This is a genomic window from Algoriphagus persicinus, from assembly GCF_035156415.1.
In the GTDB taxonomy this organism is placed as follows: Bacteria; Bacteroidota; Bacteroidia; order Cytophagales; family Cyclobacteriaceae; genus Algoriphagus; species Algoriphagus persicinus.
Window position 1 is genome coordinate 57,672 of the sequence record NZ_JAYEEY010000015.1, and the last position, 57,671, is coordinate 115,342.

The following is a 57,671-nucleotide window of genomic DNA, read 5'->3' on the forward strand; positions in this document are numbered from 1 at the left end:
TAAAGGCGTCTAATTCAGCCTTATAATTTTCTAAGCCGTCTACCCCTTGAAAAGACTCATTGTAGCCAAAGAATGAAATAATAATGTCTGTTTGTAGTCTGCTCAGCCACTCGTCCGGCTTTTCCAGATGTCCTTCGCTTCCAGATGGAGTGGCATATTCAGTCTGAAAAGCTTCAGCACCTGGAAAAGCCCATGGGTCATTAGTTCCCGATCGGGGTCTAAAACCAGGGGTGTCTGCAGGATCGGAAAGGTTTCTGATGTAGAGGTTTTTGTCAGGATGTCTGAGATGCATCTCAGTCTCAAAGCTGCCATAATCCATCATTCTTGATCCCAAGTTGTTGCCAATCAAGGCAATTTTAGCATTGGGTTTTAATTCGATGGTTTCTTTCTGGGTGCATTGAAAAGTAAGGATTCCTACTATTACTAGAAGGAGAAGGTTTTGGGGGGATTTTTTAAGCATTTTCTGATTACTAGCGAATGAATTCTAATAATAGGGATAAACGCTGGAATTATCAATAAGAGGTAATTGCTTGTGTATAGTTTGAAGGTGAGATTTTTATATATATGGTAAAATAAGTGTTTAGCGGAATATGATGATCAGGAGGATCAAAGGTTTGATGTTATTGTATATAATGATTGATTTTATATATCTATCCTGTAGTATCCTGTTGTGCGAATATTTACAAAAATATATTTAAGGGTTTATTATTCAGGATGGTGCAGGATAGAAATGGTTGTTTATACTGGTTTATTGTGGAAGATTATTTATTCAATACATTAAACCCAACCCTATGCTAAACAATTATCAAAAAAATGTGAGGATCCGATTTATAGGATTCTTGCTAGCGTTGTTTATCGTTTCTGTGCCATCCTTTGCACAGACGATAACAGTACAAGGAACAGTCGTGTCAGAGGGCGACAACCAGCCTGTTCCGGGTGCATTAGTTTCTGTCAAAGGAACTCAAAAAGGAACCGTTACGGAAATTGACGGTGGATTTTCAATCCAAGCCTCCGTAGGAGAGACTTTGGTCATTAGTTTTATTGGATTTACGACTAACGAAGTGGTTGTTACCGCTGCGAGTACCAACATTCAAGTGACTTTGGCCTATTCTACTTCGGATTTGTCAGAAGTAGTAGTAGTGGGATATGGTAGCCAGATCAAGAGGGAGGTGACTGGTGCTATTCAGTCTGTCAACGAAAAGGAATTAAAAGATCTTCCAGTGTCTTCAGTAGCGCAAAAGCTTCAGGGTCGATTGGCAGGCGTGCAGATCAATCAAACGACGGGTAAGCCAGGTCAAGGGATGAATGTCCGTATTAGAGGGCAACTCTCTGTATCTGGGGGTAGTTCGCCATTGTACGTAGTCGATGGGTTTCCTATCACAGGAGATATCAATGCATTGAACCCAGACGAGATCCAGGAGATCACGGTATTGAAAGATGCCGCATCTACTTCACTTTATGGCTCCAGAGCTGCGAATGGGGTAGTATTGATTACCACCAAACAAGGGACTAAAGGGCAGACCAATGTGAATCTTAACGTTTATACGGGATGGCAGACTGTTCCAGAAAAAGGAAGGCTGGAAATGCTTGATGCTGAGGAGTTCGCCCAGTTTAAAAAAGAGTATTACTCTGATGCTGGTCAACCAGTTCCGGAAATTTTCCAAAATCCTGCTGATTATCGCGGTGAAACCAACGATTGGTATGGTGCTATGTTAGAGACTGCTCCGATCACTTCATACAACGTGACCGTTACCTCAAACAAAGAAAAAGTAAATACAGCAGTAATTTTGGGTTATTTTGATCAAAAAGGTGTAGTAAGAAATACCGACTACGAACGGTTTTCACTTCGATTGAACACAGATTATGCAGTTTCTGATAAAGTTAATATAGGTGTAAATATCGCTCCTAGTTATGTAAAAGATAACACTCCACAAACAGATGGGTCTAGGGGTACAGGTATTCTATTTAATGCTCTCCACACTTGGCCAGTAATGCCGATTTACGAAGAAAATGGAGATTTGACTTTTTTCAATCGATTCCCATCAAACACCGGTAATATTTTTGCCTATCCTAACTGGCTCAGATCAGCAGATGAAATCACAAATGAAACTAAAGTGATCAATGTTTTGGCAAATACTTACTTGGAGTGGAAGCCTATTAAAGGACTGTCACTCAAGACAACCTTTAATGCGGAACTCAATAACTCTAATTACTTTTTCTTCAACCCTTCGACTGCAACGAACCGAATCAATGTGGCAATTCCTACCGTAGCAACTTCTATTCGGGACGAATATCAAGCTTTATCTTGGTTGAATGAAAACATAGCAACTTATGGGAAGAGTATTGGTGATCATAGTTTTCAAGCATTGCTAGGTTTCTCTAATCAGCGATTCCGCAGGGATCGTACCAGAGTTGCTGCGGATACCTACGCAGATGATAGACTACCTACTATTCAGGGAGCAATCAACGTCAATCGAGGCGGAACGATTTCAAACGTGGATGAATGGTCGCTGACTTCGCTTTTTTCGCGTCTGACATATAATTTTAAAGGTAAATACCTATTTACTGCGTCCATAAGAGGTGATGGATCCTCTCGCTTTGGCTCAGATAATCGATGGGGTGTTTTCCCTTCCACTTCTGTAGGTTGGGTGCTATCGGATGAAGGATTTCTAAGTGATAATCCGACTATTTCCTTTACTAAACTACGAGCTAGTTATGGAGTAACTGGTAATAATAATATTGGTAACTATACTCAGTACGCTCTGGTAAATAACACGATCAATGCAGCATTTGGAAACACAGTTTTTCCTGGAGCAGCGGTAATTTCTTTGAACAATTCAAACTTAGGTTGGGAAACCACCACACAGTTTGATATCGGATTAGACCTGGGATTATGGGAAGATCGAATCACTTTCGTGTATGATTATTACACAAAAAACACAACAAACTTGCTGTATGCAGTACAGGTTCCTCAGGAGTCAGGCTTCACCAATTTCAATGATAATATCGGAGAGATTAAGTTTTGGGGGCATGAGTTTGCTTTCAATACTGTAAATACTACTGGAGCATTCAGATGGACTACCAATGCAAATATTTCTTTCAATAGAAATGAAGTTCTTGAATTGGCAGATGGGATAGATCGGGTATACGGAAGCCAGCATATCACTAAAGTTGGTGAGCCATTTGGTCAATTTTACGGATTAAAAAAATTAGGAAATTATGCAAATGCAGAGGATTTGGCTAATTCCCCTGTGATACCTGGTAGGTCTACTGTAGGAAGTATCAAGTTGCAGGATATCAATGGTGATGGAGTGATTACTAACGGCGGCGATAATGATGACAGAACGATCATCGGTAATCCATTCCCGGATTTCACCTACGGAATCATTAACAGTTTTGCCTATAAAAATTGGGATGCAAGTATCACAGCTTCTGGTTCTCAAGGAAATCAATTGTATATGAGACACCTTTACTCAACTGCAAACCTTGACGGTGTATTCAACATGGTTGCTAAAGTAGCTGACCGTTTTAGATCTCCAGAAAATCCAGGTGAAGGAATCTTTGGTACCACAGTAGGTGGAGGAAACGTAACGGGTATCGAACGAGATTGGGCAAATAGTAACTTTGTTTATGATGCCTCTTATTTCACGATTCGAAACATCACAGTAGGCTATTCTTTCAAGAATTTGCCAAAAACATTTAAATCAGCCAGAATTTATGGGTCTGCTCAGAATGTTTGGGTGTTCACAGATTATTGGGGTGGATCTAACCCAGAGGTTAGTATGCAAAATAATGGTCAAGGAGACGGTGGTAACCTAAGTCCAGGTGTGGATTTGGCTGGATACCCAGTGCCGCGTACGATCACTTTTGGTGTTAATGTTACTTTCTAATCGGGAGTATTTCACCTCATTTATTCACCTACAAAAGAAAAAAAAAATGAAAAAATATATCTTAGCCATCTTAGTGTCATCTTTAGCGCTGACTGGCTGTGAAGACTTTCTTACGGTAGTGCCAGAAACTCAGCTGAGTTCTGCTACCTTTTTCAAAAACCAAACTGACTTTGAGCAAGCAGTAAATGCAGCCTACGTTCCGCTGAGGACCATCACAAATGATCGTTCATGGTTACTTGCGGAGATGCACTCTGATAATACCTACTATGCTCGAAATGTGCTATTTGGTGCGACTGATAACCAAGAGGATTTGGCGGATTTCTCAGTTCCTGAATCTAACGGGACAACGGCAAATGGCCATGTATTGCAGCAATGGAGACAGGATTATTTAATTATTTCACGTACCAATCAAATTCTAGCTTTAATCGATGATGTTGATTTTGATGCAGGTGCCAAAGCGAATGTAAAAGGCCAGGCTCTTTTCCTTCGAGCATATGCCTATTTTGAATTAGTTAGGTATTTTGGATCTGTGCCACTTCATTTGACACCAGTTGCTAAAAGAGAGGAAGCTGCGCTACCATTGTCTACGGAAGCAGAAATTTATACTCAGATTGAGCAAGACTTGGTGGCAGCAGTTCCATTGCTACCGAAAAAAGCTACTCAAGAACCAGGAAGAGCTACAGAAGGATCTGCTAGAACACTATTGGCCAATGTTTATATTCACCAAAAGAAATGGCCTGCAGCAGAGCAGATTTTATCTCCTGTATTGACTCATGGCTATGATTTGATGCCTAGTTATGAGATGGCTTTTCCAGGAAATACGGCAAATAAAAATAATATAGAGTCTGTCTTTGAAGTTCAGTATATAGAAGGAGCAGCTGGGTTGAACGGTAATTTTATTTATCAATTTATGCCAAGACCGATCAGTGCTTCTGAGTTGCAGCCTATCATGGGAACAAGTAATCCTCAGAACATTGATGGGGAAGGAAATAATATCCCTACTCCGGATATAATCGCTGCTTACGAGCCGGGTGACTTAAGAAAAGATGCCTCAATCGGGAATGTGTTTCTAGCAGGTAGTTTCAGAGATGATAAAAACTATCCATATATTAAAAAGCATGCTAAGCAGCATTCCCAGCATAATAATACCGGTACAAACTGGGTGATATATCGCTATGCTGAGGTATTACTGTTTATGGCGGAAGCGCTTAATGAACAAGGTAAGACGGGTGAAGCAGCGCCATACTTGAATAAGGTTAGAGATAGAGCTAAACTGCTACCTACTACTGCTTCTAGTCAAGCTGAAATGCGGGAGGCAATTTTCAAGGAGCGAAGAGTTGAGCTTGCTTTCGAAAATAAGCGTTGGTTTGATATTGTGAGAACAGATCGAATTCAGGAAATAATTGTGCCTTACGGACAGCGAATTATTGCAAATCCATTGGATTATTACTACCCACCAATTGCGGGCGCAATTCCAAGAAGTAATGCATTTACTAACATCAATAAGTTTTATGCCTATCCGGCTGCAGAATCAGACCTGAGCCCTTATTTCTAAAAAATCAGCTAAGAATAACCCAGCACCTAGATATGATTTAATTCTATGGTGTTGGGTTATTTAATTACCGTTTTAGTTACTTTCTAAAAATATTTTAAGGTGAGAAATAGCTAGTATATTTCATGAGTGGTTTCTGAATTGAGAAATTATTCCCCAACTTAAAATTCTAACTATTGCTATCAATTAACATTAGCCTTATGCACCTCAAAAATTCAATAAGAAATTTATTTCTATTCTCTGCAGCTATACTCCTATCGGTATCCTGTAACACAGAGAAAAAGAATGAAAACAAACGGGAATTAACCGGAAACCCGAAGCTGGACAAGCTCAAGCTTCCCGACGGTTTTGTAGCAGAGCACCTCTTAAGTCCTGGAGAAAAGGATGAGGGGTCTTGGGTCGCTATGACTTTCGATGACAAAAACCGACTCATCACTGCTGATCAATATGGTTTTCTATACAGATTGGAAATTCCTGAAATAGGAGCTGATTCTGTTGCACCAAAGGTAGAAAAACTCATCATCGGTAATGTGGCCGAACCACAAGTGGGAATGGGCTATGCCCAAGGTCTGCTTTACGCTTTCAACAGTATCTATGTGATGGTAAATCACAACGGCAACGAGACCTTTGCTGAGAGTACCGGCCTCTATCGAATCCAGGATTTGGATGGAGATGATCAGTATGAATCAGTGACCAAAATCAAGGGTTTTACTGGACAACCAGGTGAGCATGGGCCGCACAGCATCAAGCTTTCCCCAGATGGGCAGTCACTATTCATAGTAGCAGGTAACCACACGGATGTGCCGGAAATGGATGCATATCGACTTCCAAAAGTTTGGCAGGAAGATAATCTTTTCCCTGAAATCAAAGATCCAAGAGGCCATGCGAATAGCAGAATGGCTCCAGGAGGTTGGGTAGCTAACATTGATCCGGAAGGCAAACATTGGGAACTGATATCTGCTGGATATAGAAATCCATTTGACATTGCTTTCAACGAAGTCGGTGATATGTTTACTTATGATTCAGATATGGAATGGGACTTTGGGATGCCTTGGTACCGCCCAACCAGAATCTGTCATGTGACTTCAGGAAGTGAGTATGGCTGGAGAACGGGTAACCAAAAATGGTCGCCAAATTATCCTGACAATTTACCTGCGATTTTAAATATCGGACAGGGTTCGCCAACTAATGTGATGTTTGGTACAGATGCGCAATTCCCGGCAAAATACAGAAATTCCTTATTTGCATTTGACTGGAGCTTTGGAATTATCTATTCCATGACTTTAACACCCAAGGGAGGTACTTACGAGGCAAAAGCTGAAGAATTTATCTCTGGATCTCCTCTTCCACTGACAGATGGTACAATTGGTCCTGATGGGGCGATGTACTTTATGACTGGAGGGAGAAGGTTGGAATCAGATCTTTATAGAGTTTATTACGAGGGTGATATTGAAGGAAATGAGGGGTCATTGACCCTAGCCGGCTTGCCTGTAGAGGCAAAAACCCGTCGTGAACTTGAGGCTTTACATGTGGACGGAGCACCAGCTTCTGGACTTGATCTGGCTTGGGAGAATTTGAAAAACAAGGATAGATATGTACAGTATGCTGCTAGAATAGCTGTAGAGCATCAGCCGGTTAGTTCTTGGAAAGCAAAAGCCTTGGCTGAAAAGGATCCTGTGGCTTTGACTCAAGCGATGATAGCACTGTCTCGTCATTCCGATAAAGGGGCTGGAACACCTATGATTCAGGCTTTGATGGGAATTGATTACAACAGCTTGAATGAAAAGGGTAAGCAAGATTTGTTGAGAGCTTTTGAGTTGATTTTAGCTAGACAAGGTGAGCCTTCAGGTTCTTTGAAATCTGATTTAGTCGCTTATTTGAATGCTAATTTCCCTGCGAATAACAATAATCTAGATCGTGCGTTGGCAGTACTTCTTGTGTATTTGGATGCTCCAGATGCAGTTGAGAAGACGTTGGCACTACTTGAGAAGGCCAAAGATGATCCTGACTATCAGAAGACATTTACTTCTTCTTCTGATCTGATCATGAGAAATCCTCAGTATGGATTGGATATCGCGAATATGCTAGCGAATGTACCGCCAGCTCAGCAAACTTACCTTGCCACCGTTTTGGGTGGAGCGGAAACAGGTTGGACTCCTGAATTATATGAAAAGTATTTCAGCTGGATTCAAGATGCTTTCAAATACAAGGGAGGCCGAAGTTATGTTGGGTTTATAGACCGCGCTAGGAAAATGGCACTTTCACATGTTCCGAAAAGTGATTTTGACAAATACAATGAGCTCTCAGGAGCAGCCTTGCTGACAGGTAATGGAAATGATTTGGTGAATTCAAACATCCAAGCGGAGGGACCTGGAAGAAGATGGACTGTGGAAGAAGCGGATTCATTGATGGCAGATTTAAATGGACGGGATTTGTCTAGAGGCAAAGCAATGTTTGCTGCTGCCCAGTGTTTGTCCTGCCATACGCTCGGCGGGGAAGGTGGAATCATTGGTCCGGATTTGACTCAGTTGGGGACTCGATTCTCGCCAAAAGATATCCTGGAAGCGACAATCAATCCAAGTGATGAGATTTCTGAGCAATATGTAGCAAGTGTATTGGAGTTAAATGATGGAAGTTCAGTGATGGGAAGAATAGTCAATGAAGATGAAACCAGCTATTCAGTTTCCCAAAATCCTTTTTCTCCTGAAGTGCTACGCAAAGTGGAAAAAAGCAAGGTATCCACTGTCAAGGATTCGAAGATTTCCATCATGATGCCAGGAATGATCAATAGGCTAAATCCAGAGGAATTAAAAGATTTGATGGCCTACCTGATTTCAGGGGGCAACCCAAATCATGAAGTTTATCAAACCAAAGCTCAAGCAGAAGAATGAAAAATCTATTGAAATCTAAATGGCTTAGAATAGAAGCACTCAGTCTTGGAGCGCTGATGGTGATTGGCCTGGTTAATTGCCAGCAGCCTGCAGAGAATAGCAGTTCCTCTATCGAAGCCATGAGTGATACCGAAGCAAGTTTTAAAGCGATCTTCGACGGAAAAACGCTAGATGGATGGGAAGGTAATCCTGTTTACTGGTCTGTGAAAGATGGAGCGATCACGGGTGAAATCACTCCTGAGACGCTATTGAAAGCCAATACCTTCCTGATTTGGCAAGGTGGTCAGCCGGGGGATTTTGAGCTGAAAGCTGAGTTTAAGATTTCTGAAAGCGGTAACTCCGGCATCAATTACAGAAGCGAAATGGTGGAGGATGTCCCTTTTGCTTTGAAAGGTTATCAAGCTGATATTGACGGGAAGAATAACTATACTGGCCAGAACTACGAAGAGCGTAAGCGTACAACACTAGCATATAGAGGCCAAATAACAAAGATAACTACTCAACCAGAAGGTGTAGGTACCCGTGAATTTGTAGAAAGAAATGCTTGGAAAGGGCTCAATCTAGAAAAGGAGATTGGTGATCGTGCGGAGCTGGGTGCTATGATCAAATCTGGTGAATGGAATAGCATTCACATCATTGCGAAAGGAAATGTCCTGCAACATTTTGTCAATGGGCAGCTGATGTCCGAGGTACATGATGAAGATCCTAAAAACAGGATGGAGGCAGGTTTTCTAGGCGTACAAGTGCATGTAGGCCCTCCGATGAAAGTGCAGTATAAAGATGTGATGCTGAAGCAGTAAGATAGAAGTAGAGGTGTTTAATGAAAAGGTTCAAGTCAGACGACTTGAACCTTTTCTGTGTTGGGGCAGGTTTAGATGATAACTTCTCGTTTTTTGAGTGGGGGGGACAAACTTTAAACCCGGACTATGCATTAGGATTCGTAACGAGGGTTCAAACTGCAAGAAAATCAGTCACTTTGGAGATCGAGTCGTAGCACCGCTACGGTGAGAGCGAAAAGTGAAGCATAGCGACTGATTTTGAGGCGGTTTGAAGTCGTAGTAGATTTGCTAATGCATAATGCGGGTTAAAGTCACACAATAGATTTTCTATTGACCACAGTACTATTGAAATTAAAAATAATTATGAAATCGAGCATGACGCAGGCGTCACACACTGGTGTGATTTTCTACCATGCGAGATTCCATGTGACCATTAAAAACAAAATATAAACACATGAACTACCATATCATCATTAATAATGTAAAAACAGTAGATGAATTGCCGGGGAGTTGGAGCAATCAAGATTTAATTAAGCTACTCGATCGTTTCGGTTTCCCCGATGCCTCAAAATCAAACCCAGCTGAGCTGAAGGAGCTACTTTCGATGGCAATTTCTGATTTTGAACCAGCTGAGGCTGCGGCAATTCTACTAGAATATAGACTCTCAGATGAGCTCAATGAAGGCCAGATTGAACAAATTTCTCATGACATGCTTTTGGATAAAATCTCCGAGGAATATCCGGTAATAAGCCTTCATCATCAGCTTTTCACGATCAATCAGTTGTTGCACAAGGCCTACAATGGCAAATTCCCAAGTGCCAAAGCCACAATCGCTGAGCTTACTATTAGTAGCGAGGATCCGGATGCAGAAGCTATTACGAAGGAGGTCGTACTTAAGGCTTTGCAATACACGCTCAATGACAGCAACTTGATCAAGCGGCTATTTACAGATCATCTACTTGGCAAAGTAAAGTTTGAAGAAGCAGATTCGATTATTTGGGATTTGAGCGATTTGGGCAACAATCAGTACCGATTGACCACTTCGGAATATTGGATGGCAAGGGATGAGTTTGTGGAAGCGGAGTTTGATGCTGATATCGCCGCTTTTGAAGAGGACGAGGAGGAATAGCCATCAAATCTCCCCACTGCTAACATTCGAGGTTTAGAAAACCTCGAATGTTTTTTATTTTAAACCATTTTTGTTTTTCACCACAAAGCCACAAAGACGGAAATGGCGCAAGTCGTGAGACTTGAACCATCTCTGTGTTTTTTTATACCAATGGCATATTTCTCTCTCATAAGTTGCATAACTTATTCCCCTGCTTACACACTGAACCCATATAGGGCAGGACAGTGTCAGGAGCCCTTTTTAATAGATTACACACTAGTCTCCAACGTACGAATGAACCTCTCAGATCCATCCAATTGGAAAGAAAAATTATCTAATCCCCGTCAGCTTGGCGGAATTGAAACTTCTACCCTTGACAATGGATCGGGACGTGGAACCCGCATCGCCTGGATTAACACAGGAACTGGCCTTCGATATAAAGTCGTTTTAGATCGGGGAATGGATATTTTGGATGCATTTCATAATGAGCATAGCCTGTCGTGGATCAGTAATGCCGGACATGTAGCATCTCAGCCTTTCTCCAACCAGGGTATAGATTGGCTCAGGACATTCGGTGGCGGACTGCTGACCACTTGTGGGATTTCTTCCATGGGACCTCCTAATGAGGATGAGACCGGAAGCCGGGGATTACATGGGAATTACAGCAATACTGCAGCGGAGCTGATTTCCATCAAGCAACCGGACATTTATTCAGGAAATCTGGATTTTGAAATCGTGGGGATTATCCGGGAGACGACGACTTTCGGGCCAAGTCTGGAATTGAAAAGAACTATTTCTGGGTCAATTGGGAGTGCAGAAATTAGCATCAAAGACGAGGTGAGCAATCGCGGTAATTCGCCAGCACCTCACATGGTCTTGTATCATATCAATTGCGGTTGGCCGCTGATCAATGAAGGAACAAGGATAGTATGGAAGGGCGAAATCCAGCCTAGGGAAGCTGATGCTTCACTTTCATCATTCAACAAGGAGCATAAATTTACGAAATGCGCTGCCCCATTGGACGAGCATGCAGCTTTTGGTGAGGATGTGGCATTCATTGATCCAAATAGCGATGAGAATGATCAAGTCACTTGTGGATATATGAATGATGATTTGGAACTAGGATTAAGTATCTCATTTTCCAAGAAACAGATGCCATGGCTGATCAACTGGCAGCACTGGGGTAAAAATGAATATGTGACGGCTCTAGAACCTGCTACACATCCTCCAATAGGGCAGGCTGCAGCGCGTAAAAATGGTACATTGATTTTATTGAAACCCGGAGAAAGCAGGATTTATGAAATCAAACTGGCAGTCATGACAGGAAATTTAGTCAAGGAATTTAAAATGTAAAATTAAGAATGATGAATTGCGACTATAAAGGAGCTGAAATAATTTTCCAATTTTTCATTCTTCCAATTTTCCAATTCAATCTCAAATCTCAAAAAATCAATAACCCATGAGTTTAGCAAAAAAAGCCCTCGAGCAGGGAGAAGGAATTCTAAGATTAACCCCGACCTGGGTACCGCGCTCGTTCTGTGTGCCGGGCAGAAGGATCAAACTTCATCCAAATGATTATTATTGCTTAGGCGGAGAGCGTGGAGGTATCGACGAACGTTGGTTTTCATCTACTACGCCAGCTGAAAATGGTCCGCTTACTAGCAAAAACGAAGGGCTCAGTCATATTGCTCTGGAAGACTGCGGTAAGACGGAGTTATTTCTTTTGAAGGATGCGATAGATGAATTGGGAGGAGAAATCCTAGGTAGTCGTCTTTGGGACAAATACAAGTCCTGGCCTATGTACTCCAAGTTTTTTGACAACATGGGGCCACTTCCTCATCACATTCATCCAAGTGACGAATTTGGTAAACTTACAGGCCAAAATGGTAAGCCAGAAGCTTATTATTTCCCCCCTCAAGTCAATAATCATGGCGGTGATTTTCCTTATACTTTCTTTGGTATCGCTCCAGGAACATCTAAAGAGACTATACTTGAATGTTTAAAGAATTTTAACAAAGGGGATAATAAAATCACCAATTATTCGCAAGCATTTCGACTTCAGCCGGGAACAGGCTGGAATGTACCTCCTGGAATGCTACATGCTCCAGGTAGTTTGTGTACTTACGAGCCACAAAAAGCCTCTGATATTTTTGCGATGTATCAGTCTCTGGTAAATGAGGCGATCATTCCAGATGAGTTACTTTGGAATGCTACTCCCAAAGATAGAATAGGCGATTACGATCTGCTGGTAGAAATGATAGATTGGGATTTGAATGTCAATCCCAACCTGATGGATAACCATTACATGGAGCCAATTCCAGTGGAAGATAGAGCGGAGATGAATGCGGCAGGATATGATGACAAATGGATTTGCTATCGATCTCATGACTACAGCGCCAAGGAATTGACGATCTATCCAGGTCAAACGGTGACGATCAAAGATTCTGCTGCCTATGGCATGATCATGATGCAGGGATATGGCAAGATGAATGATTGGGATATAGAAACGCCTGCCCTTATCCGCTTTGGCCAGTTGACACATGATGAGTATTTCGTCAGTGAAAAAGCTGCCCAAGCCGGTGTGAAAATCACGAATCATTCCAAAACCGATCCTATTGTCATGTTGAAGCACTTTGGCCCGGATAATCCAGATCTGAAAGTGTGGGAGTAAACAGTGGCCAGTATTCAGTTTTCGGTCGACAGTAATACATTAAAATAACAAATGAGGAAGGACATAGGTATGTTGGTCAAGGCCACTTCGGTCATCTGCCTTCGGTCTTCCGGCTTTTAATAACTAAAAACCCATAATACCATGAGTCATACTAATTATCCAAAACTACATAATGCTACCTGGCCCGGAATAGTGGGCAAAGGAGCAGATTCTGAACCTGTAATTCCTTTCGATTCCCTTTTGGCGATGACAGCAGCCGCCGAAGTGGACGGAGTGAAATTTGACGGGGTTGATTTAGGTTTGTTGGAGCCACACTTTAACCTTAATGATCCAGATGAGGCTAAAATTCTAGCGGAGAAACTTCAAAAACATAATCTTGTAGCAGGTTCTTTTGTCGCTCCGATATGGGCAGGCTCAGCGATGGGCACAGCAGATCAGCGGAAGACATTTGTGGACATGGTGCGCAAGACCTGTGAGTTTTCAAAGCAGCTCAAGAGTCTTGGTGTACGTCCTTACGGTGTGATCCGAATAGATTCAGCAGCAGGAGTGGAAGACTGGGCCAAAGATCCAGCGGGAAACACTAAAATCATAGCTGAAACATTCCGCGAAGCTTGTGATGTAGCGGCAGGCTATGGAGAAAAATTGGCTACCGAAGGAGAAATATGCTGGGGTGCGATGCACAGTTGGAAGTATATGGTGGAATTACTTGAAATGGTGGACAGATCTAATATTGGTTTCCAGGCAGATATGTCGCATACCTTTCTATACACCATGGGTTATAATGCCCCGGAGCATAGAATTCTTCCCAAAGACGCAGACCTCAAAGATCGTGAAGTAGTCAAAGCTGCTTTGAAAATAGTGACAGATGCGCTTCGTCCTTGGACGATTGACTTTCACGTAGCTCAAAATGACGGGTCTGTATTTGGTCAAGGTTCCCACGATAAGACAGGAAGACATTGCCAAGCCACAGATCCAAACGGCGTGTTGGACATTACACATGATGCGGGTTACTGGCTTCGGGATGAAAAAGGCGAGTTGACCAAAGCCTTCAAGCACATCTGCTGGGATGGATGTATGTTCCCAAATGAAGTCATGAACAATCAGCAAACCTGGAATGACATCCTTGCAGCATTGGTCAAAGTGAGGAATGCTCATGGGTGGTAAGAGTGGTTTTTACGTCACTGCGAACGAAGGAACGAAGCGAAGCAGTCTCTCACTAAAGATTGCTTCACCCAGGCTGGGCTCGCAATTACGATCTATTAAAATTTTAAATCCAAAGTAAAATGAAATCGAGCATGACTCAGGCGTCACACACTGGGATGATTATCTACCATGCGAGATTCCATCCCGTTTCCTTCGTCACGGGACAGGTTATGACCAATAAAAACAAATTATAAACACATGAAAGAAAAAAAACATATAAGAATAGGTCTAATCGGTACAGGACTGATGGGTCGAATACATACCAATGGGTACAAAAGAGTACCAGACTTTTTTCCAGAGTATGAGTACGTGCCGGTTTTGCAGGCTTGCTGCTCACGGAGAGAGGAAAAAGCCAAGGCTTTCGCCGAGCAATGGGGCTATAAGTCTGTGGAAACCGACTGGAGAGAGCTCTTGAAGAGAGATGACATTGATGCGGTGGATATTTGTACTCCAAATGACACGCATGCAGAAATTGCGATAGCAGCAGCTGAAGCAGGGAAAATGATTCTCTGCGAAAAGCCTTTGGCCAGAACGGTAGCTGAAGCTGAAGGCATGGTGAAGGCAGTGGAAAAAGCTGGCGTAAAAAACACAGTTTGGTACAACTACAGAAGAGTGCCAGCGGTGACTTTGGCGAAGCAAATCGTAGCTTCTGGTAAGTTGGGTAAGATATTTCATTACCGGGCAAACTTCCTTCAAGATTGGACCATCAGTCCGGATTTACCTCAAGGAGGTGATGCTCTTTGGAGATTGGACGCTGACGCTGCAGGTTCTGGTGTCACCGGCGATTTGCTTGCGCATTGCATCGATACAGCTATGTGGCTGAATGGGGGCATCAAGGATGTCTCTGCCATGACTGAGACTTTCATCAAAGAGCGAGTTCATCAAGGTACTGGTGAAAAGAAAAAAGTAACTATCGATGATGCTTGTTTATTTCATTGTCATTTTGACAACGGATCCTTGGGCTTATTCGAGGCTACACGCTATGCAAGAGGTCACAAGGCACTTTATACTTTCGAAATCAACGGAGAGCATGCATCCATCCGCTGGGATTTACATGATTTGACTCGTTTGGAGTATTTTGACCATGCGGATGAAGGTCAGGTTCGTGGCTGGAGATCTATCCACGTGACTGATGGCGATCATCCTTACATGGATAGATGGTGGATTCCTGGCACTTCTATTGGCTATGAGCATTCCTTTATTCACCAAGTGGCTGATTTCTTCAAGAGCTTAGAAACGGGAGAAGCATGTCACCCAACTTTTAGAGATGCTTTTGAAACGCAGAAAGTTTGCGAAGCTGTGATCGATTCTGCTAATGAGCGTGCTTGGAAGGATACCGGAGTGGATTGGATGGAGAAAGTATAAGACTTCAATCAAAAGATAGTAGCATCGATTTAAAGTTAATAAGTCAAGAAAAGCTGTTTCGAGAAACGGCTTTTCTTGTTTTTAAACAGGCTTCGTACATGAGACAATTCTTTCTTGACCTTAGAAATTACACATATACAGGTCTTAAAAAGAAATATGGAGAGAAATATGCATTAAGTGATCATCGCTTTCATATGTCAACCCACTTTCTTTCAGCTATTATTTTTGTACTGGCGATGATTTCTTGGATATATGGAAATCTCACTAAAGGACGAGGTTTCCCCTCTGAGTTGAGCAAAACCTTATGGATTTTAGGTTTATTGATTTCCATGATGATTATTTATTACTTTATTTTTAGGGCTGTTTATTCAAATTTAATCAAACCAGAAGATGCAATTCTTGAGTTGGAAGGAGAGGATTATAAGAGAATTCAGCGAAAGGTCTTGCTGTTGGTTTTTGGACCAATGATCTTGATGTTTATGATTTTTGGTATTGCTACCATGTTTTGAAATTTGGTGTAGTAATTAAAAACCCTTTTAAATTCAATTTGAAAGGGTTTTTAATTATTACTATTTTTCAATCGAATTAAAAGAACTGCTTCATTTTCTTCAGTCCGGTATTTGCGACTTCCTGCGCGTCCTGAGCCCAGTAGCTTTCGTTGAAAAGTTCCAGAGACATGATTTTAGTACCGCCCATGGCTTTAAGCGTTGCGGCGATTTCCTTCATAGGCGCTATGCCGTCTCCAGGATACACGCGGTCACTATCTTTTTGCTCTAACCGTGGTTTTGAAGTGAAATCATTCATGTGGAAAACTTCGATGGCATTTCCATCAATCAACTTGAGCCCATCAAAACCAGATCCACCTCTGAACAAGTGAAATACATCCGGTAGGATTCTGGCATCAGGGTCGTTTGCAGCAGCTGCAGAAGCTAAAGCTTGCCCTATGTGATGAAACTGCGCAAAAGATCCCCAGAATTCCAATTGCGGCATTACTCCTGTTTTTCTTCCTAGTGCTATCAACCTAGCATATTGCTCACCGGCTGCTAGTAAGTCTATCGGGTCTGTGGCGCCTATAGCTGGCGCAGCCACACGCTTACATCCGATCTCTGCCAGCATGCCCATTTCCTTCTCCATTTGCTCAAAACCAGCTTTGCTTTTAGGTACATCCTGAGCCATCCATGGTGCAAATCCAATGGCGTTTACAGGAATTAGTTGGGCATCGGTAAATAGTTTTTTAAGAGAGGCTAAAGATTTGCCGGTTTTAAGGTAGGCGTCCATTTCAGAGATCCAAAGTTCTATCCCATCGTATCCGGCTTTGGCTGCGATTTCGATTATTTGGGGCAAATCGAGTTTTTGACCACGCAATGTGCTTGTATTTAAAGAGAATTGTATCGTTGCTTTCTTTTTCTGCGTAGTAGAAGCAAGTGCAGGTGCCAGTGGAAGGGCAGCAGCTCCGATTGCAATAGTTTTAAGTAAATTTCTTCTTTTCATCTGTTTATAATTGTTTTTATTGGTCATAACCTGTCCCGTGACGAAGGAAACGGGATGGAATCTCGCAGGGTTGATAATCATCCGGCTGTATGTCGTCTACGACATGCTCGATTTCATCTTAGGTTTATTGAAAATTTAATGAGCTTAGTCCATTTAAATACTATATTTACCGTTCAGATTATTCCTTGACAAAGAGAGCGTAATCTGATCTAGTATAGTGTCGAACATATGCTAAAAATAAACTTTTTCACAGCTTTTCTTCTGTTTTTTATGTGTACTGCCCAGTCATTTGCGCAGTCACAGACTTATTTGTCCTTGTACAAAGAGCAGTTGCCCTATTTTCAGGAGCTAATCACTGGTGGCCAATACAAAGAACCTCCCTTAAATTATGAGGGCGATCCCTATTATTTGGATAGGAATTTTGGAGAAGGACGTCTGTCTATTAATAACATAAGCTATACTGAGGTTCAGCTCCTATATGATGAGCACGATGACGTATTGATTACATTTCACCCAATCTATCGTCAAAAGATTTTAATTACACCGGACAAAATTGAAGAGTTTCAACTCAAGGACGGTAGTGTGTTTAAGAAATACCTTGGAAATGATTCTTATGGACGTCATAAAAACGGATTTTACCGCGTGATAAAAGATGGTGAGGTCAAAGTCCTAAAGAAGTATTTCAAATATAATGACCCAGCAAAAGAGGTGGGCAAGTACACGCATAGTTTTGTGGAGAAAACGGATTACTTCTATTGGTTCAATAATGAATTTGTCCTTATTAGAAAGAAAAAGCAGGCTATTCAAAGTTTGGGATTGAAGAAGAAGGAAGCAAAAAAATACCTCAGAGGGAAGTCTATCTTTTTCTCTACGGACAAGGAAAAATACATTTTGGAACTGGTCACTTTGAGGGAAAGTAAGGCTGATACGTTTAACAGTTTTGTCGAATGAAAAAATTTCTACTATTGATTTTTCTTACTTGCTTTTTTGCTGATTTGTGGGCTCAGACAGCTACTACCAAGCTGAGTGGAATGTATCTGGGAATGTCATTTGAGAGATTTGCCACGAGAATTGAATCTGAGACCGATTATAAATTCTACTACAAAATAGAAGACGTGGAAAACCTTCAAGTCAATCTGCAGGCAAATAATTCAGATATCAAGATGATTTTGAATCAGGTTTTTGCTGAGACGGATATGACCTATACGCTAGATAAATCTAATCGGATCTGGGTGAGCAAAGGCCAGAAAATACAAGTTGATTTCCCTGCCGATTACTTCTTGGTACAGGAGAGACATGATAATCTGGCAAATGCTGGAGATTCACTGGGCGCATTTGATAAGAATAAGCGCTTTACCATAGGGAAATCTTCAGATGACCCTCAATCCAAAACAGCGATTTTAAGTGGTACAGTGAGCAGCATAGAGTCAGGAAAACCAATGAATGGCGCGATAGTATTGGAAAAAATCAACTACAGTCAAGTAGCTACGGATCAAAATGGCAAGTACCAGCTTACTCTTCCGAAGGGAAGACACACGATTTGGGTGCAAAATATTGGTGGCTTTCAGGAGCAGCGACAGATAGATCTTAAGGGCGACGGCGTTCTCAATATGAGTATTGAAGAGACCATACTTTCGCTGGATGAAGTAGTGGTAAGCTCCGGTGCATTATCAAATGTGAACAAACTTGACATGGGAGTGCAGTCCATCAGCATTGCTGAAGTAAAGAGACTTCCCGCGGTGCTGGGCGAAGTGGATGTTCTCAAGGGTATTTTGATCATGCCAGGAGTCAACACGGTAGGGGAGGCAACTTCTGGATTTAATGTGCGTGGTGGTGCGGCAGATCAAAATTTGATCTTGTATGGTAATTCCACGATTTTTAATCCTACCCATGCATTCGGGTTTTTCTCAGCCTTCAATGCGGACATTGTAAATGGAGTCGAGCTATACAAAGGATCCATTCCGGTGAATTACGGAGGCAGACTTTCTTCGGTATTGCAAGTTGATCCGAAGTTTGGCAGACAGGAAAAAATAGGAGGATCTGGTGGATTAGGCATCCTGACTAGCAGATTGAGTCTGGATGGCCCGATTGGCAAGAAGACGAACTTTATCGTAGGAGGTAGGACTACTTACTCGGATTGGGCATTGAATCTGTTGGATGATGAGGCCGATTTGAATGACAGTAAAATTACTTTCTATGACATCAATGCGAATATTCAGCATAACCTCAATGAAAAGAATACACTTGAGTTGACAGCCTATTTAAGTCAAGATGATTTTCGCTTTGACCCAGATACTACCTATTCCTACCAAAATATAAATGTAGCGCTGGGCTGGAAGCATTTTTTCAATGACCAGCTTGAAGGTAGATTTACAGTTGGCAGTGACAATTATCAATTCGGAATTATTGGGCAGGAAAACCCATTGAACTCCTTTGAATTTGGCTTTGATGTCAGTCAGCTTTTCCTCAAGGCGGAATTTGAATACAGAAAGAACGAGAATCATATCATGAACTTTGGAGTTCATGGTATTCAATATTCGTTGAATCCGGGGAGCAACATGCCCTACGGCTCTGAATCCATTGTAATAGAAAAGCAACTGGATGAGGAAAATGCCCGCGAGATTTCGGTTTATTTTGGAGATGAATTTATAGTTTCTGAAAAGCTGTCGCTGAGCTATGGAGGTAGATACATGCTATATCAATTGCTAGGTCCTATGACCGTGAATGGATATGTGCCGGGTGCTCCCATCACAGACAGTAATGTAATAGGTGAGGAAACATTTGGAAATGGTGAACCTGTGAAGACTTATCATGGACCAGAATTCCGGGTTTCGGCTCGATATTCCTTGGACAACAAATCCTCTGTGAAGGCCGGTTTTAATACCATGAGACAAAATATTCACTTATTGTCAAACACCTCCTCTATATCCCCAACGGATTCTTGGAAATTGAGCGATACATATATCCGGCCACAAACCGGAGGTCAAGCTTCGCTGGGTTATTATCGTAATCTTGCAAAAAACAAACTCGAATTTTCTACGGAAGTTTACTATAGATACATGGCAAATCTGCTTGATTATCGCTCAGGAGCCAATATTATCCTCAATGAAAATATAGAACAGGATGTGTTGAATTCGGATGGGAAAGCCTACGGCGTGGAGGTGTTACTGAAGAAAAGTACTGGGTTGCTACAAGGATCATTGGCCTACACCTATTCCCGGTCTCTCATGAAAACCTCTGATGATCCAAGCATTGAGAAAATCAACAAAGGAGACTTTTATTCCAGTAATTTTGATCAGCCGCATCACCTAGTGCTCACGGGCAATTATGAGTTGAGCAAGCGGGTAAATACTTCTCTAAATCTCAATTACAGTACAGGAAGACCAATTACTTTACCGATTTCTAAGTTTGACTATGCTGGTTCCGAGCGGGTATATTTTTCTGAGCGAAATGCCTATAGAATTCCTGATTATTTCAGAGTGGACTTTTCAATTAATTTAGAAGGAAGCCATAAGATCAAGAAGCTGGCTCATTCATCTTGGTCACTGGGGGTTTACAACCTGTTGGGAAGAAGTAATCCTTATTCTGTGTATTACACTCCTGTAGATGGTCAATTGAGGGGTTATCAGTTGTCCATATTTGCCCAGCCTATTCCATTTATTACATACAATTTCCGTTTCTGATGAATAGACTAGTCACACTTATATTTCTAAGTACACTACTCATAAGTGGATGTAGAGAGCCTTTCAATCCGGAAATAGAACCTGCAGACCTTTCTGTATTGGTAGTGGAGGGGTATCTGGACACAGAAGGACTGCCAAGCAAGTTGCAGCTTAGTTATACCCGAAATATTCAAACTGATGATTCATTTGCTCCAAGCTTTCCGAGTGCGGTAGTTTACCTTAGGTCAGAAACCGGAGCAGAGTTTCCCTTAACTGATTTGGGATCAGGAGCATTTGAATTTGCTTATGATATCCCTGAGGATCAGAATTACAGACTTTACATATCAACAAATGATGGAAAAAGCTATACATCAGAATTGATTAAGCCTATTCTAACTCCTGAGATTATTGATGTAGGTTATGTGAAAAATGAACTGGGAGTAGAGGTATTTTTGACTACAAAAGGAGATGAGAATGCAGATGACTTCCTATGGACATTTGAAGAAACCTATGCTTTCAGACCAAAATTCCCGTCTTTTTTTAAATATGATGCAGAGCAGCAAGATGTGGTTATTAGGAGTCCTGATGAGAGGACAGACATGTGCTACAGAGGGGATGTAAGTGCTAACTTGATATTGGAGACTTCTTCCAGATTTGAAGATCAGTTCGTATTTAGACAGTCTATTACTCAAATATTGCAGGATGACGAGCGTCTTTCTGTGCGCTATAGTATTTTGATTTCCCAGAAAGCGCTGGATAAAAAAGCGTCAGAATTTTGGGAGATTCTCCGCAAAAACACAAATGATATAGGATCGATTTTCAGCCCCTTACCTTCCAATATCGGAGGGAATATCATGAGTGATCAGAATCCTGATGCACCTGTAGTGGGCTATGTGAGCTTGGGCACTGTAAGGCAACGACGATTATTCATCGGAGTTAAAGAAGTGTTACCATGGAGAGCAATAGAACCTGCTTACTTTAGCTGTTTCGTCGAACCTGATACGGTTTTGATTGCCAATTATGGACAATCCTTTGGAAGTGGGGGTTTTATACCTGTAGTACCTATAATTCCTGAAGGAGCATATTCTCCGATAGGCTATCAAGGGGCTATTCGCCGCTGTTCAGATTGCACACTGAGAGGAACAAATGTGAAACCTGATTTTTGGGAGGATTAATATGAGCTTACCGCATAAATTATTTGTATTTCTTTTTCTGGGTCTTAGCTTTACTCAGGTGGCGTCTAGTCAAAACCTTGAAGCTGAGACAGTGGATTTCGTCATTCCCAAGACCATCTATTTTGGAGGGGAGCGGGTATGGATAGCTAGCCAGGCGATGGAGAATAATTCTCCCGTAGAGTCTAAGATTATCTACGCAGAACTGGTTAATCGATACAATGAGTCAGTTGCTATGGCAAAGATGCCATTAGAGGAGGGGAGAAGCTTTAACTTTCTTCAGCTTCCTATAAATCTGCCATCGGACAATTATCTCCTTCGCGTGTTTACCAGAGTAAGTCCCTATCAAAATTTAGAAGAAGGTTTAGTCCAGCAATTCATTACGGTATTCAATAGAAATGTGCCTCCTACGGTAGTTTCTAAGCGAAAGATAATCTCTCAACGCAGCGATTCCAATGAAATAGTTTTGTCCCAAGAAGTGATTGCCGCAGGAGAGAAATTGCAAATAAAGTTGCCTGTCGGTGTTGAAATAAGTGAAGTAAGTATAGCATCTGAAAATCCGTTTTTGACTGATCAAGGGCAGATTCCTTCAGCGCAGGCGTATGAGTCTATCGAGAAGCACACCCTAATTCCTGAGCTGTTTGGGCATATAATCGAAGCCAAAGTAGAGAGTGCCTCAGTCGATACTACACAGTTGTACTACCTCTCACTTCATGGGGATAAATCTGCACTTTTTACAGATAGACCAGATGCGGATGGCACTATGTATTTTGATGCCGGGGGAATGAAACACTGGGATTTCCTTGTGGCTCAAGCCGATGAAAATGGAAGCCTATTGGACTTTGGGATCGTATCGCCAGCTCCTGTTACTCGTTTTAAAAGCAGTTTTGTATTTCCAGAATTAGAAATCAGTCCGGCGGATCAGGATCTTCTTCAGGAATTGCTGAAGGGTGGACAGGTGGAAGCCTATTTCGTCAATGAGTTCGATGCAAGCTTATTTCCTGTAGTTACAGGGTTTATGGAAGATCGGACGTACTTATTGGATGATTATACGAGGTTTGAAACGGTAGCTACAGTCATCAAAGAATATGTGCCTGAGGTGTCACTAAGGACGATCAAGAAAAAGAAGAAATTTCGGGCTTTGGATGAGGTGAGAGAAGCCGGTTTTGATTCAAATCCTCTGATGTTGATTGATGCATTGCCTGTTTTTGATTCAGATTTGCTTGCGACATTTGACCCTACAGGTTTTGAAAAGCTGGAAGTGTTGAGCCGTACTTTTTACTTAAACGAAGAGAAGTTTCCAGGCGTAATTAGCTTCAGTTCCTATAAGAATAACTTTGGCGGATTTCCTATTCCATCCAATGGCATTTACCTCGATTATGAAGGGATTCAACCTAAAGTTATCTCCACAGAATCACTCTTTGCTGAGCCAAGGCAAGATCAGAATATCATGGACTGGAGAACAGTATTGTACTGGTCAGAAATCCCTGATGCCTCTTCTCCAGGTAATTCTATTGAAGTCAAAGTCCCAGATCTAAAAGGGAAATATCAGATCACGGTTAAAACCAAAACCCAACAGGGGGAAGCGAAAGACTACCTGCGAACTTTTGAAGTGAAGTAAAAGTCTTTTTCGTTATTCGTTATTCGTTATTCGTTTTTACGTTTTAACTCACGCTGAACAAAATCAGTGACTTTTGCTTCATATCCACCGCTATATTCTGGCACAATCGTTTTCTTTTCAGGGAAAGATTCCATATGCAAGGTCTGAGTAGGGAAGGCAAAGCGCACGCCGATTGAATTGGCTAGCTTAACTATCTGGATCAAAATCTCGTGACGACATTGCAGTTCTTCTCCCCAGGTAGGTACTTCAAAGAAGATGTAAAACATGACATCTTGACTGAAAGAGGACAAGTTGTTGAAATAGATATGAAAGACATCTTTGCGAGTGTTGGGATGAGCTAGTACGATTTCACGAAGTCCTTTGACAAACTCATCCACGAGCGCTGGCGGAGTGTCGTATGTGATAGTCAAAGTCGAGTAAAACCTTCTGTATTGACGCAAGCCATGATTGTCCAGAACTGCGTCAGCAATTTTCCCATTTGGGACATACATGAGCGAATTTCTAAATGTACGTATCCGTGTAGATCTAAAACCGACTTCTTCCACAGTCCCATCGATATCGCCTGAAGTGATCCAATCGCCCACCTGAAAAGGCTTGTCAATGAAAATCATGACTGAACCGAAGAAGTTTTTGATCGTATCCTGAGCAGCTAGGGCAATAGCTACACCGCCTATGGAGAGACCGGTCAGAAATGGAATAATATCGAGATTAAGCCCATCTCTCAGGATAAACAGCGTTCCTACAATGATCACAAACGCTTTGAGTGTTTTTCGCATCAAAGGCACCAATTGATCATCAAGGGTGGATTCCGTTTTAGTGGCTAGTTTGGAAAAGTATGCTGCCACCACATCTGCCAATTTGTAAAATATAATGGTGATCAGGAATGGTTTCAGTGTACGGATTAGTATTACTATCCAAGACCAAATCTCAATGGGTAGCTGGAGCACGCGGATGAACAGGGAGAGTAATACCACTATCAAATAAAAGCTGATCACTCGGGCTACGGGTAATATGTAATCTTCTCCTATTTTCCCATAGCCATAGCGCTTGAATAGGTAGAGCATTAATTTATCTACCACTAAGGTGAAAAACCAATGCGAAAGGAAAACCAATAAAAGCAGGATAAACAAGCCGACTAATTGCCAAAGATGGAGTCCTAAATATTCCTGATTTCCAATTTTCGGCAAGACGTTCAGCAACTTTGCAGTACCGTAGGGATAGGTTTCTGAGTGAAGTTCATCTATTTGGCTTACGCTAAAGGCTGAATATTTCCAAGTATCACCGGATTTTTGCAGGAATATTCCCGGGAGCTTTTTTTTGTCAAAATAATAGATATTCTCATTGGAGGCAGAGGAGCTGTCGGTGTAGTTTTGCTCGTTTGGAATCTCGTTAGTTCGTATTAAAATCCCTTTTCCCTCAAAAATCTGCTTGAGTTTTACTGCGAGTCGATGTCCATTTTGATCTTCTATATCTGAAAGGTCAAGCGTCTTAGCGGCATTCTCAGGCTGGTAATGACCTTCCTCCAGATTATAAAAAAATGAAAGGGTAGTATGATAAGGAGAGCTCAGGTTGACCGAATTACCTACTTTATAAATATCCTGATTGTCGGCAATCAGCTGGGCAAAAGAGTGAGTGCTAACCCAGAGAAGTAAGGATATGAGTAGGAAGTACTTTTTCAGCATTAGTTGTTAAGGTAATTTTTTGCAAGTTAGCCAATCATGACACGATGCCCAAGGGAAACAAGAGATGGCTAATCTGCCAGTTGAAATTCAGTAAGTGTGGATCCGCTTACTGTCCTGATCAGGTATTGGCCTAGGGAAGATTGATAGGAAATCTGGATGTAACCTGTACTTTCCAGAGGCATAGTAGTTTGCAGATTTCCATGGAGATCATACAGGTAGCAAAACGCTTGATTGAGATCTGTGATAGCAAATAATTGTCGGTCTGAGCCGAAATCAAAATATTGATAGAGTAGATTTTCATCTGATACACGGGTGCTGAAAAGTATTTTTTCGCTTCGATCAAGTACACTTACTTCGTTAAACTGCCGGGAGATAAAGACAAAGTCGTTTTGCTTTTGATCAGGAACAAGCAGAAATTCACTATCCCGGTCATTTTTGATCAGCTGGTTTCTATAGCCGATTTCCCCGCTGAAATTGGAATGGATCACCTCTCCGTTTGTAGTGATCCCTACGAGCTGTGTCGATCTTGTTTGTGGATTTCTCCAGGCAATCAGTCCAGAATTGAAGGATTCTCCGAGCTTAATAGATGAACCTGCTTGACTTTCACCTCTTCTATTGAAAAGCTGAAGCTTACCATCTTCTGTCAAAGTGACCATGAAATCACCTTGGCCAGGCACTCTGTAGTGAGCGGGTAAGCCGATGGTTTTAGCTCCTATTCGATTGGGATTCCAGCCTTCCAGTTGTCCACCCGTCTTATCCAATAGGAATAAATTACCCTCTTCTGTGCTGATGAAATAACGGTAGTCTTTAGAATTGCTGTAGTCAACTAGATTGAGATGTGTGATCTTTTCGCCGTTTGCACTCAATGGATACCCGGGAAGCGGTGTTCCCAGTCTGTCTATTCCATAGATTCTGTCGGCTGATGCAAGTAGCACCTGCAGCTTTCCGTTTTTATAGTAATCAATTTGAAATGACTCTGATACAACAGGACCGGTAAGTTGCTCAGCGTAAACTTCCTGACCTGCAGAATTGATTAGATGGAGGACATTGTTTTGATCCTGTACCAGCAGGTCTTCTGTATTGTCCTGATAATTAGTGATGGATTTTGGGCCATAAATTAAAGGCTGATCAAAAGAAATTCTTTTGCTCGGCTGCAAAGAAATCGCATCTGCAGTTTCGATCGCCGGTTGGGATCCCCCATCAAAAGGGAATCTCAGAGTGGCTTCCGTTCTATCTTGGAGTTGATTGATTTTAAATGAAACCCAAGGAAATGATTGGAATGCGGCGGCATATTTCTGAAGGAAAGAACTCCAGGAAGGATTAGCTTTTTTAGTCCAAGAATCCCAAATATGATCTGTCAAATAGATCCGACTGAATCCCGAAGTTGGACTTAAATCCTTTTTAGCTTCAGGTGCTCTGGAAGATTTGCTCCAGGTACTCCCTGAGCTGATATCGTCTAGGATCAGCTTCATGGCTTGTTGGGAATTGGTAAGGATCAATATTTCATTTTCTGAGGTGATGAAGGTTTGTCCAAATCCCGGGAATTTCCCTTCGAATAAATGTGCCGGGAGATCCTCCTCCGAAAAGTACTGGATCTCATGTCCAGCATAGTAATCAGAGCTTTTCTCACTTTCGCTTTCTTGAAATTCTTTGAGTTGCTGTATGGCAAGTTCTGCATCTCTTGTCCGTGCCAATAGTACCAGATTTTGATCTACACCTCCTGCGTTTTCTAAATCCAGCAAATACAACTCTCCGGTGAAACTGTCCAAGAAACCTTTATCTAGTAGTTTTCGCTGTATTTCTCCGCTAAAAGTCGCTCTAGCTGTAAAAGCACGATTGGAGATATTTTGGGTTTCATAAATGCTTTTTAGATTAATCTGAGTGAGCGCAAGGGTACGATTTGAGATTACTTCTTCGATAGCAGTAAGGTTGGCTTGAATGGAAGGAGTGAAATCTACGTCCTCTTCATAGACTACTGGTCCTTTAAAGATCATTTGATTTTCTTCCAAATTTAATTCCAAAGCAGCTACTCCAGGCATGAGTTCCAATCCTGCAATGGCTGTATTTTCCCTTTGACCACTGATTCCCTTCAGCAGGCTAGCCAGCCCTTTACCTGAAAGTAACAGCCTTCCCTTCGAAACAGAATTGTACGGAATTGATTTAAATAAAGAGTAAAAGCTGTGTTGACCTTCATTCACATAGAATCGGATGGCTTCTTCAACCAAGAAGGAAGAAGAAGAAATCACTGCCAAATCACCGAGTAATGAGATGCTCCATTGACGGTTATTTTCCGAATCGTAATATTCCAGTACATCTTCGTCAGAGTATTGTCTGAGTTGGAATCGTGATCCTGATGGGATTCTTGATTTAATTTCATCCACGAAACCTGTAGCAGTGGATGGACTGAGATTGATGGTAAATAGTAGTTCGAATGTCTCAATACCCGTGGAATGAAGGCTGATAGTGGCTTGTTGCCCATTGAGAGATTGCGCTATTTCTCCAGAACCTCCATTCAGACTGTCTAAGGTGATGAGTTGATCAGCTAATCGTTGAAATGCCGGAAATGTTTTTAAAATCTCCCATACGGGATCATTGACCAGGGCATTCCATTGCTCGGCACCCTGGTAGGTTTCAAACACAAATACTGAATTTTGACTGATAACCTCCAGGCTATTGATTTGTCGTGAGGAAAAGTAGGACTTGTAGATCCAAAAGCCACCTCCGACGAGGAGTAGTGTGATAAAAAGTATAAGTAGGCTTTTCCAGATCTTCACAGGCACAAGGATGATTCAGAGGTTGTAATACAAAAATCAGACCCAAGAAACCCTTGCCAAGGCAAGAGAATCTCAGGTCTGATGTAAATGTACTAGGCTTACTTACCTAGCTTATTCAATACTTCCATTACTTCTTTCACGTGGCCTCTAGAAGTCTCAAGAAGTGCTTTCTCTTCCCCATTTAGGTCAAGTTCCAATACTTTCTCAACACCATTTTTACCAAGAATGACTGGTACACCAAGGTAGCAATCGTCGATTCCGTATTCACCTTCCAGTTTGATACAAACCGGGAATACTCTTCTTTGATTTTTCAAGATTGCCTCTACCATTTGCGCAGCTGCAGCTCCTGGAGCATACCAGGCAGAAGTACCCATTAGCTTCACTAGCTCTCCACCGCCGAACTTTGTTCTTTCGATGATTGCATCAAGTTTATCTTTTGCTACCAATTCAGTCACCGGGATACCAGCCACTGTAGTATAGCGTGGAAGAGGAACCATGGTATCACCATGCCCCCCCATGAGGATTGCCTGGATTTCTTTTGGAGATATGTTCAATTCCTCAGCAAGGAAAGCTCTGTAGCGAGCCGTATCCAAGATGCCGGCCATACCTATTACTTTATTTCTAGAAATACCAGCCGTGATGTGTGCCTGGTAAGTCATCACATCTAGTGGATTGGAGACCACGATGATGATCGCATTAGGAGAGTGCTTGATTACATTCTCAGTCACAGACTTCACGATGCCGGCGTTGGTTTCGATCAGGTCATCACGAGTCATACCTGGCTTACGAGGTAGTCCTGAAGTGATCACCACTACGTCTGAATTAGCAGTTTTGCTATAATCATTGGTGCTGCCTGTGGTTCGGCTATCGTATTGGTTGATAGGTGCCTTCTGGAAGATATCAAGTGCCTTGCCTTCAGCTACCCCTTCTTTGATGTCAATTAATACGATTTCCTCAGCGATTTCGCGATAAGCCAATACATCAGCGCAAGTTGCGCCCACGTTACCAGCTCCTACTACGGTTACTTTGCTCATTAGATATATAGATTATTATATGAATATGTTGCGTTTAAAAGCGGCGCTAAGTTATTAAACTATGCCTAGGATTCGAAACAGACCTCTGAATAGTTTGGAAGTAATTAAGATTTTTTGATAAATATGAGATAGGCTAGTTGAATGAGCTTATTCAAACATTTGACGGAGGCTGAAGAAGCCGAATGATTCCCTATAAGACCGGAAAAGTCGCTGGTTGTTCAGGTTGTAGTATTCTGTGAGAGAGGTCATCATTTTTGCCTTGATCTTCGGGTTGCTATCAAAAATCTCCTGAATTGCAAAGTGAGGAATTACAATCAATTCGGCCTCGTCAGAAACAATTAGCGCGGTGTAAGTTCTCTTTGCATTTTCGAGTAAGGAGTTTTCTCCAAAGGCTTCACCTCTTTTGACCTCCAGTATTGTTTCGAAATTGTCTTTGATGTCAATAGTTAGGCTGATTTCTCCATTTTTGACTAGGTAAAGTGCTTGGCTTGGGTCTTTGCTGAAGAATACCACCTCATCTTTCACATATTTTCGGTGATGCATTGCAGGGATAAAACGAGCCATTTCTTTATCCTTCAGGCGCTCAAAGAACTTGATCTGCCCAAGAAAACTGAACATTTGTGCCTCCAGTTCGGTGTATGTTTTGGAAAATGGATTGTGCATTGCTTATCGCTTTTTTAAATAAAGTAATTTCCTGGTGGCTGCTGTTGATTTTGCCCAATTAGCGATTCTAAAGCCAATAACCCAGGCTATTTGCCCTTCTGAAAGTAAGACTTTCACTGTTTGTTTCTTTACCACAGGTACTTTCAAATCTATCAAAAAGTCAGATATTTTTTTGGCATTTTTCATCCCAAGCGGAATAAACCTGTCACCTTCTTGCCAAGTCCGGATTTCCAAAGGGAAACGAAGCCGTTCCAAATCTAGCATAGCGTTTTGACGGGTTTTGTCTAGGGCTTCCTTGCCTTCAATTTTGAAAATTTCATACGTTCCTTCTGGTAAAAGAAACTCAATATCACTTTCAGAAATCGAGATCGACGCAAATTCACGCGGTATAGGAGCCAAGATTAACTGATCACGGTCTAGATTGAGCAAATGACTTGGGCTTTCGAATAGCTTTCCAGAATCGCCCGACTGGCAGCTTTCCAACATGTCTTGAGCCTGATCAGAATTGAAGCCATAGGGACGAAGCCAGAAGTACAGAAGGGATGCCGCTCCAGTGGTTCTCAGAATATCAGTGGAAGAAAGGATTTGCATACCGTCTGATTCTTTGATTTTTTCGTTTTTCCAGTTTTCGAATAGTGTGGTGAAAGCCTTTCCCGTGTCTTTTAGTCTGGCGAAGCTGTTAAGTAGGTTTGATTTAGCATCATCGGCTACCTCGTAAAGTGCTGGTAAGCTGAGGTGTCGGAGCTTATTCCGTTTGTAATCTGTCTTTTCATTAGTACTATCTTCTCGCCATTGGATCTGATTTGTGAGCACATAACTTTGAATGTCCTTCCTTTCAAAAGGGAGCATAGGGCGAATCAGCCAGCCTCTTCGTTCTGCCATTCCATAAATCCCTTCTATGCCAGTGCCTCTGATAAGATTCAGAAAAATGGTTTCAATCTGATCATCTAGGTGATGTGCTATTATAATTCCAGCTAAATTTCTTTCGGACCTTATTTTTTCAAACCAATCATAACGAATCTCCCGGGCAGCCATTTGCGTAGAGATATTTCTCTCTGCTGCGAACATGTTGGTTTTGGCATGGTGAACATGGAAAGTTTTGCCTACGGTTTTTGCCCATTTTCTAAGAAACTCTTCGTCTTGATCGCTGTCTTCCCCCCGTAATTGGAAATTGACATGCGCTACCTCAAAGGGAATTTGCGCCTTGGTAAGAAGATTGCCTAAGCACATGCTGTCCATTCCGCCACTGCTTGCCAATAGGTAGGTTTTGGAGGGGTCTAAAATTGTTTTGTTCCGGATATGCCGGATAAAAGCTTCAACCATTGATCAAAAATATCATTTTCTACTAATTTTACCCACATTCGTGCAGCTATGACTTTATCCTTATTTCGTATTCATTTCTTTCTACTGACTTTTTGGGTCGTATCATTTTCGAGTCAAGCTCAAGAAACATCCAAGTTAGAGATCAATAATGCTGATGATTTGATTGGAACAACAGGAATGCTTAGGTTGGTGGGTTCTGTACAAATGAGGCATCAAAAATCTTTGATTTATTGTGATTCGGCCCATTTTTTTAGAGAAGAAAATAAGGCTAGACTTTTTGGTAATGTAAGAATAGTGGATCAGGAAGATCCTGTGGAGACTACCTCCGCCTATGCGGAGTATGATGGTAACACCAAACTTGCCAAACTTAGAAATCGGGTAGTTTTAATAAATGATAAAACTACCCTTACCACAGAATACTTGGATTATGACCGTGCGGGCAATATTGCAAACTATTTCAATGGTGGAAAAGTAGTCGATTCAGTTAATGTCCTTACGAGTGAGCGGGGTACCTATGTAGTGAAAAGAGAGAGAATCACCTTTAAAAATAATGTGGTACTAGTCAATCCGGACTATACTATGAAAACCAATGACTTGGTTTACCTGACCATTCCCAAGACAGCGGAGACAAAAGGTCTGACGAATCTGATCTCTAAAGATGGAAATACCCTCGATGCGACCAACGGCAGTTTTTATGATACTCAGGCGAAAAAATTTAGGTTTTATGATGGAGTGGTAGAGACAGAAACGAGTAGAATTAAAGCAAAGGAATTGTATTATAGTGAGTTGGATGCCTACTACGAAGGAAAAGAAAATGTAAGTGTGCTCAATAAGGAGAGGCAAGTAGAGGTCTTTGGAGATGCTGGAGAGTATTGGGATGAGCGAAAATATAGTTTAGTGCATGGAAATGCTTTGGTAAGAAGGTATTTCGAAAAAGACACACTTTATATGGCTTCTGACTCTTTGATTTCACAAGACGGTGAAGTGGATTCTATGAAATATTTGTTGGCATTTCGTAAGGTGATGTTGGTGAAAACAGACATGTCTGGTGTGGCGGATTCATTGGTTTATAATTATTCGGATTCGTCTATTCAGCTTTACAAAGACCCGGTAATGTGGAATCAAAAAAGTCAGATTACAGCCGATAGCATGGTTTTTTATATTGCTAATGAGGAACTGGATCGCGTCTTTATGAAGGATAAAGTTTTTGTGATCACGCAGGATACAATAAAGAACTTCAATCAAATGAAGGGCAGAACTATGGTTGGCTATTTTGTAGATGGTCAAATGGACAAGATCGACATAGACGGCAATGGAGAATCGCTGTACTTTGCTCTACAGGCAGATACAATCTCACAAGGAATCAATAAAACGCTAAGTGCCAATATCAAACTCAGATTTAAAGATGGTGTGATTCAACGCGTCACTTATGGTATAAAGCCTGATGGGAAGTTCACTCCCTTTCAACTCATCAATGAAGAAAATTCCAGGCTAGAGGGATTTAGTTGGAGATTTGAAGAAAAACCCACAATGGATGATATCAATTCTTGGAGAAAGCCTGAAGAAATCGACCCAGATGCAGAAAATTTATTTAATTCTCCTGAAGTTGAATTGGTTCTGCCTACGGATGAAGAAATCTTAAAGTCACTAGAAAAAAGCGGTTGGAAACCAGAAAAAAACATTCCATTGCCAATATTGGATAATTAGCGTAATTGCCAACGAGGGACTAGAGAAAAAATTTTATTAGGGTTAACAGATTTTAACCGCTTTTTTCTCTGAATACATAGCCATTGGCTTAATTTTGTCCGTATATTGAATACAGTTACAACACAAGCAGCGTATCGATTAAAACTCTACATGAAACAATTACTCATATTTTTTACATGGCTTTGGCTGTTGGTTCCCGTATTTTCGGAAGCCCAACAAGTGCGTGTGCTGAGTGACGGGATAGAGTTTCGAGGCGACTTGGGATCAACCCAACGCAAAACAGTAATCATTCAAAACGAAACCAACCAAGTCAAAACGTATCTACTTAAAAGTCTTCGTGGAAACATCGGGTCATCCCAACGCGTAAAAATTTGTATTGGAGATCAGTGTTACGATCCCAAAAAGGATCTTGCGAAAATTAAATTGATTTTGGAGCCAGGTGAGATATTGACAGATTTGTATCTGGTTTTTGATATGGGAATAGCCGAAACAAGAGGGTCTTTTGATTTGTCATTTGTAAACGAAAACAATTTGAGAGACCTTTTCGTCGTTGAAGCAAGGTATGAAGTAGATGATCCAGCAAATAAAGTTAATGAATTTGACTACAAGGATATTGTACTAAGCGACGTCTATCCAAACCCTAGCGTGAGAATAGCTCAGTTTGATTATTTTATCAAAAATCAGTCTGTTAAGGCTAGAATTGCAATAAATAGCTTCATTGGGAATCCAATAGCGGATTTTGAACTTGATCCTGAAAGAAACACGCTGGCTATTAATGTTTCTGATTTCAACCCTGGGATTTATTTCTACACCCTTTTCTTGGACAATAAGAATATTGTGACCAAGAAGCTCGTTGTCAAGAAGTAAGACTTGACTATCCAGCAATCATCCATTTGAATCCGAATAATTAACCCGTATATTTGCGGTCTTGAAAATGAACATGCGCGTACAATCCATTCTATTTCTGATTATTATACTTGCTGCAAGTTCCTGTGGTCCATTCAACAAGCTTGAGAAAAGCACGAATTGGGAGGAGCTCTATGCCGGTGCAAATAAGTATTACCAAGAAGGAGAATATAATAAAGCTATCATCCTTTATGACAAGGTTTTACCAGTAATCAGAGGAAGTGAAAAGGCTGAGTTGGCTGATTATAATTATGCCAACTGCCATTTCAAGACTAAGAGATATATCGAAGCTGCTGGCTATTTCAGCAATTTCTATCGAACATATAATAGGAGCCCATTGGCAGAAGAAGCATTATTTATGAATGCATATTCTCTGTACTTAGATGCCCCAGACGCCAATCTTGATCAACAAAGTTCCCAAGAAGCTGTAGCCGCGATTCAGCAGTTTGTGACCAAATTCCCTGCTTCTGCAAGCTACGAGCGGGCAATGGAAATGCTAGTTGATTTGCAAGGTAGGTTTGAACAGAAGGCTTATATGGAATCCTCGATGTATTACAGGCTAATAGAAGGCCTGTACCCTGGAGAATACTACAGAGCGAGTATTATTAACTTTCAGAACTTTGCAAAGGATTTCCCAGACAGTGAGCATAACGAAGAACTTGCTTATAAGCTTGTGGAAGTGAGTACTGGCTACGCCGAGAATAGTGCATTTCTGAAAAAAGAAGAACGATTGAAAGATGCGCTGAACTTTGCCGCTACTTTTTATCGTAGGTATCCATCCAGTGTTTATACCGGAAAAGTTAAAGAAATTGAAGCCAAAGCAAAAGAAGAGTTGGAGTCGCATGCAGAGCTTCAAAAGGAATATGCAGCCAGATTAGCTGAGCAGAAAGCCAAAGAAGTAGAGAGCAAGCCCTTAGAAAAAGTAGAAATTAAATAGAACTATAATCAAATAAGAATATGGCAGTTAATCCATCCATCATTACAAGAGATCTTGATAAAATCGCTGATAAGACAGGAAATATCTATGAGTCGCTTCATGTAGTAGGGCAGAGAGCAAAGCAAATCTCTAACACCTTGAAGGAGGAGTTAAATATCAAGCTTTCAGAATTTGCTTCTACTGTTGATAATTTGGAAGAAGTATTTGAAAACAAAGAGCAAATCGAAATCTCCAAGTTCTACGAAAGAATGCCAAAGCCAAGCTCCTTAGCTTTGGAAGAATTCCTGGAAGGTAAAGTGTACAGCAGATTTCCAGAGGAACCTACAGGAGAATAATGCTATGCGCCTAAAGGGTAAGAAAATCATATTAGGCGTAACGGGTAGCATTGCTGCTTACAAGTCAGCTTTTCTTGTTCGATTATTAATTAAAGCAGGAGCAGAAGTGCAAGTAATTATGAGCACTTCTGCTTTTGACTTTATTACCCCGCTCACCTTAGCTACACTTTCCAAGCGACCTGTTCTAAGCCAATTTCAAACGGGTGAAACGGGTGTTTGGAACAATCATGTGGATCTTGGACTTTGGGCGGATTTATTTTTAGTTGCACCCATCAGTGCTAATACCCTTGGGAAATTTGCCATTGGTATCTGTGACAATCTCCTTACTGCTGCCTATTTGTCTGCAAGATGCCCTGTGATGGTAGCTCCAGCGATGGATCTAGATATGTATCAGCATCCTGCGGTACAAGCAAACATTCTAAAATTGAAGTCCTTTGGGAATATAGTCCTTGATCCAGAATCAGGAGAATTGGCAAGTGGATTATCTGGTCAAGGTCGGATGCTGGAGCCAGAGCATATTTTATCAATGATTGAAGATTTTTTTGCTAACAACTCTGATTTCACTGGAAAGAAGGTATTGATCACTATGGGGCCGACGCAAGAGGCACTTGATCCGGTGAGATATATCAGCAATCATTCAAGCGGGAAAATGGGACTTGCATTGGCAAATGCTTTTCTTTTCAGAGGAGCCGAAGTTTTTGTAGTTTCTGGACCTATTTCATTGAAAGTGGATAAGGATAGTTTTCGATGGGAGGATGTGAGATCCGCTAAAGAAATGTTTCAGACTGCTGTTGAATTCCATGATCAAATGGATATTTGTGTTTTCGCGGCAGCGGTAGCAGACTATGCTCCAGCGGATGTCTCTCCTCAGAAAATTAAAAAAAGTGATGCCAAACTCTCCATAAATTTGGTGAAGAATGTAGATATCGCAGCAAAATTGGGAGCTATGAAAAAGCAAAATCAAATACATATTGGCTTTGCCCTGGAGACGGAGAAGGAGGTAGAAAATGCCCAGCGCAAGCTTTCAAAGAAGAATTTTGACATGATTGTCCTCAATTCAATGAAGGATCATGGTGCTGGTTTTCAGGTGGACACCAATAAAGTTCACATTTTTCATAAATCTGGAATGTCCGTACGATCGGAGGTTGCTCCAAAAAATCAAATTGCAGATCTAATACTAGATCAAATCAAAAATATCCCTGTTTGGGTTTGAGCCTTTATATTTCCGTATTTTTAAGTCTATGAAAAAAGGAATTTTCCTTCTCATCTTCTTTTCCTATTCCCTCATTGGCTTTTCTCAAGAGCTGAATTTTACAGTGATTATCAACAGTGATCGCGCAAGAATCCAGAATACCGATGTGTTTAGACAGATGAAGACCAGCTTCGAACAGTTTCTCAATGGCAGATCCTGGACCACGGATGAATTTCGCCCTGAGGAAAGGATAAAAGGGAATCTACTTATTACGATCAATGATGTTCCACAAGTAGGGACTTATAATGCCACTGTGCAGATCCAGACTGTTAGACCTGTTTATGGTACTAATTACGAAAGTTTAGTTTTTAATTTTGCTGATAGGAATTGGAATTTTGATTACATAGAATCCCAACCTCTTGAGTTCAATAGGTTTACTTATTTGAATAATATAAGCTCTTTGCTGGCATTCTATGCTCAGATCGCATTAGGCTTAGATTATGATACGTTCGAGAGTCGGGGAGGAAGCGAATTCTTTGCAGCAGCAAATGACATCGTAAATAACGCACAGCAATCAGGGAGAGCTGGATGGGGGCAAAGTACCTCTGATCGACGAAATCGCTATGCCTTAAATAATGACATTTATACTTCCTCGGTCTTTTCGGTGATTCGTGATGCCTATTATCTATATCATCGTCAAGGCTTGGATATTCTTCAGATTCGTCCCGAAGAAGCATATGGTAATATGCTAGAAGCAATCAGGATAGTAGCAGAAGCCAATAAAACTCAACCAAATGGAATATTTACGATCTCCTTTATGGATGCCAAAAGTGATGAGATTGCTTCAATTATGAAAAATGCTTCGCTTGAGATTCGGACAGAAATAGTCGAACTTCTTTTGGAAGTGGATCCTAATAATGCGAGAAAGTACAATGAGCTGCTGAAAAGCTAAGCTCGATTTTTTAGTTTTGCTCAAACGAACTCATGACCCATGCTCAAATCTCTTAGCATTTCTAATTATGCTCTGATTGACCAACTGCACATGCAGCCTAGTCCAGCACTCAGTATGATTACCGGCGAAACTGGTGCGGGGAAATCCATTATGCTTGGGGCTGTCGGCTTGCTGCTTGGGAATAGATCTGACACGAAAGTATTGCTTCATGAGGACAAGAAGTGCGTCATAGAAGGCGTGTTTGATGTAGCTAATTATGGCATAAAAGATTTCTTTGATCGGGCAGAGCTAGATTACGAACCTACCTGTATTATACGGAGAGAGATCAGCCCGGCAGGGAAATCCCGTTCGTTTGTAAATGATACGCCTGTACTTTTGGATGCTTTAAAAACGTTGGGAAGCTATTTGATGGATGTACATTCCCAGCATGATACACTTCAGCTCGGGGAAGGAAGCTATCAATTGAGCTTAATAGATGCATTTGCACAGACACAGGAAGAAGTTAAAAAATACAGAACTGATTATAAAGTTTTTCAAAAAGCACAAAAGGCATACACAGAACTCAGTGAAAAAGCTATTGAATTGCAAAAGGAGGCTGATTTTAATCAATTTCAACTGGAAGAATTAAGCGTATTAGGATTAAAGGAGAACGAGCAAGCTGAGCTGGAATCCACTCAGGAAATTCTTGAGAATGCAGAAGAGATCAAGTTAAAGATCAATGAAATGCTAAATCTTTTTCAGGATGAGCAGTTCGGAATCATACAAGGAATGTCTCAAGTACAGCATGGAATGCAGTCTTTAGAGCGTTTGGCACATGTTTTTGGTGCATTGAAGGAGAGGTTTCAAGCGGTAAATATTGAATTGAAAGATATAGAAGAGACGCTTGGTGATGAAGATAGTCGAGTAGAGGTTGATTTTGAGAAACTGGACGAAATCAGAGATAGACTGAGTAAGATATATCAACTGCAGAAAAAGCATGGCGTGGCCTCTGTGGAAGAGTTGATGGAGCTGGAAAGAGAGCTGGTAGATAAAGTGTTTCAGGTTCAGAATCTGGACGAAACGCTAGCACAGGCAAAGCTAGAATTGGAAGATAGTAAGCTACAAGTTCTTGATTCGGGAAAAGTCCTTCACAAAAAAAGACAAGGGAGTTTTAAGAACTTCCAAAGTTCTCTGGAAGAGCTACTGGCTGGACTGGGAATGGAGAATTCCAAAGTTGTAATGGAGCATAAATCAATTGAGCCTTCTGCTAATGGAATGGATGAAATAGAATTGCTGTTTTCTGCAAATAAGGGATCTTCTCCACAGCCATTGAAAAAAGTGGCTTCAGGAGGTGAGTTTTCCAGATTACTTTTCGCTATTAAATACTTGATGGCAGATAAAATGGCGATGCCTACCTTGATTTTTGACGAGATAGATACAGGTATTTCCGGGGAAGTAGCCTTGAAGATGGTCGGGATGATGCAGGATATTTCTAAAAAACACCAAGTGATCTGCATTACGCATTTGCCTCAGGTGGCAGGACAGGGCGACCTTCATTATTATGTTTTCAAAGATAATTCTTCTGAGAAAACTGTCAGCAAAATCAAGTTACTTGATCAAGATGAACGGGTTCTGGAGCTTGCAAAAATGATCGCGGGAGCGTCTCCATCTGCTTCGGCAATAGAAAGTGCAAAGGAGTTGCTGCGCCGGTAATTCTTGCCTTACAGCATTTTCGGGGCTTGAATGATTATTTTTTCCTATTTTTGGGCAACATTTTTGAAAATAACCCCCTAGCTATATGCCAGATAATTTGCTAAAAGGAAAACTTGGAATCATTACCGGTGCTCTCGATGAGAACTCAATTGCATGGAAAACAGCGCTTAAAGCGAAAGAGCAAGGAGCAAGATTTGTATTGACAAATGCTCCAATCGCCATGCGTATGGGTGCCATCAATGACCTTGCAAAGGAATGTGATACTATCGTGATTCCTGCGGATGCTACGAGTACAGAAGATATCGAAAAACTTTACACAGAAGCTAAAGAGTATCTTGGAGGTAATTTTGATTTTCTTTTACACTCTATAGGAATGTCTCCAAATATCAGAAAAGGAAGGTCTTATGGCGATCTGAACTATGATTGGGCTATGAAGTCATACGATGTGTCTGCTGTCTCTTTTCACAAGATGATGCAGGTAGCGGAGAAGCAGGATGTGATGAACGAGTGGGGATCCATCGTAGGGCTGTCTTATATAGCCGCACAGAAAGTTTTCCCTTTCTACACAGATATGGCTGATGCCAAAGCTTTGCTAGAGAGCATCGCCCGTGGATATGGCTATAGATTTGGAAAATTGAAAAAAGTAAGAGTGAACACAATTTCTCAGTCGCCTACTAAGACAACGGCAGGAACTGGAATTGGAGGATTTGATTCGTTTTACAATTTTGCAGAATCCCTTTCTCCTTTGGGAAATGCTTCAGCAGAAGCCTGCGCAGAATATATCGTAACGATGTTCTCTGATTACACCAGATTAGTTACTATGCAAAACCTATTTCATGATGGTGGATATTCCTTTACTGGAATTTCTGAAGACATCATGGAGAAGTTTAAGGACTTATAAAAACTACCAACAATTCTCAAAAAGCCCTCTGGTAATTCCTTAGGGCTTTTTTGTGCCTGCAGTTTTATCTGTACTTGATTTTTTGTTGATACATTTTCACTTAACTTATTGGGCTGAATAAGACCATCCCCTATGACAAAAAGATTTTTACTCCTAGCTATTTTTGGTTTATTTCATTCCTTCTCCTCTTTTTCACAAATAGAATCTGCTCCTGACAGAGGCGAAGGAGATGGGCAATATGGTCGGTTGATTTTGAGAGGAGTAATCCTGATTGACGGTACTGGGGCGCCTCCTGTAGGACCAGTAGATATTGTCGTGGAGAAAAATAGGATCGCTCAAATTCAGGTGGTCGGTTATCCTGGGATACCTACCAATGAAGAGCGCAGACCAAAAGCAGGCCCAGACGATAAAGTTTATGAATTGGAAGGGCACTATCTGCTTCCCGGATTTGTAGATTCTCACGGACACATCGGCGGAAGAGGTCAGGGCACTCCGGCTGAATATGTATTTAAACTTTGGATGGCCCATGGAATCACCACTATTCGCGATCCTTCTGCCGGGAATGGACTGGACTGGGTGCTGGATCAAAAGAAAAAATCAGCTGCTAATGATATTACCGCGCCGAGGATACTTGCTTATACCAGTTTTGGGCAGGGAGCAAAAGTTCCAATTACTACAGCTGAGCAAGCAAAAGCATGGGTAAAGGAAAATGCGAAAAATGGCGCTGATGGAATCAAATTTTTTGGAGCCAACCCCGAAGTGATGGAAGCTGCACTATCGGAAAATAATAGAATTGGGCTTCGCTCAGCGATGCATCATCAGCAGTTGGATGTGGCGCGTTGGAATGTAATGAATTCTGCAAGGGCTGGATTGACTTCTATGGAGCATTGGTATGGTCTGCCGGAGGCCTTGTTTGAGAATCGTACCATTCAGGATTTCAGATTAGATTACAATTATCAAAATGAGCAGCATCGATTTGCCGAGGCAGGCAAACTTTGGAGGCAAGCTGCGCAACCGGGATCAGATCATTGGAATAAAGTGATGAATGAATTGCTTGAATTGGATTTCACTCTTGATCCTACCTTTAATATTTATGAAGCAAATCGGGACATGATGAGGGCTCGTACAGCTGAGTGGCATGAAGTCTATACGCTTCCTTCGCTCTGGAGGTTCTATGCTCCAAATAGGCAGTCACATGGCTCCTATTGGTTTGACTGGACTACCGAGGAGGAAGTTTTGTGGAAGGAAAACTATAGACTTTGGATGACTTTTGTGAACGAATACAAGAACAGAGGAGGGAGAGTGACGGCGGGCTCAGATTCAGGTTTTATCTATCAACTCTACGGATTTGCTTATATCCGTGAATTGGAATTGCTGAGAGAAGCAGGTTTTCATCCGCTGGAAGTACTTCGTTCAGCAACACTCTATGGGGCTGAATTACTCGGAATGGACAAAGAAATAGGCTCAGTAGAGGTAGGAAAGTTGGCTGATTTTGTGATTCTGGAAGAGAATCCATTGCAAAACCTAAAGGTTCTCTACGGAACAGGAGCGGTCAGAATCGATGAAAATAATAAACCAATACGAGTAGGTGGCGTAAAGTACACCGTCAAGGACGGAATTGTTTATGATGCTAAAAAGTTGTTGGGAGATGTAAAAGCGATTGTAGATAAGCAAAAAGAGAAAGAAGGCTTTACAATCACGCAGCCGGGATTGGATTGGTAAACAGAAATTGAATTTGGAAAAGAGTGGTCGCAGTCAATATTTGCTATTGGTTAATAACTCGAAAATATAAATCATCATGCCCCAAATCAATGTAAACGGAGTTGATATTTTCTACACGGATCAAGGAATTGGGGAGGAAACGATCGTTTTTTCACATGGCTTGCTTTGGAGTCATAAGATGTTTAGAGATCAAATCGAATTCCTTCAATCGAGATTTCGAGTGATTGCATATGATCATAGAGGTCAAGGCCAAAGTGAAGTGACTGGCCCATTTGATATGGATACACTTTCTCAGGATGCAGCGGAATTGATCAAACGATTATGTGATGGTCCAGTACATTTTGCTGGCCTTTCGATGGGTGGCTTTATAGGGCTGAGGTTGGCGTCCAGATTTCCACAACTGATTAAAAGCTTGATTCTTATGGAAACTTCAGCAAATTCTGAGCCTGTAGAAAATCTTCCCAAGTACAAAACCCTTAATGGACTAGTGAAATGGTTTGGTATAATGCCTATAGTATCAAGCAAAGTCATGAAAATCATGTTCGCAGAAAGCTGGCTCAAAAATTCGCTCAATTCTGAGAAAATTGATTATTGGAAATCAGAATTGAAATCGAATAAGAGAAGTATCTCTGTGGCAGTGGAAGGAGTGATTTATAGAAAAGGAGTGGAAGATGAACTGTCTAAAATTACTTGCCCCACGATGATAATAGTGGGAGATGAAGATGTCGCCACCACACCGGTAAAAGCAAAGTTTATCCAAATGGGCATACCCAAGTCGAAATTGCATAGCATACCGGGTGCTGGCCATAGCAGTAGCATAGAAAAGCCCAAGGAGATCAACCGCTTAATTGGTGATTGGCTGATAGAGAGAAGTTGATTTTAGCACTAAGTCACTATTCATTGCGTGCTCTTAAGACCTTTAAAAGGTCTTTTTTATTTTTTCCAAAAAAGAATTCAGAATTGAAAACCTTTTGTTATATTTACATGTATATACATTAAATACATAATCAAAGAAATGGGCAAGATTGAAGATGCGATTCAGCAGAAGGAATTCAAAGATCCTTTCAATAAGTTGGTAGTAAATATTCTTTACAGCCAGAGTTACTTGACTACTGCCCAAAATGGTTTATTCAAGCCGCATGATATTTCACCCGAACAATATAACGTCTTGAGAATTCTGAAAGGACAAGCTAATGTTCCTACGACAGTCTCTTCGATTCAAGAACGAATGCTCAATAAAATGTCCAATGCAAGCCGCTTAGTGGAAAAGCTAAAGAGCAAGGGACTTGTGATTCGCACTGAGTGCCCAAATGATAGAAGGCAAGTAGATATTTTGATTACCCAAAAGGGAATGGATTTGCTTCAAGCTCTTAGGCCTCAAGTCGAGGCGGCAAATAAAAATTTTATCCATCTGAATTTGGAAGAAATCGATACGTTAAATGAGCTTTTGGATAAAATGAGAGGATAAAAAATTTATCTAAATATGTGTATATACAAATAATATCAATACAAATAAAATTTCAACTTAAACAAAAAGAATTATGAGTACTACAAAATGGGTTATCGATCCCACACACTCTGAAGTATCTTTCAAAGTAAAACACTTGGTAATTTCCACCGTTACAGGTTATTTCAAGGAATTCGAAGGTAAGGCTGAAAGTGCTACAGAGGATTTCGAGGGGGCATCAGTTTCCTTCTCAGCAGATATCAATAGTATCGATACCAATCAAAAAGATAGAGACAATCACTTGAAATCCGCTGATTTCTTTGACGCAGATAATCATCCTAAATTGACTTTCTCTGGGAAATTCAATAATTCTGGTGGAGATTATAAGCTAATTGGTGATTTGACCATGAGAGAAACAACCAAAAAAGTGGAATTAGACGTTGATTTCGGCGGAGTAGCCAGTGATCCTTATGGTCAAACTAAAGCAGGTTTTGAAATAGAGGGTAAAATCAACAGGAAGGATTTCGGACTCTCTTGGTCCGCAGTGACCGAAGCAGGAAGCGTGGTCGTTAGTGACCAAGTGCGCTTGCTCTTGAATGTTCAGCTTGTAAAGCAAGCTTAAGTAACTTTAACCTTCGAGGATTAAAAGGCCTCGGAGGTTTACAAATTTCTTCAACCATTTTCACTTTCAACCATGAAACCATTGATCACAGGAATTCATCACATCACTGCAATAGCTGGTAATCCTCAAGCAAATATCGATTTCTACACGGGGATTCTTGGATTGAGACTGGTGAAAAAGACAATCAATTTCGACGCACCGGGTGTTTATCACTTCTATTTTGGAGATGAATTTGGAAGGCCAGGCACTGTATTTACCACCTTTCCTTTTACTGGTGCCCGAAAGGGAACAAAGGGAGTTGGTGAAGTTACTTACACTGCTTTCTCGATTCCTTCTGAATCCTTGGAATTTTGGATTGATAGATTGAAAAAATATGGCATTACCGTGTCTGATGTTCTGACGCGATTTGGTGATAAGTTGATCCGGTTCGAAGATCATGACAGCATGGGGATTGAGCTAGTAGCGAACGATGAGGATGATAGAACTGGCTGGTCTTATGGCCAAGTGCCAATCGAGCATTCTATTAGAGGTTTCTACGGAGCTACATTGAATCTACGATCAAAGGATTTGACTGAGAAGTTGCTCACTGAGCTCATGGATTATCGTTTCATCGGGGAAGAAAATGGCAGATTCCGCTACGGAACAGCTGGCAAGCCGGGAGATATTGTGGATATCGTACTTGACAAATCTGGAAATCCAGGCGTTCAAAGTGCTGGAACGGTGCACCACATTGCTTTTAGAACAGAGAATGCAGCCTCACAACTTCAAGTTCAGGAGATTTTGATGCAAAGTGGATATCAAGTGACGGAAGTGAAAGATAGAAATTACTTCACTTCCATCTATTTTCGGGAGCCTGGAGGAGTTCTTTTCGAAGTAGCAACTGATGAACCAGGCTTCGCTATTGATGAGGACGAAGCTCACTTAGGCGAGTTGATCAAATTGCCAGACTGGGCAGAACCTAATCGAGAAAAACTAGAATCAAGTTTGACTCCAGTAAAGCTAAATGTAGAGTCTTATGTCTAAGATAAAAACAGGAGGAACCCCATTGGCGCAAGCAAAAAAGGCTGCGATTCTGATTCATGGAAGAGGTGCAAATGCAGAAAGTATTCTTTCGCTAGAGAAGTATCTGAAACTAGATGATTATGCGCTGTTAGCACCCGAGGCTGATGGTGGCACGTGGTATCCCTATAGCTTTATGGCTCCAGACGAGGCAAATCAGTCTGCTTTAGCAGGATCGTTGGAGAAGATAAAGGAAGCATGGAAGCAGATTGCTCAAGCAGGTATTTCTGCTGAAGATGTAGTGCTGATTGGCTTTTCACAGGGAGCTTGCCTGAGTCTTGAGTTTGCTGCGCTCCATGGGCAAAAGCTGGGGGGAGTTATTGCTTTCACAGGAGGATTGATTGGTGAAGAGATTCAGGAGAAGAAATATTCTGGTGATTTTAAAGGCACTCAAATCTTTATTGGAAGTAGTGAAAAAGATATTCATGTGCCTCTTTCCAGAATAAATGATTCAGGAACCCTACTGAGCAGGATGGGTGCAAAAATGAAATTGATGATTTTCGAAGACTCAAATCACACCATCCGCAAGGAGGAAATTGATTGGGTGAACGAAAATATATTGTAAATAGGTTTTCTTAATTCAAAAAATCCTCTGGCAGTTTGTCAGAGGATTTTTTTTTGTCCACTTCCAAAAAAGAAACTGTTTTTTACGTAAAATTACTATCAAAATCCTCTAAAAATTATTATGTAAATATCTGATTATGAAATAAATATGATTTGTAGTAAGAATTACTCAATATATTGAGTAATTTTACATTGTATAAAGAGTAAAGAGATGAGCTATCAACGACTGGAGAAAAATCAAATACAAAAACGCCTTAGTTATGAGCCTAGAATGTCCATCCAGGTGATCTACGGCCCACGGCAAGTAGGTAAAACTACGTTGGTTCGACAGATCATGAAAGATATCAATTGGCCACATACGCTGGTAGCCGCTGATGCAGTTCCGGCGACTGATAGGCTATGGATAGCCCAGCAATGGGAAAATGTGCGGGTGAAACAACATGCATCTCCTGAGATACCCTATATTCTGGTGATTGATGAAGTGCAAAAAATCGACAACTGGAGCGAGCAGGTCAAAGCTGAATGGGATAAGGACACCGCTGAAGAGCGAGATATTCGAGTTGTACTGTTGGGTTCCTCCAGATTGATGTTGCAGCAAGGGTTAACCGAATCACTAGCAGGTAGATTCGAATCTACATACTTGGGGCATTGGTCATATAAAGAGATGAAAGATGCTTTCGGGCTTTCGCCAGAAGAATATATCTGGTATGGTGGATATCCTGGAGCTATTATCCTAAAAGAAGACGAAGATCGGTGGAAGAATTATGTGCGGGATGCGCTCTTGGAAACCAGTATTTCTAAGGATATTCTTATGCTGACCCGTGTGGATAAGCCAGCGCTCATGAAGCGGTTATTTGAGATTGGATCATCCTATTCGGGGCAAGTTTTAAGTTTCACTAAAGTTATGGGTCAACTCGCTGATGCAGGAAATACCACCACGCTGGCTAATTATTTGGAGCTATTGAATGAGGCCGGCTTGCTAAGTGGAATGGAAAAGTATAGTCCTAATCTAGTAAGGAAGCGCTCATCAAGTCCTAAATTCATGGTGCATAATACTGCAATTATGTCCGGTATTTCTAATGAAACCATGGAAACACTGCAAGCTGATCATCGTGCATGGGGACGATGGGTGGAGTCTGCAGTAGGCGCACATCTGATAAATCAGGCTTTCAAAGAGAGAAAGTTGCATATTTATTATTGGAGAGAAGGAAATGATGAAGTTGACTTCGTCGTGGAATATAAAAAGCGTGTGATTGCTCTTGAGGTTAAGACTTCAAGAGTAGGGGGATTAGCGGGGCTAAATACTTTCACGAAAACCTACCATCCAGAAAAGTCACTAGTCATCGGTTCGGATGGCATTCCTTGGGAGGAGTTCTTGCAGATGGATGTGCTAGATCTATACAGTTAAAAAGACAGTCTAATGGCTGTCTTTTTTAAATTGAAAGGCTAATAATCTTGTGAACAAGAAGGATACAGCTCAATTTATGTCATTTTTTATCCTTAAAAATTATCTTATAAATTATTGATAATCAATAGTTAATATGTGTTTTTAATAATTTACTCAATATAATGAGTAAATTTACTTAGTATATTGCATAAAATATTTACCGAAACGAATAGCTCACCTGTGAGCCTCGCTCTGGATCAAGTTCTACATTAGCAAAGACACCGATTTCCTGTTGTAGATCTTCCACATGACTGATGATTCCGACGATTCGATTTTCGTGACGGAGTGATTTCAGTGTTTCGAAAACTACGCGCAGCGCATTTTTATCTAAAGCACCAAATCCCTCATCCATAAAGAAGAAACTTTGATCTGCCTGATTGAGTGCTTTTACTTTCTCCGCAAGAGCCAGAGCAAGACAAAGTGATGCCTGGAAAGTCTGTCCTCCAGAAAGTGTCTTAAGCAATCTCCTTTTACCGCCATTCAAATAATCAATTACCCAAAATGTGTTGTTGTCATCAATGTCCAAACTAAGTTGGTTTTTGCACAGCTTCATAAAACGGACATTTGCAGTATTGCAGAGTTCTTTGAGGTAAATCGAGCTCACAAATTTCACAAAACCACTTCCCCGGAACATATTGTCAAGCTCTTTCAGATAGCTTTCCCTGATTTCCAGTTTGGCGAAATCAGCCTGAAGAATCTTCTTTTCTGCTAGTTTAGTCGTTGTTTCCTGGATTTCCTTGTCGAGCAAGTGAATCTGTTTTTGAAGAGATTCGGCCTTGATTTTCAACTCAGCAACTAATGCAGATAGCTCTTGAAATACTTGCTCTTGAAAATCAGTAACTCCTTTTTCGGCTTCCAATTCCTGAATTCTATTCTCAGCGATGGCCAGCGCCTGATCAAACTGATTGATTTCTCGAGCTACTTTTTCCGCATCCATTGAGTGTTGGAATAAGCGTATCAGCCGCTCTTCGTCTGTGAATCCATGCTGAATTTTCAAAGCTTCAAATTCAGAATTCAACTTTTGAAGTTTCTCAAAGCTTTGATCGCGAAGCTTTCGGAAATTCTCCAAATCCGCCAGGTTAATATCTCTCTTACTGCGTGTCTCTCGGAGATGCTTTTGTTTTCCATCCAGTGCTTGAATTGCTTTTTCAATGTCAGATTCTACCCCCTCAATTGTTGAACGAATCATTTCCGTGCTTTTTTGGAAGTACTGTTTACAAAAAGCCATGTCTCTGATTTCTTCCTTTTTGGAGGAGATATTGGATAGTACTGATTGCAGTTTCAGCTGTGCTTGGTGAAGCTCCTTTTCTGATTGATCAATAAATTTCCGTTCTGTTTCCCAAGTTTTTCGTAAGGATTTCACTTCTTGTGAAAGTCGCTCACGAGTCTGATTGCTCTGCTCCTGCGTCTGGATTTTCGCCTGCAAAGCCTCGTGAGAGTGTATGTCAAGTTGCGATAAATTGGCTTTGATTCCAGCAAGATTCTGTATCAAATCTTGTGTTTCATTATTCTTAGAACTTAGGCTTTTCTGATGGTTTCCTAGTTGAAAGACTAATTCACTGTGGGCGGATTTAGAAGCTTGGATGTGTTCGAGAAGTAACTTTGCATCTCGTATTTGACTTGTTTTTTGCTCCAAACCATTTTCTGTATCACCTTTAAGTGGATTTGGATGCTCCAAGGATCCGCAAAGTGGACAAGCCTCTCCATTATGAAGCAAAAGCACATGGGCGGTAAGTCCCTGCTTTTGCAACAAGAGATCCCGTTGCTTTTCGAATTCTTGAATAGTCGTTTTCTGAGTAGCAATCCAGGTTTCGAAAGAACCTTCATTAGTGGGAATTGACATTTTTAGCGTTTCTATTTTCCCTTTACAAATATTTAGTTCTTGATCTGCTTCTTTGGCTTCAAATTGAATTTTGCATATTTGATTTTCAATAGTTTTCCATTCTTTTGATGAACTGATCAGATGGGCTAAATCAGAACTGTCTGTGACGCTGATCTTTTCGGCTTCAATTTCTAGCTCAGCGATTTTTGTTTCCAGTGACTGCTGAGCTTGTTTTTTGCTCTCTATGTTTGGTTGTAAACTAATCAAGGTAGCATTCGATACTTCACTCTGAGTTTCTAGTTTTTGAATTTCTATGACTTTCTTCAAATCCCGGATTTTGCTTTCCCGCTGTGGTCTTTGCTGATTTTTCTTTTTGAGGTCTACTTCTTGTTCTTCCAACTCCGCTACTTCCTTGGCAAACTCAATTTTGAAGCGCTCACAATCAATCACGCTTACTTTATACTTTTCAAAATCCGCTTTAGTATCTCGTGCCTGTTCCCATACGGGACGGAGATAGGTTTTAGCAATGATGAATTCAGAATATATCTGGCGCTGCTTTTCTATCTCTGGGCGCTTTATAGAAAGATTTTCCCGCTCAGTTCTGAATTTCTGTAATTGTTGGTTTTTACCTCGTAGGTTTTCTTGTAGGCGAACGTTCGATTCTGCACTTTTTAGCTTTACAGAAGCTTCAGCAGACTTTGTTTTTAGCTCGGAAAATTGACTTAGTTTTTCAACAAGAATGGCCTCTGTGGAATCTTCTAAACCTTGCAATTGAGTTTCTAGCCTGATTTTTTGCTCTTTGACGGATTTTAGTAAAATGCCTGTTTTGTAGGAAAGATCAAATCGCTCCAAACCGAAAAGTTCCTTCATCATCTTCGCCTGATCCATCGGTTTCTGATCGATGAACTCACGGAATTTTCCCTGCGGGATAATTACAGTCTGCTTGAAGTGTTCTTTTTTCATACCGATGATCTCCTCAGCTTTCGCAGTAATCGGCTCCCAGTTACCTGCTACTTTTTCATAGAAAGTGTGTTCGGCAGGCCGGATATCTTCGAATAGCTTAGAATTTCTCTTTGCAGAATAGCGGGCCAGATAGGTTTTTGCATTGTTTCTTCCTGAGCTGAATTCAAAGTTCAACAGCAATAGATCGCTCTGTAGATTGACCATGCTGTTCTTTTCTCCTCGATCAGAAAGACGCTCTGTGCTTCCGTAAAGTACCAAAAGGACAGCCTCCAGAATGGAAGATTTACCACTTCCCACTGCTCCAAAAATCCCAAACAGTCCCGCCGCCGTCAGCTTGTCAAATTCAATAGTCTGCTTCTCTTTATAGGAGTACAATCCCTGAATGTCGAGTTTAATAGGGATCATGCTTCTTCGTTTTGGCTGATGACTTCTTTGAAAATCGTGAGTAATTCCTCATTTGGCTTCTGGCCTTTATCAGTTTCGTAGTACAGTTTGAATAGACTTTCCATGTCTTTTCCGAGATCTTCTACTTGCAAACTTTGATTATCCCGCCCCAAGGGATTTTTAATCTGGGGGATCAAGTTGACAATGCCATCGTGGGCTTTCATAATTGCTTTTCTAGTCGCTGCCTCGATAGAATTGTCGGTGACATAGGTCAATTCTACAAAGCAATAAGGATTTTCTTCTAACCAAGCTAAGGTGTCGGGCAGGTTATCGAAAGTTTTACGAAAAAGTGTCCTTCCTTGGGTCAACCCAATTGGGCTGTAATTTACGGGTTTGCAAGGCTCGGCTTCGATGATCACCACTTGCTTCTGCTGATCCGCTTCGCTAAAAGAGTAAGCGAGAGGAGAACTGGAATACACGACGGGACAATGCTCATGTCCCACAGCATGGTAGCGGTGCAAATGCCCTAAAGCTGCGTATTGGATTTGTGGAGGGATATTGCGGGTGAAAAGTGCCTGAGTTCCACCCACGTGAAGAATCGGCCGCTCGGATTCGGGTTCAGCCTCCTGTTTTTCACCTTCTTTCATAAAGAAAAAATGCCCTGCAAAGAGATTCACTCCCTGTTCGTCACAATACTGATCAGCTATTTTGGCCCAATTTGTACCCATTAGATTGCGGAATTCTTCTTCTCGATCTCCTTCCCCTAAGTAGGTTTTCATGGATACTTCGTTGGCATAGGGTGCCAAAATGATTCGTATTGGGAAATCAAATTCCGGTAGTTTCATTTCTACGAATCCCATATCGGCTTGTGTTATTTTTATGCCATTGTCCAGCTTTCCGACAGGGATTATGGTGTCGTATTTTCCATAGAAAAAAATGCCCATTTCCCTGGCCAGTGGATCTGGAGCTTCTACAAACTGCGTGCTGTCATGATTTCCTGAAATCGCAATAATTGGCCTCTTCCCTCCATTGGTTAATCGGCGGAGTGATTTGTATAGTAATTCTACTGCTTCATGACTTGGATTGAAAGTGTCAAAAATATCACCAACAAGTAAAATCAGATCTACATTTTCCCGATCAGCAATAGTCCTTATTTCTTCCAATACCAATTTTTGCTCCTCTAGTCTAGAGAATTCCTGAAGTCTTTTTCCCAAATGCCAATCTGCTGTGTGGAGGATTTTGATCATGTGTGGTCTAAAAATGAATGAATAACTAAGTTACTTCAGCGAATGATTTGCTGCAAGCCAATTGAAATAAATGACATTAATTGGCATCTTTATTGAAATGGCAGGCGGTAATTCAGGATATACTATGTGGAATTGGCTTCTTTTTTTGGTTGCGTCACTCATGCCGGAATATTCTCAGCCGGATATGGCTGCAGATGCTTTGCTAATTCAAGAGGGCACTGCTAGTTTTTATGGGCGCAGATTTCACCTGAAAAAGACTTCCAATGGCGAGATTTTTCATGTGGACAGCCTTACAGCAGCGCACAAAACTCTTCCATTCAATACCCGGGTCAAAGTCACACGGGGGGACACAGGGGAATTTGTCTGGGTAAGAGTGAACGATCGACTTCCTAAAAACTCAAGACGTATTATTGATTTGTCTAGAGCCGCCGCTACTCAATTAGATCTTCTCAATGATGGAATTACTTCAGTAACTATAGAAGTAGAAAATCCAGAAGAAATAGAGCGACTTATTGAATATTTTGGAGATTATCCACCTGCTACTATGCGTCTTCGTCCCGTGGAAGATGCTATCATACTTTCTCCACTAGAAATTGATAAATCAATTCCATTATTATAGGATCATTGACATACTTTGTGCAATCAAGATTTTGACATTGAAGAATTAATTTCGTAATGGCTGAAATCGCTATTTCAATGAAAAGCCCTACCCTCGTACTTTTTGATTTTTTACTAGTCCCATTCTCTGCCTGTCAGGAAAACCCGGAAAAGGCGGGAGGCCAAATGGCCTTGATTACAAGTGTTTTCGGGCCTAATAAAATGTGATTTGCTGTTTTGTATCGGGATTACTATCTTCCATCAACTATATGGAGGGTTTTATCGTTAAGCCCTTTCTACCCTTTATCGACTCCCATCACTACACATGAATATTTTATCAGTTTCAAACCTGAGCAAGGTTTATACTAGTGGCAGCAGAAAACTGACTGTCTTAGATGAAATTACTTTCGACATCAAATCAGGAGAAATTATTTCAATAGTTGGCCCCTCAGGTAGTGGCAAGACGACTTTACTAGGTCTTTGTGCAGGATTGGATTCCGGAACTACAGGAAGTGTTGTATTAGCTGGGAAAGCTATGGAGGAGCTCTCAGAAGATCAACGCGCAGCCGTACGGAATCAAAGCGTGGGCTTTATTTTTCAGAATTTTCAGCTTTTGCCTACCCTGACTGCACTGGAAAATGTGATGGTGCCGCTTGAGCTAAAAAAACGTAAAGATGCCCGTCAAAAAGCGCAGGAACTTCTCAATAAAGTCGGTCTTGGAGACAGAGGAACACATTACCCCACGCAACTTTCCGGTGGAGAGCAACAGCGTGTTTCGATTGCAAGAGCTTTTGCCAATGAACCAAAAATCCTTTTCGCAGATGAACCAACAGGAAATCTGGATACTGAAACAGGCGAAATGATCGAGAAATTGATCTTTGACTTGAATACCGAAGAGGGAACTACGTTGGTTTTGGTGACACATGATTTGGAACTGGCAGCCAAAACCCAGCGCATCATTCACATTAAAGGGGGTAAAATACAGGAGGGTGCAGATGCCTGATTTTGGATGGATTATTAAGATGGCTTTCCGGGATTTCCGGAAAAACATCTCTAGACTTTTGCTATTTGTTTCTTCCATCGTGGTAGGAATCGCCGCTTTGGTGGCAATAAGCTCATTTGGTGAAAACCTTACCGCTGATATTAACAATCAGGCCAAAGAGCTTTTAGGGGCTGATTTGGTATTGGAAAACAACAAACCTGTAGGCGATCAACCGATTGATAGCGCTGCGACTCAGATGGCTTCAGAGGTCAATTTCGCAAGTATGGTGGCTTTTCCGGAGACGGGGGCTAGCCGCTTGACTCAAGTCCGTGCGCTTGAGGGAGATTTTCCATTTTATGGTTTTTTTGAAACAATCCCAGCTTCAGGGGATGCGGATTTCCGCTCTGGAGGGAAAAAGGCGTTGGTGGAAAAGACACTGATGGCTCAGTTCAATGCCGAAGTGGGAGATCAGATCAAAGTCGGCGAGGTGCTTTTCGAAATAGTCGGAGAATTGCAAAAAGTACCCGGTCAAACAGGAATTACTGCGACTGTGGCACCTGCCGTCTATATTCCAAAAGCTTACTTAGAAGAGACTGGCTTAGTGCAATATGGAAGCCGGGTGGAATATAACAACTATTACCAATTTGTGGCAGGTACCGACGTAGAGGCGCTGATCAAACCCTATGAGGATCAGTGGGAAGAAGAACGAGTAGATGCCGATACAGTAGAAGATAGAAAGCGTTCCACTGGTCGTTCATTTGCCAATCTTTCCAATTTTCTAAGTTTGGTGGCTTTTATCGCATTATTGCTTGGCTGTGTGGGAGTGGCAAGTGCGGTGAATGTCTTCGTGAAAGAAAAATTATCTTCGGTGGCGGTCTTGCGCTGTCTGGGTGTTTCTTCCATAGATGTATTATTGATTTATCTGACTGAGATCATGATTATGGGATTAGTCGGAGCGTTGTTAGGTGCATTTCTCGGAACACTGCTTCAGTTTGTTTTGCCTGCAGTGTTTGCAGATTTTCTTCCAGTGGAAGTTTCATTTGGGATTTCTTGGCTTTCTGTGGGATTCGGAATTATTACCGGATTATTTGTCTCTGTGCTTTTTGCTTTATTGCCTTTACTGAAAGTGAGAAATGTATCTCCAATGGCGACCCTGAGACCCGAAACCGGTGATTCAACTATTTTTAAAGACCCATTGCGCTGGTTGGTGATTGCAGGGATTCTTGCTTTTATCTGGGGCTTTAGCTTTTACCTATTAGATCGTGTTGATTTCGCTTTTGGCTTTACCGGATTTGTGGTGTTTGCCTTTGGGATTCTATGGGGAGTTGCCCAATTGATTATCTGGGTGGTTAGACGATTTTTGCCGATCTCATTCGAATATACTTTGCGCCAATCTTTGGCTAATCTGTATAGGCCAAATAACCAAACAGTTTCGTTGATTGCGACGATAGGTCTGGGGACTGCGATGATTTCTACACTATTTTTCCTACAAACCCAACTCTTGGAGGAGGCTAAGTTTGCAGATAAGGAAGATCAACCGAATATGTTGCTATTTGATATTCAAACAGCTCAACTACAGGACATAAAAGCCAAAATAGTATCCAGGGATCTACCGATCATGCAGGAAGTCCCCATTGTGACCATGCAGCTAAATGAGATCAATGGAGTAGGTAAAAAAGAAAATGAAGAGCTGCCGGATGAGGAAAATTATTCCCGCTGGCTGTATAATAGAGAGTTTCGTGTGACTTATCGGGACACGCTCATTTCTTCGGAAACAGTAGCTTTAGGGGAATTACTTCCCTTGGGTGCCAGAGGAGATAGTGTTTTTGTGTCTTTTGAAAAAGGTTTTGCAGAAGGAAATGGGATGAAAATAGGAGATGAGGTAGAATTCAATGTGCAAGGACGCCCTATCAAAACCTATATTGGGAGTCTACGCGAAGTGAAGTTTACTCAGGTTTCCACCAACTTCCTTGTGCTATTTCCAGAGGGCGTGTTGGATCAGGCACCGAAGTTTCATGTGCTGATCACCAAAACCAAAAATGACCGGGAAGCAGCAGATGTGCAGGCTGAGATCGTTCGGGAGTTTCCGAATATTTCCATTATCAACTTGGGGACTATTGTGGAGACCTTGGAGGAGATCTTAGGGAAAATCAGCTTTGTAATTCAGTTTATGGCTTTTTTCAGTATTGCCACGGGAATACTAGTGCTGATCAGTTCACTGATTATCAGTAAATATCAGCGGATGCGGGAGAGTATTTTGCTACGCACGCTGGGAGCTAGTTCGGCTATTGTCAGTAAAATCAATACGCTGGAATACTTTTTTTTGGGAAGTTTGGCATCCCTGTCGGGGATTATTTTGTCTTTTGGGGCTACCTGGCTTTTGGGTGAATTTGTATTCAATATTTCATTCCGAGGAGCTTGGCTAGAAGCTTTTATTCTTTATCTGGCAATCACAAGTTTGACAATTATACTGGGTTGGCTAAATGGTAGGAAGATTATCAACCAGCCGCCAATGGAGATATTGAGAGGGAATTAGTAAGATATAATTATACGCAATGATGCCAGTGGCCTCATATTATTTGGTTTACTGGAAGAAAGACCGAAGACGTCCCGATGGCTATCGGGAGACCGAAGTAGCCTTAATGCTAGAGTTTACTATATCCTTTATTGCTTTACTTGCAGAAAAGCAGATATACACATGATAAGGTTTGAAATTTGATATGTACATATCTTATTAGCCGTTATTTGGTTAGATTAGTCTGAAACATCTTACGTATTACATGTTATGGAAATAGATGCTATAAAAATTAAAATCGTTCAGGATATCTTAAATGTTCAGGATGCTTCTATTTTGGCTGAAATAGAAGAAGTGTTAAAATTGAATAATAGTAGCGTATCCGCGAAGTCACTTGATCCAATGACCCCTGAAGAGCTTACTTCTAGGGTGGAGGAGTCTATGGCAGATTACAAGGCTGGTAGGGTTAAGAGTTCTCAAGAGCTTTTGAAAAAATATGGCCAGTGAGTATGTAATTACTTGGACTGATTTTGCTGAAAAGCAATTAGACTTAGTATATGATTATTATTTGCATGAGGCAGGATATGGAGTTGCTCGAAAAATTGTACTGAACTTGGTTCGTAGTGTTGAAATACTTAAAAAGTTTCCTGAATCTGGACAGGTTGAACCTTTATTACTATCATTTCAAGATGAGTTTAGGTATTTAGTTGAGGGGAATTACAAAATCCTATATTTTATTGATTCAAAATCTATTGTAGTTATTGATGTATTTGATACACGGAGAAATCCCGCTTCCATTATGAGAGGGGTAGAATAATCAATCGATCAATAATGATGTCTACACTGTGCAATCTCCAATGACCCGTCTTTGACTCGATACACTAGTCGATGCTCTCGGTCAATTCTTCGTGACCATGCACCGGCTAGTTCGTGCTTCAGTGGTTCGGGCTTCCCAATTCCAGAAAAAGGAGTGCGTTGACATTCTTTAATTAATGCATTGATTTTCTTAAAGATCTTTTTATCGGTAGCGTTCCAATAGAGGTAATCCTCCCAAGCTCGATTTGAAAAAATAATGTTCATCTGCTGGGGGGTGCTATTCATCTATTTCAATTAGATCCCTTTTTATTCCTCCTCCTTCATCCAATTCTTTGATCGCTTCCATCAATCTCTCAGCATTTTTAGGACTGCTCATCAAGTAGTAAGTTTCCTGCATGCTTTCATAGTCGGACTTGGATAAGACGACAACATCTTCGCCATTTGCGCGGGTGACGTACAGGGCTTTTTGGTCGTTGACCACCTCGTCGAGATGAGACTTTAGATTCTGACGAAAATTAGAGTAGGTAGTGACATCCATGATTTTCAGGTTTTTACAAAGATAGGAAGTTGTACGGGATGTTGTACAAGACAGTTCTTCCTAATATTAAAATACCCTTAGACCCTATTCATATCTAAGGAGTTTGGCGGGATTAATCATAGAAGCTTTAATGATCTGGAAGCCTACGGTGAGGCAGGTGATTGCTAGAAGCAAGGCTATCGGAAGCAAATAAACCCACCAAGTAATGTCTATTCGATAAGGGTAGTTTTCAAGCCATTTTTCCATTGTAAACTTAATGATCGGTATCGCAAGTATTCCCGCTGCTAATACCATTACCATAAATTGTTTCGAAAGTAAAACTATTATCTGGCCAACAGAGGCGCCCATTATTTTCCTTACCCCAACCTCTTTTATTCGCTGGTTGATGGTGAGCAATGTGATTCCATACAATCCCATACAAGCGACAACTATGGCGAGAAGAGTGAAAGCACTCAGCAACTGTCCATATTTCTGATCAGCTTGATATTGACTGTTGAAAAAATCATCTAAAAAGAAAAATTCGAATGGCTGATCGGGAAATATAGAATTCCATGCATCCTGAATCAGCACTACATTTTCTTTTGCATTTAATCCACTAATCTCATCAAATTTGACAGAGACATATTTATAGGGGAAGAAAGTAGAGGTGTAAGCCACTGGATAGTTGGATTCTTTATACGAAACTGCCCTGAAATCCACGACCCCAACAATTTCAGCTTTCGCCAAATTTTCATTCCCCCAATTGACTTCCCTTCCTATGGCATCTTCAGGATTTTCAAAGCCCAGAATCTGAACAGCTTCCTTGTTTAGGATCATAGAGTACTGATTGTCTACTCCCTCAATAAAATTTCTTCCTGCTACCAGATCAACCTCGAAAGTTGGAATAAAATCGTAATCCATCCTCGTGAAATATAGCGTGACAAGTTCTTCCGGATTTTTGGAATGTCTAAAATTTGGCATCAAACTCAGATGTTCTTTTCCGGGTATATCGTGTGAAGCAGTGATGCCTTTTACCTTTTCATTAGCATTGAGTTTGTCTCTAAAAGTGGCCAGTTTTCGTGTGAATACAGAGTCTGAGCCGGGAGGGCCAAAAGTAGCCTGGGTATTGACAACTATAGTACTTTCAATATCAATTCCCAGGCTGCTGTTTTTCATTAAGATAAGCTGTCTGTAAGCGACTGTAGAGGCAGCGATCAGCCCAATGGAAATCAAAAACTGAAATACAATCAGTCCATGTTTAATGCTAAAAATTGGCCCCTTCTGATGGTGTGAATAACTGCCTTTTAGCGCAAGAATAGGCTTGTAGGAGGAGGTTACAAATGCAGGATAGATGCCGGCTAGTACACTGCCTATAACTATCATGGCGAGTATCGCCGATAGAAATTCAGTATGGATAAAAAGGGAAAGGACAGACTGTCCGCCCGTAAATGATATAATGTAAGG

At 41.2% G+C, this 57,671-nt stretch carries 47 protein-coding genes (2 of these 47 cut by a window edge); 35 read left to right on the forward strand and 12 right to left on the reverse strand.

Annotated features, from left to right (window positions below; translation table 11 throughout):
* A protein-coding gene (locus tag U3A58_RS13045) for a PVC-type heme-binding CxxCH protein (protein WP_323823933.1) crosses the window boundary here: on the reverse strand, window positions 1-460 show its 5' end (the start). 2,690 nt of this gene lie to the left of the window's left edge; 460 of the gene's 3,150 nt are visible here — the first part of the coding sequence; it begins with the start codon at window positions 458-460; its stop codon lies beyond the left edge, outside the window.
* A 331-nt stretch (window positions 461-791) separates the two neighbouring features.
* Between U3A58_RS13045 and U3A58_RS13050 the strand changes: the two genes are divergently transcribed.
* The 10 genes from U3A58_RS13050 to U3A58_RS13095 all read left to right on the forward strand — a co-directional run bounded on the left by U3A58_RS13050 (window position 792) and on the right by U3A58_RS13095 (window position 15,968).
* Window positions 792-3,890 (forward strand): SusC/RagA family TonB-linked outer membrane protein, encoded by a 3,099-nt coding sequence (locus U3A58_RS13050; RefSeq protein ID WP_323823935.1) that lies wholly within the window; start codon window positions 792-794, stop codon window positions 3,888-3,890.
* 46 nt (window positions 3,891-3,936) lie between these two features.
* Window positions 3,937-5,445: a RagB/SusD family nutrient uptake outer membrane protein gene (locus U3A58_RS13055; protein WP_323823937.1), complete on the forward strand. Its 1,509-nt coding sequence runs from the start codon at window positions 3,937-3,939 to the stop codon at window positions 5,443-5,445.
* Between the two features lie 197 nt (window positions 5,446-5,642).
* The gene (locus U3A58_RS13060; RefSeq protein ID WP_323823939.1) at window positions 5,643-8,333 is read left to right on the forward strand and encodes a c-type cytochrome; all 2,691 of its coding nucleotides are present in this window, start codon (window positions 5,643-5,645) and stop codon (window positions 8,331-8,333) included.
* A complete protein-coding gene (locus U3A58_RS13065) occupies window positions 8,330-9,133 on the forward strand; it encodes a 3-keto-disaccharide hydrolase (RefSeq protein WP_416377305.1) in 804 nt (267 codons plus the stop codon). Before U3A58_RS13060 ends, U3A58_RS13065 begins: the two co-directional genes overlap by 4 nt.
* Window positions 9,134-9,566: 433 nt before the next feature.
* Entirely contained in the window at window positions 9,567-10,241 is a 675-nt protein-coding gene (locus U3A58_RS13070; protein ID WP_323823941.1) for a hypothetical protein, read from the forward strand.
* 273 nt (window positions 10,242-10,514) lie between these two features.
* The gene (locus U3A58_RS13075; protein ID WP_323823943.1) at window positions 10,515-11,573 is read left to right on the forward strand and encodes an aldose 1-epimerase family protein; all 1,059 of its coding nucleotides are present in this window, start codon (window positions 10,515-10,517) and stop codon (window positions 11,571-11,573) included.
* A 106-nt stretch (window positions 11,574-11,679) separates the two neighbouring features.
* Window positions 11,680-12,891, forward strand: coding sequence for a hypothetical protein (locus U3A58_RS13080; protein ID WP_323823946.1), 1,212 nt, complete (start codon window positions 11,680-11,682; stop codon window positions 12,889-12,891).
* A gap of 141 nt (window positions 12,892-13,032) precedes the next feature.
* Window positions 13,033-14,055: a sugar phosphate isomerase/epimerase family protein gene (locus U3A58_RS13085; protein ID WP_323823947.1), complete on the forward strand. Its 1,023-nt coding sequence runs from the start codon at window positions 13,033-13,035 to the stop codon at window positions 14,053-14,055.
* Between the two features lie 237 nt (window positions 14,056-14,292).
* Window positions 14,293-15,459, forward strand: coding sequence for a Gfo/Idh/MocA family protein (locus U3A58_RS13090; protein ID WP_323823949.1), 1,167 nt, complete (start codon window positions 14,293-14,295; stop codon window positions 15,457-15,459).
* 98 nt (window positions 15,460-15,557) lie between these two features.
* Window positions 15,558-15,968: a hypothetical protein gene (locus U3A58_RS13095; protein WP_323823951.1), complete on the forward strand. Its 411-nt coding sequence runs from the start codon at window positions 15,558-15,560 to the stop codon at window positions 15,966-15,968.
* Window positions 15,969-16,044: 76 nt separating this feature from the next.
* On the opposite strand, the gene U3A58_RS13100 is transcribed toward U3A58_RS13095, so the two are convergent.
* A complete protein-coding gene (locus U3A58_RS13100; protein ID WP_323823953.1) occupies window positions 16,045-17,031 on the reverse strand; it encodes a sugar phosphate isomerase/epimerase family protein in 987 nt (328 codons plus the stop codon).
* A gap of 147 nt (window positions 17,032-17,178) precedes the next feature.
* On the opposite strand from U3A58_RS13100, the gene U3A58_RS13105 reads away from it, so the two are divergent.
* The 4 genes from U3A58_RS13105 to U3A58_RS13120 are packed head-to-tail and all read left to right on the forward strand — an operon-like array spanning window position 17,179 to window position 23,405.
* Window positions 17,179-17,901, forward strand: coding sequence for a hypothetical protein (locus tag U3A58_RS13105; RefSeq protein ID WP_323823955.1), 723 nt, complete (start codon window positions 17,179-17,181; stop codon window positions 17,899-17,901).
* Window positions 17,898-20,633 (forward strand): TonB-dependent receptor, encoded by a 2,736-nt coding sequence (locus tag U3A58_RS13110; protein ID WP_323823956.1) that lies wholly within the window; start codon window positions 17,898-17,900, stop codon window positions 20,631-20,633. Before U3A58_RS13105 ends, U3A58_RS13110 begins: the two co-directional genes overlap by 4 nt.
* Window positions 20,633-21,787: a DUF4249 domain-containing protein gene (locus U3A58_RS13115; protein WP_323823958.1), complete on the forward strand. Its 1,155-nt coding sequence runs from the start codon at window positions 20,633-20,635 to the stop codon at window positions 21,785-21,787. The genes U3A58_RS13110 and U3A58_RS13115 overlap by 1 nt, the downstream gene beginning before the upstream one ends.
* 58 nt (window positions 21,788-21,845) lie before the next feature.
* The gene (locus U3A58_RS13120) at window positions 21,846-23,405 is read left to right on the forward strand and encodes a hypothetical protein (protein ID WP_323823960.1); all 1,560 of its coding nucleotides are present in this window, start codon (window positions 21,846-21,848) and stop codon (window positions 23,403-23,405) included.
* 26 nt (window positions 23,406-23,431) lie between these two features.
* On the opposite strand, the gene U3A58_RS13125 is transcribed toward U3A58_RS13120, so the two are convergent.
* The 5 genes from U3A58_RS13125 to tilS form a co-directional block, all read right to left on the reverse strand.
* A complete protein-coding gene (locus U3A58_RS13125) occupies window positions 23,432-25,087 on the reverse strand; it encodes a mechanosensitive ion channel family protein (protein WP_323823962.1) in 1,656 nt (551 codons plus the stop codon).
* A gap of 68 nt (window positions 25,088-25,155) precedes the next feature.
* A complete protein-coding gene (locus U3A58_RS13130; RefSeq protein ID WP_323823964.1) occupies window positions 25,156-27,861 on the reverse strand; it encodes a hypothetical protein in 2,706 nt (901 codons plus the stop codon).
* A gap of 98 nt (window positions 27,862-27,959) precedes the next feature.
* On the reverse strand, window positions 27,960-28,895 hold the full coding sequence (gene mdh / locus U3A58_RS13135) for a malate dehydrogenase (RefSeq protein ID WP_323823966.1): 936 nt from the start codon (window positions 28,893-28,895) through the stop codon (window positions 27,960-27,962).
* A 147-nt stretch (window positions 28,896-29,042) separates the two neighbouring features.
* Entirely contained in the window at window positions 29,043-29,558 is a 516-nt protein-coding gene (locus tag U3A58_RS13140; RefSeq protein WP_323823968.1) for a Crp/Fnr family transcriptional regulator, read from the reverse strand.
* 3 nt (window positions 29,559-29,561) lie between these two features.
* Complete coding sequence (gene tilS / locus U3A58_RS13145; RefSeq protein ID WP_323823970.1) at window positions 29,562-30,881, reverse strand: tRNA lysidine(34) synthetase TilS; 1,320 nt, start codon at window positions 30,879-30,881, stop codon at window positions 29,562-29,564.
* A gap of 48 nt (window positions 30,882-30,929) precedes the next feature.
* Here tilS and U3A58_RS13150 point away from each other — a divergent pair, with 48 nt between their 5' ends.
* The 15 genes from U3A58_RS13150 (at window position 30,930) to U3A58_RS13220 (ending at window position 46,325) form a co-directional block, all read left to right on the forward strand.
* Window positions 30,930-32,588, forward strand: a complete 1,659-nt coding sequence (locus U3A58_RS13150; protein ID WP_323823972.1) for an OstA-like protein — start codon at window positions 30,930-30,932, stop codon at window positions 32,586-32,588.
* A 150-nt stretch (window positions 32,589-32,738) separates the two neighbouring features.
* Window positions 32,739-33,455: a T9SS type A sorting domain-containing protein gene (locus U3A58_RS13155; protein ID WP_323823974.1), complete on the forward strand. Its 717-nt coding sequence runs from the start codon at window positions 32,739-32,741 to the stop codon at window positions 33,453-33,455.
* A 67-nt stretch (window positions 33,456-33,522) separates the two neighbouring features.
* Window positions 33,523-34,431, forward strand: coding sequence for an outer membrane protein assembly factor BamD (locus tag U3A58_RS13160; protein ID WP_323824061.1), 909 nt, complete (start codon window positions 33,523-33,525; stop codon window positions 34,429-34,431).
* A 20-nt stretch (window positions 34,432-34,451) separates the two neighbouring features.
* The gene (locus tag U3A58_RS13165) at window positions 34,452-34,766 is read left to right on the forward strand and encodes a DNA-directed RNA polymerase subunit omega (RefSeq protein WP_323823976.1); all 315 of its coding nucleotides are present in this window, start codon (window positions 34,452-34,454) and stop codon (window positions 34,764-34,766) included.
* Window positions 34,767-34,770: 4 nt separating this feature from the next.
* Window positions 34,771-35,979 (forward strand): bifunctional phosphopantothenoylcysteine decarboxylase/phosphopantothenate--cysteine ligase CoaBC, encoded by a 1,209-nt coding sequence (gene coaBC, locus U3A58_RS13170; protein ID WP_323823978.1) that lies wholly within the window; start codon window positions 34,771-34,773, stop codon window positions 35,977-35,979.
* A gap of 28 nt (window positions 35,980-36,007) precedes the next feature.
* Window positions 36,008-36,910 (forward strand): type IX secretion system protein PorD, encoded by a 903-nt coding sequence (porD, locus tag U3A58_RS13175; RefSeq protein ID WP_323823980.1) that lies wholly within the window; start codon window positions 36,008-36,010, stop codon window positions 36,908-36,910.
* 39 nt (window positions 36,911-36,949) lie between these two features.
* Window positions 36,950-38,602, forward strand: a complete 1,653-nt coding sequence (gene recN / locus U3A58_RS13180; RefSeq protein ID WP_323823982.1) for a DNA repair protein RecN — start codon at window positions 36,950-36,952, stop codon at window positions 38,600-38,602.
* An 85-nt stretch (window positions 38,603-38,687) separates the two neighbouring features.
* Window positions 38,688-39,503: an enoyl-ACP reductase FabI gene (locus U3A58_RS13185; RefSeq protein WP_323823985.1), complete on the forward strand. Its 816-nt coding sequence runs from the start codon at window positions 38,688-38,690 to the stop codon at window positions 39,501-39,503.
* Window positions 39,504-39,635: 132 nt separating this feature from the next.
* On the forward strand, window positions 39,636-41,225 hold the full coding sequence (locus U3A58_RS13190) for an amidohydrolase family protein (protein ID WP_323823987.1): 1,590 nt from the start codon (window positions 39,636-39,638) through the stop codon (window positions 41,223-41,225).
* A 76-nt stretch (window positions 41,226-41,301) separates the two neighbouring features.
* Window positions 41,302-42,102 (forward strand): alpha/beta fold hydrolase, encoded by an 801-nt coding sequence (locus U3A58_RS13195; protein ID WP_323823989.1) that lies wholly within the window; start codon window positions 41,302-41,304, stop codon window positions 42,100-42,102.
* Window positions 42,103-42,240: 138 nt separating this feature from the next.
* Complete coding sequence (locus U3A58_RS13200) at window positions 42,241-42,693, forward strand: MarR family winged helix-turn-helix transcriptional regulator (RefSeq protein WP_323823991.1); 453 nt, start codon at window positions 42,241-42,243, stop codon at window positions 42,691-42,693.
* Window positions 42,694-42,766: 73 nt separating this feature from the next.
* A complete protein-coding gene (locus tag U3A58_RS13205) occupies window positions 42,767-43,294 on the forward strand; it encodes a YceI family protein (protein ID WP_323823993.1) in 528 nt (175 codons plus the stop codon).
* A 72-nt stretch (window positions 43,295-43,366) separates the two neighbouring features.
* Window positions 43,367-44,317 carry a ring-cleaving dioxygenase gene (locus U3A58_RS13210; RefSeq protein ID WP_323823995.1) on the forward strand — a complete coding sequence of 317 codons (951 nt, stop codon included), beginning with the start codon at window positions 43,367-43,369 and terminating at the stop codon, window positions 44,315-44,317.
* Window positions 44,310-44,918, forward strand: coding sequence for an alpha/beta hydrolase (locus U3A58_RS13215; RefSeq protein ID WP_323823997.1), 609 nt, complete (start codon window positions 44,310-44,312; stop codon window positions 44,916-44,918). Before U3A58_RS13210 ends, U3A58_RS13215 begins: the two co-directional genes overlap by 8 nt.
* A 210-nt stretch (window positions 44,919-45,128) precedes the next feature.
* Window positions 45,129-46,325 (forward strand): ATP-binding protein, encoded by a 1,197-nt coding sequence (locus tag U3A58_RS13220; RefSeq protein ID WP_323823999.1) that lies wholly within the window; start codon window positions 45,129-45,131, stop codon window positions 46,323-46,325.
* Window positions 46,326-46,521: 196 nt separating this feature from the next.
* On the opposite strand, the gene U3A58_RS13225 is transcribed toward U3A58_RS13220, so the two are convergent.
* The gene (locus U3A58_RS13225; protein ID WP_323824001.1) at window positions 46,522-49,554 is read right to left on the reverse strand and encodes an SMC family ATPase; all 3,033 of its coding nucleotides are present in this window, start codon (window positions 49,552-49,554) and stop codon (window positions 46,522-46,524) included.
* A complete protein-coding gene (locus tag U3A58_RS13230) occupies window positions 49,551-50,780 on the reverse strand; it encodes a metallophosphoesterase family protein (protein WP_323824003.1) in 1,230 nt (409 codons plus the stop codon). Before U3A58_RS13230 ends, U3A58_RS13225 begins: the two co-directional genes overlap by 4 nt.
* 70 nt (window positions 50,781-50,850) lie before the next feature.
* On the opposite strand from U3A58_RS13230, the gene U3A58_RS13235 reads away from it, so the two are divergent.
* From U3A58_RS13235 to U3A58_RS13260, 6 genes are all read left to right on the forward strand, one after another.
* Entirely contained in the window at window positions 50,851-51,399 is a 549-nt protein-coding gene (locus tag U3A58_RS13235; RefSeq protein WP_323824005.1) for a septal ring lytic transglycosylase RlpA family protein, read from the forward strand.
* A 303-nt stretch (window positions 51,400-51,702) separates the two neighbouring features.
* Entirely contained in the window at window positions 51,703-52,380 is a 678-nt protein-coding gene (locus U3A58_RS13240) for an ABC transporter ATP-binding protein (RefSeq protein WP_323824007.1), read from the forward strand.
* Entirely contained in the window at window positions 52,373-54,895 is a 2,523-nt protein-coding gene (locus U3A58_RS13245) for an ABC transporter permease (protein ID WP_323824009.1), read from the forward strand. The genes U3A58_RS13240 and U3A58_RS13245 overlap by 8 nt, the downstream gene beginning before the upstream one ends.
* A gap of 19 nt (window positions 54,896-54,914) precedes the next feature.
* Window positions 54,915-55,061 carry a hypothetical protein gene (locus tag U3A58_RS13250; protein WP_323824011.1) on the forward strand — a complete coding sequence of 49 codons (147 nt, stop codon included), beginning with the start codon at window positions 54,915-54,917 and terminating at the stop codon, window positions 55,059-55,061.
* 83 nt (window positions 55,062-55,144) lie between these two features.
* Window positions 55,145-55,381: a hypothetical protein gene (locus U3A58_RS13255; protein WP_323824013.1), complete on the forward strand. Its 237-nt coding sequence runs from the start codon at window positions 55,145-55,147 to the stop codon at window positions 55,379-55,381.
* Window positions 55,371-55,691 carry a type II toxin-antitoxin system RelE/ParE family toxin gene (locus U3A58_RS13260; protein WP_323824015.1) on the forward strand — a complete coding sequence of 107 codons (321 nt, stop codon included), beginning with the start codon at window positions 55,371-55,373 and terminating at the stop codon, window positions 55,689-55,691. Before U3A58_RS13255 ends, U3A58_RS13260 begins: the two co-directional genes overlap by 11 nt.
* An 8-nt stretch (window positions 55,692-55,699) precedes the next feature.
* Here U3A58_RS13260 and U3A58_RS13265 read toward each other — a convergent pair whose 3' ends face one another.
* From U3A58_RS13265 to U3A58_RS13275, 3 genes are all read right to left on the reverse strand, one after another.
* A complete protein-coding gene (locus U3A58_RS13265; protein ID WP_323824063.1) occupies window positions 55,700-55,954 on the reverse strand; it encodes a Txe/YoeB family addiction module toxin in 255 nt (84 codons plus the stop codon).
* A gap of 13 nt (window positions 55,955-55,967) precedes the next feature.
* The gene (locus U3A58_RS13270; protein ID WP_323824017.1) at window positions 55,968-56,228 is read right to left on the reverse strand and encodes a type II toxin-antitoxin system Phd/YefM family antitoxin; all 261 of its coding nucleotides are present in this window, start codon (window positions 56,226-56,228) and stop codon (window positions 55,968-55,970) included.
* Window positions 56,229-56,312: 84 nt separating this feature from the next.
* Window positions 56,313-57,671: the 3' portion of an ABC transporter permease gene (locus tag U3A58_RS13275; protein WP_323824019.1), read on the reverse strand. 1,101 nt of this gene lie beyond the right edge of the window; 1,359 of the gene's 2,460 nt are visible here — the last part of the coding sequence; its start codon lies off the right edge, out of view — the gene reads right to left on this strand; its stop codon occupies window positions 56,313-56,315.

Excerpts from the sequence above, each read along its gene's own strand:
- U3A58_RS13050 (WP_323823935.1), top strand. The coding sequence starts at position 792 with ATGCTAAACAATTATCAAAAAAATGTGAGGATCCGATTTATAGGATTC.
- U3A58_RS13055 (WP_323823937.1), top strand. The coding sequence starts at position 3,937 with ATGAAAAAATATATCTTAGCCATCTTAGTGTCATCTTTAGCGCTGACT.
- U3A58_RS13060 (WP_323823939.1), top strand. The coding sequence starts at position 5,643 with ATGCACCTCAAAAATTCAATAAGAAATTTATTTCTATTCTCTGCAGCT.
- U3A58_RS13065 (WP_416377305.1), top strand. The coding sequence starts at position 8,330 with ATGAAAAATCTATTGAAATCTAAATGGCTTAGAATAGAAGCACTCAGT.
- U3A58_RS13070 (WP_323823941.1), top strand. The coding sequence starts at position 9,567 with ATGAACTACCATATCATCATTAATAATGTAAAAACAGTAGATGAATTG.
- U3A58_RS13075 (WP_323823943.1), top strand. The coding sequence starts at position 10,515 with ATGAACCTCTCAGATCCATCCAATTGGAAAGAAAAATTATCTAATCCC.
- U3A58_RS13080 (WP_323823946.1), top strand. The coding sequence starts at position 11,680 with ATGAGTTTAGCAAAAAAAGCCCTCGAGCAGGGAGAAGGAATTCTAAGA.
- U3A58_RS13085 (WP_323823947.1), top strand. The coding sequence starts at position 13,033 with ATGAGTCATACTAATTATCCAAAACTACATAATGCTACCTGGCCCGGA.
- U3A58_RS13090 (WP_323823949.1), top strand. The coding sequence starts at position 14,293 with ATGAAAGAAAAAAAACATATAAGAATAGGTCTAATCGGTACAGGACTG.
- U3A58_RS13095 (WP_323823951.1), top strand. The coding sequence starts at position 15,558 with ATGAGACAATTCTTTCTTGACCTTAGAAATTACACATATACAGGTCTT.
- U3A58_RS13100 (WP_323823953.1), bottom strand. The coding sequence starts at position 17,031 with ATGATTATCAACCCTGCGAGATTCCATCCCGTTTCCTTCGTCACGGGA.
- U3A58_RS13105 (WP_323823955.1), top strand. The coding sequence starts at position 17,179 with ATGCTAAAAATAAACTTTTTCACAGCTTTTCTTCTGTTTTTTATGTGT.
- U3A58_RS13110 (WP_323823956.1), top strand. The coding sequence starts at position 17,898 with ATGAAAAAATTTCTACTATTGATTTTTCTTACTTGCTTTTTTGCTGAT.
- U3A58_RS13115 (WP_323823958.1), top strand. The coding sequence starts at position 20,633 with ATGAATAGACTAGTCACACTTATATTTCTAAGTACACTACTCATAAGT.
- U3A58_RS13125 (WP_323823962.1), bottom strand. The coding sequence starts at position 25,087 with ATGCTGAAAAAGTACTTCCTACTCATATCCTTACTTCTCTGGGTTAGC.
- mdh (WP_323823966.1), bottom strand. The coding sequence starts at position 28,895 with ATGAGCAAAGTAACCGTAGTAGGAGCTGGTAACGTGGGCGCAACTTGC.
- U3A58_RS13140 (WP_323823968.1), bottom strand. The coding sequence starts at position 29,558 with ATGCACAATCCATTTTCCAAAACATACACCGAACTGGAGGCACAAATG.
- tilS (WP_323823970.1), bottom strand. The coding sequence starts at position 30,881 with ATGGTTGAAGCTTTTATCCGGCATATCCGGAACAAAACAATTTTAGAC.
- U3A58_RS13150 (WP_323823972.1), top strand. The coding sequence starts at position 30,930 with ATGACTTTATCCTTATTTCGTATTCATTTCTTTCTACTGACTTTTTGG.
- U3A58_RS13155 (WP_323823974.1), top strand. The coding sequence starts at position 32,739 with ATGAAACAATTACTCATATTTTTTACATGGCTTTGGCTGTTGGTTCCC.
- U3A58_RS13160 (WP_323824061.1), top strand. The coding sequence starts at position 33,523 with ATGAACATGCGCGTACAATCCATTCTATTTCTGATTATTATACTTGCT.
- U3A58_RS13165 (WP_323823976.1), top strand. The coding sequence starts at position 34,452 with ATGGCAGTTAATCCATCCATCATTACAAGAGATCTTGATAAAATCGCT.
- coaBC (WP_323823978.1), top strand. The coding sequence starts at position 34,771 with ATGCGCCTAAAGGGTAAGAAAATCATATTAGGCGTAACGGGTAGCATT.
- porD (WP_323823980.1), top strand. The coding sequence starts at position 36,008 with ATGAAAAAAGGAATTTTCCTTCTCATCTTCTTTTCCTATTCCCTCATT.
- recN (WP_323823982.1), top strand. The coding sequence starts at position 36,950 with ATGCTCAAATCTCTTAGCATTTCTAATTATGCTCTGATTGACCAACTG.
- U3A58_RS13185 (WP_323823985.1), top strand. The coding sequence starts at position 38,688 with ATGCCAGATAATTTGCTAAAAGGAAAACTTGGAATCATTACCGGTGCT.
- U3A58_RS13190 (WP_323823987.1), top strand. The coding sequence starts at position 39,636 with ATGACAAAAAGATTTTTACTCCTAGCTATTTTTGGTTTATTTCATTCC.
- U3A58_RS13195 (WP_323823989.1), top strand. The coding sequence starts at position 41,302 with ATGCCCCAAATCAATGTAAACGGAGTTGATATTTTCTACACGGATCAA.
- U3A58_RS13200 (WP_323823991.1), top strand. The coding sequence starts at position 42,241 with ATGGGCAAGATTGAAGATGCGATTCAGCAGAAGGAATTCAAAGATCCT.
- U3A58_RS13205 (WP_323823993.1), top strand. The coding sequence starts at position 42,767 with ATGAGTACTACAAAATGGGTTATCGATCCCACACACTCTGAAGTATCT.
- U3A58_RS13210 (WP_323823995.1), top strand. The coding sequence starts at position 43,367 with ATGAAACCATTGATCACAGGAATTCATCACATCACTGCAATAGCTGGT.
- U3A58_RS13215 (WP_323823997.1), top strand. The coding sequence starts at position 44,310 with ATGTCTAAGATAAAAACAGGAGGAACCCCATTGGCGCAAGCAAAAAAG.
- U3A58_RS13220 (WP_323823999.1), top strand. The coding sequence starts at position 45,129 with ATGAGCTATCAACGACTGGAGAAAAATCAAATACAAAAACGCCTTAGT.
- U3A58_RS13225 (WP_323824001.1), bottom strand. The coding sequence starts at position 49,554 with ATGATCCCTATTAAACTCGACATTCAGGGATTGTACTCCTATAAAGAG.
- U3A58_RS13230 (WP_323824003.1), bottom strand. The coding sequence starts at position 50,780 with ATGATCAAAATCCTCCACACAGCAGATTGGCATTTGGGAAAAAGACTT.
- U3A58_RS13235 (WP_323824005.1), top strand. The coding sequence starts at position 50,851 with ATGACATTAATTGGCATCTTTATTGAAATGGCAGGCGGTAATTCAGGA.
- U3A58_RS13240 (WP_323824007.1), top strand. The coding sequence starts at position 51,703 with ATGAATATTTTATCAGTTTCAAACCTGAGCAAGGTTTATACTAGTGGC.
- U3A58_RS13245 (WP_323824009.1), top strand. The coding sequence starts at position 52,373 with ATGCCTGATTTTGGATGGATTATTAAGATGGCTTTCCGGGATTTCCGG.
- U3A58_RS13250 (WP_323824011.1), top strand. The coding sequence starts at position 54,915 with ATGATGCCAGTGGCCTCATATTATTTGGTTTACTGGAAGAAAGACCGA.
- U3A58_RS13255 (WP_323824013.1), top strand. The coding sequence starts at position 55,145 with ATGGAAATAGATGCTATAAAAATTAAAATCGTTCAGGATATCTTAAAT.
- U3A58_RS13260 (WP_323824015.1), top strand. The coding sequence starts at position 55,371 with ATGGCCAGTGAGTATGTAATTACTTGGACTGATTTTGCTGAAAAGCAA.
- U3A58_RS13265 (WP_323824063.1), bottom strand. The coding sequence starts at position 55,954 with ATGAACATTATTTTTTCAAATCGAGCTTGGGAGGATTACCTCTATTGG.
- U3A58_RS13270 (WP_323824017.1), bottom strand. The coding sequence starts at position 56,228 with ATGGATGTCACTACCTACTCTAATTTTCGTCAGAATCTAAAGTCTCAT.